Source organism: Spirochaetota bacterium, from assembly GCA_038043445.1.
Taxonomy (GTDB): Bacteria; Spirochaetota; Brachyspiria; order Brachyspirales; family JACRPF01; genus JBBTBY01.
In genome coordinates, this window is record JBBTBY010000043.1 from 1 (window position 1) to 57,671 (window position 57,671).

The 57,671-nt window shown below is 56.2% G+C and carries 50 protein-coding genes and 1 tRNA gene (1 of these 51 running past the window's edge); 15 read left to right on the forward strand and 36 right to left on the reverse strand.

The window, feature by feature from the left end; translation table 11 throughout:
• From AABZ39_06390 to AABZ39_06410, 5 genes are all read right to left on the reverse strand, one after another.
• Positions 1-922 (reverse strand): radical SAM protein (locus AABZ39_06390; GenBank protein MEK6794385.1); only part of this gene is annotated, 922 nt, incomplete at its 3' end.
• Positions 877-2,112, reverse strand: a complete 1,236-nt coding sequence (locus AABZ39_06395) for an O-antigen ligase family protein (protein MEK6794386.1) — start codon at positions 2,110-2,112, stop codon at positions 877-879. The genes AABZ39_06395 and AABZ39_06390, both read right to left, overlap by 46 nt.
• 12 nt (positions 2,113-2,124) lie before the next feature.
• Positions 2,125-3,582, reverse strand: coding sequence for a radical SAM protein (locus AABZ39_06400; protein MEK6794387.1), 1,458 nt, complete (start codon positions 3,580-3,582; stop codon positions 2,125-2,127).
• Between the two features lie 24 nt (positions 3,583-3,606).
• Positions 3,607-4,524, reverse strand: coding sequence for a phosphatidate cytidylyltransferase (locus AABZ39_06405; GenBank protein ID MEK6794388.1), 918 nt, complete (start codon positions 4,522-4,524; stop codon positions 3,607-3,609).
• A 44-nt stretch (positions 4,525-4,568) separates the two neighbouring features.
• Positions 4,569-6,446, reverse strand: coding sequence for an ATP-binding protein (locus tag AABZ39_06410; GenBank protein MEK6794389.1), 1,878 nt, complete (start codon positions 6,444-6,446; stop codon positions 4,569-4,571).
• Positions 6,447-6,539: 93 nt separating this feature from the next.
• Here AABZ39_06410 and AABZ39_06415 point away from each other — a divergent pair, with 93 nt between their 5' ends.
• From AABZ39_06415 to AABZ39_06430, 4 genes are read left to right on the forward strand one after another with little or no spacing between them, the layout of a single operon-like run.
• On the forward strand, positions 6,540-7,265 hold the full coding sequence (locus AABZ39_06415) for a pyridoxine 5'-phosphate synthase (GenBank protein ID MEK6794390.1): 726 nt from the start codon (positions 6,540-6,542) through the stop codon (positions 7,263-7,265).
• A complete protein-coding gene (locus AABZ39_06420; protein ID MEK6794391.1) occupies positions 7,265-7,675 on the forward strand; it encodes a thioesterase family protein in 411 nt (136 codons plus the stop codon). Before AABZ39_06415 ends, AABZ39_06420 begins: the two co-directional genes overlap by 1 nt.
• 11 nt (positions 7,676-7,686) lie before the next feature.
• The gene (locus tag AABZ39_06425) at positions 7,687-7,962 is read left to right on the forward strand and encodes a hypothetical protein (protein MEK6794392.1); all 276 of its coding nucleotides are present in this window, start codon (positions 7,687-7,689) and stop codon (positions 7,960-7,962) included.
• Complete coding sequence (locus AABZ39_06430) at positions 7,959-9,107, forward strand: glycosyltransferase family 4 protein (GenBank protein MEK6794393.1); 1,149 nt, start codon at positions 7,959-7,961, stop codon at positions 9,105-9,107. The genes AABZ39_06425 and AABZ39_06430 overlap by 4 nt, the downstream gene beginning before the upstream one ends.
• On the opposite strand, the gene AABZ39_06435 is transcribed toward AABZ39_06430, so the two are convergent.
• The 11 genes from AABZ39_06435 to AABZ39_06485 form a co-directional block, all read right to left on the reverse strand.
• Positions 9,104-9,757: an ATP-binding protein gene (locus AABZ39_06435; GenBank protein MEK6794394.1), complete on the reverse strand. Its 654-nt coding sequence runs from the start codon at positions 9,755-9,757 to the stop codon at positions 9,104-9,106. The genes AABZ39_06430 and AABZ39_06435 overlap by 4 nt on opposite strands.
• Positions 9,758-9,773: 16 nt before the next feature.
• Positions 9,774-10,745, reverse strand: a complete 972-nt coding sequence (gene galT, locus AABZ39_06440) for a galactose-1-phosphate uridylyltransferase (GenBank protein MEK6794395.1) — start codon at positions 10,743-10,745, stop codon at positions 9,774-9,776.
• 10 nt (positions 10,746-10,755) lie between these two features.
• Complete coding sequence (locus AABZ39_06445; protein MEK6794396.1) at positions 10,756-11,490, reverse strand: isoprenyl transferase; 735 nt, start codon at positions 11,488-11,490, stop codon at positions 10,756-10,758.
• A gap of 25 nt (positions 11,491-11,515) precedes the next feature.
• On the reverse strand, positions 11,516-12,061 hold the full coding sequence (gene frr, locus AABZ39_06450) for a ribosome recycling factor (GenBank protein MEK6794397.1): 546 nt from the start codon (positions 12,059-12,061) through the stop codon (positions 11,516-11,518).
• Between the two features lie 129 nt (positions 12,062-12,190).
• Entirely contained in the window at positions 12,191-12,286 is a 96-nt protein-coding gene (locus AABZ39_06455) for a 30S ribosomal protein THX (protein MEK6794398.1), read from the reverse strand.
• A 134-nt stretch (positions 12,287-12,420) separates the two neighbouring features.
• Positions 12,421-15,108, reverse strand: coding sequence for a carbohydrate binding domain-containing protein (locus tag AABZ39_06460; GenBank protein MEK6794399.1), 2,688 nt, complete (start codon positions 15,106-15,108; stop codon positions 12,421-12,423).
• Between the two features lie 181 nt (positions 15,109-15,289).
• Positions 15,290-16,285 (reverse strand): uroporphyrinogen decarboxylase family protein, encoded by a 996-nt coding sequence (locus AABZ39_06465; protein ID MEK6794400.1) that lies wholly within the window; start codon positions 16,283-16,285, stop codon positions 15,290-15,292.
• A gap of 142 nt (positions 16,286-16,427) precedes the next feature.
• Positions 16,428-17,078, reverse strand: a complete 651-nt coding sequence (locus AABZ39_06470) for a hemolysin III family protein (GenBank protein MEK6794401.1) — start codon at positions 17,076-17,078, stop codon at positions 16,428-16,430.
• A 56-nt stretch (positions 17,079-17,134) separates the two neighbouring features.
• A complete protein-coding gene (locus tag AABZ39_06475; GenBank protein ID MEK6794402.1) occupies positions 17,135-17,836 on the reverse strand; it encodes an ATP-binding cassette domain-containing protein in 702 nt (233 codons plus the stop codon).
• Positions 17,833-18,183 carry a hypothetical protein gene (locus AABZ39_06480; protein ID MEK6794403.1) on the reverse strand — a complete coding sequence of 117 codons (351 nt, stop codon included), beginning with the start codon at positions 18,181-18,183 and terminating at the stop codon, positions 17,833-17,835. Before AABZ39_06480 ends, AABZ39_06475 begins: the two co-directional genes overlap by 4 nt.
• Positions 18,180-19,109 (reverse strand): glutamate--tRNA ligase family protein, encoded by a 930-nt coding sequence (locus AABZ39_06485; protein ID MEK6794404.1) that lies wholly within the window; start codon positions 19,107-19,109, stop codon positions 18,180-18,182. Before AABZ39_06485 ends, AABZ39_06480 begins: the two co-directional genes overlap by 4 nt.
• A 215-nt stretch (positions 19,110-19,324) precedes the next feature.
• On the opposite strand from AABZ39_06485, the gene AABZ39_06490 reads away from it, so the two are divergent.
• Positions 19,325-20,668, forward strand: a complete 1,344-nt coding sequence (locus AABZ39_06490; protein MEK6794405.1) for a PQQ-binding-like beta-propeller repeat protein — start codon at positions 19,325-19,327, stop codon at positions 20,666-20,668.
• Between the two features lie 21 nt (positions 20,669-20,689).
• Here AABZ39_06490 and AABZ39_06495 read toward each other — a convergent pair whose 3' ends face one another.
• Positions 20,690-22,414, reverse strand: coding sequence for a PQQ-binding-like beta-propeller repeat protein (locus AABZ39_06495; protein ID MEK6794406.1), 1,725 nt, complete (start codon positions 22,412-22,414; stop codon positions 20,690-20,692).
• Between the two features lie 202 nt (positions 22,415-22,616).
• Here AABZ39_06495 and AABZ39_06500 point away from each other — a divergent pair, with 202 nt between their 5' ends.
• The 5 genes from AABZ39_06500 to AABZ39_06520 all read left to right on the forward strand — a co-directional run bounded on the left by AABZ39_06500 (position 22,617) and on the right by AABZ39_06520 (position 30,869).
• Positions 22,617-23,483, forward strand: a complete 867-nt coding sequence (locus tag AABZ39_06500) for an AraC family transcriptional regulator (protein MEK6794407.1) — start codon at positions 22,617-22,619, stop codon at positions 23,481-23,483.
• A 107-nt stretch (positions 23,484-23,590) separates the two neighbouring features.
• Positions 23,591-24,670 (forward strand): uroporphyrinogen decarboxylase family protein, encoded by a 1,080-nt coding sequence (locus tag AABZ39_06505; protein MEK6794408.1) that lies wholly within the window; start codon positions 23,591-23,593, stop codon positions 24,668-24,670.
• A gap of 102 nt (positions 24,671-24,772) precedes the next feature.
• Positions 24,773-27,919 carry a LamG-like jellyroll fold domain-containing protein gene (locus AABZ39_06510; GenBank protein MEK6794409.1) on the forward strand — a complete coding sequence of 1,049 codons (3,147 nt, stop codon included), beginning with the start codon at positions 24,773-24,775 and terminating at the stop codon, positions 27,917-27,919.
• Between the two features lie 35 nt (positions 27,920-27,954).
• Positions 27,955-29,319 (forward strand): amidohydrolase family protein, encoded by a 1,365-nt coding sequence (locus AABZ39_06515; GenBank protein MEK6794410.1) that lies wholly within the window; start codon positions 27,955-27,957, stop codon positions 29,317-29,319.
• Positions 29,320-29,549: 230 nt separating this feature from the next.
• Positions 29,550-30,869: a PQQ-binding-like beta-propeller repeat protein gene (locus AABZ39_06520; GenBank protein MEK6794411.1), complete on the forward strand. Its 1,320-nt coding sequence runs from the start codon at positions 29,550-29,552 to the stop codon at positions 30,867-30,869.
• A 6-nt stretch (positions 30,870-30,875) separates the two neighbouring features.
• Here AABZ39_06520 and AABZ39_06525 read toward each other — a convergent pair whose 3' ends face one another.
• From AABZ39_06525 to AABZ39_06540, 4 genes are all read right to left on the reverse strand, one after another.
• Positions 30,876-32,885: an alpha-amylase family protein gene (locus tag AABZ39_06525; GenBank protein ID MEK6794412.1), complete on the reverse strand. Its 2,010-nt coding sequence runs from the start codon at positions 32,883-32,885 to the stop codon at positions 30,876-30,878.
• 2 nt (positions 32,886-32,887) lie between these two features.
• On the reverse strand, positions 32,888-34,192 hold the full coding sequence (locus AABZ39_06530; protein ID MEK6794413.1) for an alpha-L-fucosidase: 1,305 nt from the start codon (positions 34,190-34,192) through the stop codon (positions 32,888-32,890).
• 161 nt (positions 34,193-34,353) lie between these two features.
• On the reverse strand, positions 34,354-35,238 hold the full coding sequence (locus tag AABZ39_06535) for a tyrosine recombinase XerC (protein ID MEK6794414.1): 885 nt from the start codon (positions 35,236-35,238) through the stop codon (positions 34,354-34,356).
• 91 nt (positions 35,239-35,329) lie between these two features.
• On the reverse strand, positions 35,330-36,586 hold the full coding sequence (locus tag AABZ39_06540; protein ID MEK6794415.1) for a valine--pyruvate transaminase: 1,257 nt from the start codon (positions 36,584-36,586) through the stop codon (positions 35,330-35,332).
• Between the two features lie 118 nt (positions 36,587-36,704).
• Between AABZ39_06540 and AABZ39_06545 the strand changes: the two genes are divergently transcribed.
• Positions 36,705-38,099, forward strand: a complete 1,395-nt coding sequence (locus tag AABZ39_06545) for a radical SAM protein (protein ID MEK6794416.1) — start codon at positions 36,705-36,707, stop codon at positions 38,097-38,099.
• 30 nt (positions 38,100-38,129) lie between these two features.
• On the opposite strand, the gene AABZ39_06550 is transcribed toward AABZ39_06545, so the two are convergent.
• The 6 genes from AABZ39_06550 to AABZ39_06575 all read right to left on the reverse strand — a co-directional run bounded on the left by AABZ39_06550 (position 38,130) and on the right by AABZ39_06575 (position 42,432).
• Entirely contained in the window at positions 38,130-38,543 is a 414-nt protein-coding gene (locus AABZ39_06550; protein MEK6794417.1) for a DUF350 domain-containing protein, read from the reverse strand.
• Between the two features lie 3 nt (positions 38,544-38,546).
• Entirely contained in the window at positions 38,547-39,665 is a 1,119-nt protein-coding gene (locus AABZ39_06555; protein ID MEK6794418.1) for a glutathionylspermidine synthase family protein, read from the reverse strand.
• Positions 39,666-39,668: 3 nt separating this feature from the next.
• Positions 39,669-39,986: a hypothetical protein gene (locus AABZ39_06560; GenBank protein MEK6794419.1), complete on the reverse strand. Its 318-nt coding sequence runs from the start codon at positions 39,984-39,986 to the stop codon at positions 39,669-39,671.
• 96 nt (positions 39,987-40,082) lie between these two features.
• Positions 40,083-40,268, reverse strand: a complete 186-nt coding sequence (locus tag AABZ39_06565; protein ID MEK6794420.1) for a hypothetical protein — start codon at positions 40,266-40,268, stop codon at positions 40,083-40,085.
• Between the two features lie 71 nt (positions 40,269-40,339).
• Positions 40,340-41,335, reverse strand: a complete 996-nt coding sequence (locus AABZ39_06570) for a lysylphosphatidylglycerol synthase transmembrane domain-containing protein (protein ID MEK6794421.1) — start codon at positions 41,333-41,335, stop codon at positions 40,340-40,342.
• A 68-nt stretch (positions 41,336-41,403) separates the two neighbouring features.
• Complete coding sequence (locus AABZ39_06575) at positions 41,404-42,432, reverse strand: uroporphyrinogen decarboxylase family protein (GenBank protein MEK6794422.1); 1,029 nt, start codon at positions 42,430-42,432, stop codon at positions 41,404-41,406.
• 105 nt (positions 42,433-42,537) lie between these two features.
• Between AABZ39_06575 and AABZ39_06580 the strand changes: the two genes are divergently transcribed.
• Positions 42,538-43,377, forward strand: a complete 840-nt coding sequence (locus AABZ39_06580) for a PocR ligand-binding domain-containing protein (protein MEK6794423.1) — start codon at positions 42,538-42,540, stop codon at positions 43,375-43,377.
• Between the two features lie 4 nt (positions 43,378-43,381).
• Here AABZ39_06580 and AABZ39_06585 read toward each other — a convergent pair whose 3' ends face one another.
• Complete coding sequence (locus AABZ39_06585) at positions 43,382-44,179, reverse strand: hypothetical protein (GenBank protein ID MEK6794424.1); 798 nt, start codon at positions 44,177-44,179, stop codon at positions 43,382-43,384.
• A 269-nt stretch (positions 44,180-44,448) separates the two neighbouring features.
• Here AABZ39_06585 and nspC point away from each other — a divergent pair, with 269 nt between their 5' ends.
• Positions 44,449-45,621 (forward strand): carboxynorspermidine decarboxylase, encoded by a 1,173-nt coding sequence (nspC, locus tag AABZ39_06590; GenBank protein MEK6794425.1) that lies wholly within the window; start codon positions 44,449-44,451, stop codon positions 45,619-45,621.
• 30 nt (positions 45,622-45,651) lie between these two features.
• Here the strand turns inward: nspC and AABZ39_06595 are convergent, their stop codons facing one another.
• The 8 genes from AABZ39_06595 to AABZ39_06630 all read right to left on the reverse strand — a co-directional run bounded on the left by AABZ39_06595 (position 45,652) and on the right by AABZ39_06630 (position 51,649).
• Entirely contained in the window at positions 45,652-46,626 is a 975-nt protein-coding gene (locus AABZ39_06595; GenBank protein ID MEK6794426.1) for an N-acetylglucosamine-6-phosphate deacetylase, read from the reverse strand.
• A 39-nt stretch (positions 46,627-46,665) separates the two neighbouring features.
• The gene (locus AABZ39_06600) at positions 46,666-47,955 is read right to left on the reverse strand and encodes an LptA/OstA family protein (GenBank protein ID MEK6794427.1); all 1,290 of its coding nucleotides are present in this window, start codon (positions 47,953-47,955) and stop codon (positions 46,666-46,668) included.
• Positions 47,939-48,481, reverse strand: coding sequence for an LPS export ABC transporter periplasmic protein LptC (lptC, locus tag AABZ39_06605; GenBank protein MEK6794428.1), 543 nt, complete (start codon positions 48,479-48,481; stop codon positions 47,939-47,941). Before lptC ends, AABZ39_06600 begins: the two co-directional genes overlap by 17 nt.
• The gene (locus tag AABZ39_06610; GenBank protein MEK6794429.1) at positions 48,456-48,998 is read right to left on the reverse strand and encodes an HAD hydrolase family protein; all 543 of its coding nucleotides are present in this window, start codon (positions 48,996-48,998) and stop codon (positions 48,456-48,458) included. The genes lptC and AABZ39_06610 overlap by 26 nt, the downstream gene beginning before the upstream one ends.
• A 19-nt stretch (positions 48,999-49,017) precedes the next feature.
• A tRNA-Arg gene (locus tag AABZ39_06615) sits at positions 49,018-49,090 on the reverse strand.
• A gap of 65 nt (positions 49,091-49,155) precedes the next feature.
• Positions 49,156-50,070 (reverse strand): alpha/beta hydrolase-fold protein, encoded by a 915-nt coding sequence (locus tag AABZ39_06620; GenBank protein MEK6794430.1) that lies wholly within the window; start codon positions 50,068-50,070, stop codon positions 49,156-49,158.
• Positions 50,070-50,876: an AraC family transcriptional regulator gene (locus AABZ39_06625; GenBank protein MEK6794431.1), complete on the reverse strand. Its 807-nt coding sequence runs from the start codon at positions 50,874-50,876 to the stop codon at positions 50,070-50,072. Before AABZ39_06625 ends, AABZ39_06620 begins: the two co-directional genes overlap by 1 nt.
• Positions 50,873-51,649, reverse strand: a complete 777-nt coding sequence (locus AABZ39_06630) for an AraC family transcriptional regulator (protein MEK6794432.1) — start codon at positions 51,647-51,649, stop codon at positions 50,873-50,875. Before AABZ39_06630 ends, AABZ39_06625 begins: the two co-directional genes overlap by 4 nt.
• Positions 51,650-51,778: 129 nt before the next feature.
• Here AABZ39_06630 and AABZ39_06635 point away from each other — a divergent pair, with 129 nt between their 5' ends.
• Both AABZ39_06635 and AABZ39_06640 read left to right on the forward strand, forming a co-directional pair.
• A complete protein-coding gene (locus tag AABZ39_06635; GenBank protein MEK6794433.1) occupies positions 51,779-55,408 on the forward strand; it encodes a LamG-like jellyroll fold domain-containing protein in 3,630 nt (1,209 codons plus the stop codon).
• A gap of 30 nt (positions 55,409-55,438) precedes the next feature.
• Positions 55,439-57,671, forward strand: the 5' portion of a protein-coding gene (locus tag AABZ39_06640; protein ID MEK6794434.1) for a LamG-like jellyroll fold domain-containing protein. 1,202 nt of this gene lie beyond the right edge of the window; the window shows 2,233 of its 3,435 coding nt (coding positions 1-2,233); it begins with the start codon at positions 55,439-55,441; its stop codon lies off the right edge, out of view.

The following is a 57,671-nucleotide window of genomic DNA, read 5'->3' on the forward strand; positions in this document are numbered from 1 at the left end:
TCGAAAGGTATGAATCCGCCGGCTGAAAACCCTCCCCCTTCGCGTAGGCAAGGAACGCCGCGATGCCCTCGCTGTAGAGCATGGTGATGAACGGGTATTCCCGGAAATCGAGCGTTTCCCCGAGATCGTCATGATGTATCGCGAGCCCGCTGCATAATCCGGGGATATAGTTGCCGAAAAGGTCGAAGTGAAAATGCCCCGTCGATGCGAGCTCGCTGCACGGCTTGCTCTCGAGTATCTCATCGAGACCGTGCTGTGCGAACACGTCCTTATACGTGTCCACTGCGCGCCCGCGCATGGTGATGCGGTAGCGCGAGGGTATATCCCTGAGATAGTTCCTGCCGAATTTTGCCGCGTACTCCTCTATGCGATGCGGCTTGCTTTCGTCGAGCGCGCTCACGTTCGGGTAGAATTCGCGCATCCACGGGAACACGGCGACGTCGGCACGTTCGCAGGCGCCGATGACGCCCTTCACCTTGCGGAACGGGATGAATTCATTATGGAACGGGCTTATCGATATGAGGAGCGTCGTAAGCCCGTGCTTCTTCAACGCCGAGAGCGTACGCGCCGCGCTTTCCTCGTCGTGGAACCACGATGAATTCGTCTCGACGTATTCCACGGTTATGCCGCGTTCATGAGCGGTCTTGAGCACTTCTTCGAGCGCGGAGATATTGAGGAACGGTTCGCCGCCGCCGATATGTATCGATGCTATATGGAGCGAGCGCATCGTTCGGAACAACGCTTCCGCCGTCTCTCTGGTGATATATTCTTTTTCCCATCGCGGTGACGATCCGTAGAGACAATGACGGCATGCGGACGAGCACTGATAGTTGGTGATAAGCCCGCCCGAGGAAAGTTCCGCGATCGTGAGCGACTTCAACGCCTCTGCTCCATGGCGATGAACGCCCCGAGGAGCGCCCATACGAAGCTCCCGCCGGTGACGGCAAAGAGCGTGTAATCGCTCATGCCCTGAAGGAGAACGGCGATGATGCCGGCATAGATCGCCGCGCATACGGCGAATTCCCTTCGCCCGCGGGAGAAGAGCGTCCTCAGGAACGAGGATCCCTTGATGAACACTGCCGCAAAGAACGCGATGACGGCGAGGAGCGCCGGCATACCGTAGGCGACGGCTATCTCTATCGCATTATTGTGCGCGTGAAAATAGTAGCCGTCCATGCCTTTCGCGACATAGTCCCGGCCGGCTGCCGTCCCTTCATAGAAATAATACTTCCAGAGGCCGTTGCCGATGCCGAAGAACGGGCGCTCGGAGATGAGCTCGCCCGCGCCGCGCCAGAAATGCGCGCGCTGTGAAACACCGATATGGCGGTTGGACATCACCTGCTCGATCTTCTGCTGCAGCGGTGTGTCGAGAAGCCGGTTCTGGAACATGAACATGAGCACTATCGCCGCGAGGAGAACAGCGAACACGGTGAAAAGCGCGATGCGGCGCGGTGCGATGGCGATGACAAGCGCCACGAACAGTATGGGAAATACGATGAACGATGTTGTGGAGAAGAGGCAGCCGATGACGACGATGTTCATCGCGAGGAGTGCCGACCAGAAGATACGCGCCCCGGTACGGCGGACGAAGGCGGCAATGCCGAGATTGATGAGCGTAACGGCGGGCCAGAAATGGACATTGGACATGACCGGATGGAAAAGCCCCCCGGAGCGCTCATGGGTGATGATGAAATCGCGTATTATCACGCCCCCGTTCACCGCCATGGCGGCGAACAGCACCAGGATGAGCGGGGCATCCCTTCGGATGTCGAACATGGCGGCGAAGGATATGAACAGGAGGAAGAACGCCAGCATGCCCGGGAAACGCCCCCAGCTGTGCGCCGCATGCGGCCCGAACGAGGCGATGACGGACGATATGATGATGAAGAGGAAGAAGAGCGAGGCGGTGATGATGCGGATATCCCGCAGCGGCACCGACGCGCGACGGCGTATGAGCGCGATGAGGAACGACACGATGATGATGCCTTTGCCGATCTCGATGACCGAGGTGGAGATGGGAAGCCCCGCGCAAAGCACGATGAAGCCGAACTGGAACAGCAGTCGTTCCTGCGCCTCAAGGCAGTATGTTCGAACACGTGCAGCAATAGCCATCGCTCTATCCTGTTATGAGAAGTCTTTGAGGTGCCCGAAGAACACCTTCCGGAACGCCCGGTAGTAATATGCGATGTCGTCGGCGTCGCGCAACGACAATAATTTATGAAGAAGGAATCGCGGATGAAAGCTCAGCGAGTAGAGCTCCTGCACGGCACGCTTTATCGCAGCCGCATCCATCTTGCCGGTCATGATCGGTTCGCGCATGTCATACCGTTCCCAGTCCCGCGTGACAAGGATATCGGCGCGGTCGCATTCGTCGAAGAGGGGCGTGCCCGGGTACGGGATGACGATGGTCGCCTGCATGGTATGCGCATAGCCTTTTATCATGAGCTCGCGGGAAAGCGCTATCGTGCGTGCCACGTCGTCCTCGTTCTCCCACGGATAGCCGAACATGACGGTGATATGCGGCGAAAGCCCCGCGCGTTTCGCATCGCGGCAGGAGGCGAGGATATCACTGACCGAGAGGCGTTTTACCACGCGGTCGAGCGTCGCCTGATTGGCCGACTCAAGCCCGAACAGTATGAAGCGGAAGCCTGCCTTGCGCATGTGGCGGTATTCGTCATAGGTAAGCGCCCCGAATCGCATATTGCAGTCGATGGTGACGCGGCGGTTGAGCTTCCTCCGTATCAGTTCATCGCAGAAATTGTGGAGCCAGCTCCCGATGGGGAAACAACCCGTATCGTCCATCACCTCGCGGATATGGAAGCGTGTGACGAGGGATTCTATCTCATCGACGACATGGTCAACGGCGCGTACGCGGAAATTGGGGAAGAGCGTCGTCCAGGAGCAGAACGTGCAGGCATGGTGCCAGCAGTCGCGCCCGGACATGATATAGGTGCCCGGCAGGCGCTTATAATTGCCGTTGGCGTATGCGTATTGCTTCCAGTTCGTAAGTTCACGATCGATGACCGGCGCGGCATTGAGATCATGCGAAAGCGTGAAATGGCCGCTCGATACGACGGCGCCTTTGTCACGGTAATAGATGCCCGGCTCAAGCGCGGTGCCGTCAGCGATATGATCGACGAGGTTGGCGAGGAGGAAATCGAAATCGCCGCCGGTGAGGACATAGTCCACCGACGAACGTTCCATGGATTCCATCGGGAGCGCGGTTACATGGTCACCGGCGAGCACGGTGATGATGCTCTTATGCCGGTTCTTGAGCGAATCGATGACGTCCCAGTAGTAGCGTATCACCGGTGTCTTCGCCTCGAAGAGAACGAGGTCGGGCTTTTTCGCGTCGATGAAATCGAGCCATTGCATGACGGTCAATCGCTCGGCCACCGCATCCTTGAAAATGACATCGTATCCCTTTTCCTTGAGCATGGTGGCGGCCGTCGCGGGTATGACGGGATAGATGTACGTCGGCGAATTGAACCACTGGAACTGCCGGTTCTGCGAGACGAGGGGTATGCCCTTGTTGCTTTCGATGGGAGGGAATCCCACCATTATCGTGCGTATCGTTCCCATACCGTTATCGTGCGTCCATCGGGCTTACAGTATCCGCCATACGATGAGGTAGTACATCACCGGCAGCGAGAAGATAACACTGTCAAAACGATCGAGCACGCCGCCGTGGCCCGGGATGATGTTCCCCGAATCCTTCGCCGCGAACGCGCGTTTGATGAGGCTCTCGCCCATATCGCCGATGAAGCCGACGAACACGAACAGGAGCGATACGAGTATTATCTTCACATCGGAGAACGCGTATCGTTCGCCGAACGCGAAGGTGAGCGCACCGAGCTGCACGAGCTTATTGAGCCCGAAGATGATGGCCGTGGTGATGACGAACGCGGCAATGAGCCCCTCGATCGATTTGTTGGGCGATACGCTGTCCTTGAGCTTGTGCTTACCGAAGCGCGAGCCGAAATAGTAGGCGACCGCATCCGCTATCCACACGATGGCGATGGGGAGGACGAGATAATATTTTCCGTGTTCGAGCATGCGCAGCGCCGTCATCTGCCAGACGAAGAAACCCGCGTAGATGGATGCGAACACCGCCATGACAATGGCGAGCCCCGTGGCGCGGTCGTATTTCGAGCGGAAGATGTTCACGAGGAAAAGTATCGCCACAAGCCCGCCGATGACGGCCATTTCCGGTTTTCGTATCGCTTCGCTGAACGTCCCGCTCTTTATGATGTCAAGCGACATGTTCCCGAGCGAGAGATGCATGCCCGTATCGAGCATGACCCAGCCGGAGCGCACGACGATATACGCAGCGACGAGATAGAGCTCCGTGATGATGAGCGTTACCGGTTCGCGCTTGACGAGATCTGCCATGACGAAAAGTTCGTAGATGCCGATCATCGAAATACCGATCGTCCCGATATGGAGGAGCGGAAGGAACATATCGTGGAACATGGCGACGAGAAATATCGGCAGAAGTATTATCGCCGGCAGTATGCGTTTCATGCGTGCATTGTACGGTGATGATGATGAAAATGCAATGGCGGCGGTCAGCGCGATGCGTGCAGCACCTGGTTCTCCGCGAACGGGAACTGGATATGGAAGATCGATCCCTCACTCGACGATGTCGCCCAGATACGCCCGCCGTGGCGCACGGCCACTTTCTTGCAGATGGCAAGACCGATGCCTGTACCCGAATACTCCCGGGACACGAGGCGCCGAAAAACGGAGAAAATGGAATCCGCCTGCGATTGATCGAAGCCGATGCCGTTATCGCGCACGGTGACATGCCAGCCGTCGTCCTCGCGTGCCGCCGACAGTGCGATGGCGAGCGGTTCTCGGGAACGGAATTTGAGGGCATTATCGATGAGGTTCTGAAAGAGCTGCGAAAGCTGCACCGCATCGCCCTGAATGACGGGGAGCGTATCGATCGAAATGCCCGTGCTGCTCTCGTCGATGCGCTGGCGCATGCCCGTGATGACCGATGCGACGATGTCGTTCAGATCGACCGCGGTGAACGCCTGCCCGCGGTTGCCGGTACGCGCATAGGAGACGAGGGCATCGACGAGTTTCTGCATGCGGTCCGCTTCCTCGACGATGGCGCGTATGTACGTCTGCGCTTTATCATCGACGAGGGACTCGAAGCGTTTCTGGAAGAGGAGCGCGAAACTCGATGCGGTGCGCAGCGGCTCCTTCAGGTCATGAGAGACTATCGATACGAATTCCTTAAGCTCCTGGTTCGAGTGCACGAGCTCGTCGGCGTATGAGTGCAGCGCCGCCTCGGCGCGTTTTATCGCGTACAGATGCCCCACGTTCGCCGCGTAGAGCGTGAGCGTGCTCAAGTCGTGCTCGTTGAACGGCGTACCGGTGAGAAGATTATCGATGCACATGGCGCCGATGATGCGCCCCCCGTCGATGATCGGTGCGACGGCGTTCTCACCCTTGCCGACGGCGCTCCCGGTATCGTCCCTGAGCGCGGTGTCCGCGGCGTGCACGCTCTTCCCTTCGCGGAGCATGCGTGAGGGAAGATCCTCGCTCAGCATGGCGACGCGTTTGTCGCGTTCATCGCGCACGGCACCCGCCTCATCGATGCCGAACGTGCCGGTCATCGCCGTAGTATCGTCGGTGAACAGCCACACCGAGATGCGCGGGAAACCGAGCACGTTCTTACCGCCGTCGATGACATGCCGGATAAAATCATCGAACGAGGGCTTGCGTGCGAGTTCATTGATGAGGGCATTGAGCGCGGTGAGCCGTGCGGTGAGTTCCCGTTCCTTCCGTTCGCGCTCCGCGAGCGTATCCATCATCCGCTCACGTTTGCGTATCTCGTCAAGGCCGAGGGCTACCGCTTCATCGAGTCTCTTGACCGCCACATGGACCGTGGTGAGCGCGATCATGAGCGAGAAAAGGAACATGAAAAGCGACGGTATCGCCGGGACGGGAAATATCCGGGGAAAGACGATGCCGTACATCCCGAGCGCGATGATGACGCTGAGCACGATGAGGATGGCGCCCGATGCGATGAGGCTCGCGCGCGTGCCGAAGAGCAGCCGTACGAACACCACCAATGCGACATAGTGGGATATGTTGGCCCCGGACATGCCGCCGGAAAGGATGACGACGCCGGTGATATAGATCCCGGTCGCGGCGGTGAATACGAGGCATGCGGCCATGACATGCCCTCGTTTCATGAGCGAGTAGGACGTTATCTCGACGACAAGGATCACCCCGATGACGACCGCGCTCGGTATTTTCGCGGGGAACACGAAAATAAGGGCGAATACTGAAATGATTATGACCGGGATGAACATGGCGATGAGAGGCATGAGCAGACCCGCCTGCCGGGTGCGCTCATGATCGCCGGGAAATGTCGGTGGTGCAGCGAGGGAAATGATGCGGCGAAGAACGGAGTGTGTCGCGCCTTTCATTGCGGGGATTATACGTCGGTGTTCTTCATCTGTCAATTTTCGCGCTTTGCTTTTTTGGCATGGCCGGTGTATAGTGCCGATACGGAGCCCACAGTGCCGACACTTGGCGTCAATATCGATCATGTCGCGACGATACGCGAAGCACGCAGGACGAACGAACCCGATCCGGTGCATGCTGCCGCGCTCTCGGAGCTCGGCGGTGCGGACGGGATAACCGTGCACCTGCGCGAGGACAAGCGGCACATACAGCCGCGCGATGTGAAGCTCCTCCGCGAGACGGTGAAGACGAAGCTCAACCTTGAAATGAGCGTCGCCGATGTCGTCGTCGATGCGGCCGTGAAGATAAAGCCCGATATGGCCACGCTTGTTCCCGAAAAACGCGAGGAGGTCACCACCGAGGGCGGGCTCGATCTCGCGGCGAATTTCGATGTGCTGAAGACCGTGACCGAACTCCTCATGAAGAACGGCATACCGGTATCGCTCTTCATCGATCCGGACATGGAGATGATGAAGCTCGCAAAGAAACTCGCGGTCACCTATGTGGAACTCCATACGGGAAGCTATGCGAACGCGAAGGGCGATGCGTTCCGTGCCGAGCTCAGGAAGCTCGTCGATGCTGCCGCGTGGGGCAATGCCAACGGCATCATCGTCAATATGGGACACGGCATCAACTATAAGAACATCATCCCGCTCCTCGCGGTACCGCGCATCAACGAGTACAACATCGGCCATGCGATAATATCGCGCGCGGTCTTCACCGGCATCGAACGCGCGGTACACGACATGTGCGACGTCATCGAGAATTACAGGATAGACTGATGGACCCGCGCTGTGCCGAGATACGCGTCCGCTACGCCGACACCGATCAGATGGGCGTGACCTATTACGCGAACTATCTCGTGTGGATGGAGGTCGGGCGTACCGAGTATCTGCGCAACATCGGCATTACCTATCGCGATCTGGAGACCGTCGAGGGGATAATACTCCCGGTCAAGGAAGCGTTCATCGACTATAAGGCGTCCGCGCATTATGACGACATCGTCGTCGTGCGCTCCACCATCGACGAGTTCACGCGTGCACATATGAAGATATCCTATGAGCTCAGACTGAAGGATGACGGCAAGCTCCTTGCGACCGGCTACACCGTGCATCCGTTCCTTAACCGCGAGAAGAAGATAACCCGCATACCGGTCGCGTTGTTCGAAAAGATACAGGGGGCAATGGGATGATGAGTTTTCTAATGGGACTGCTCAAGGGCCTGCCGGTGGCCGAGGCGATTCGCACCGGCGTCAATGTCATTGCCGGCATGTTCGGCCAGAAATTCAGCGAGGAAGAACGCAAGCGCCTTGCCGCTGCCATCGATGAGAAAGTAGCGCATCGGCTTGCCGAGGAACGCGCCGTCGTCACGGAAGAGCTCCGGGCGCTTCGCACCGTCGTCCGCGCGCTCGTCATCCTCGTCGTCATACTCGTGCTTGCCGTCCTTGCCATTGCGGTGAAACTGTTCTTCCTGAAATGAACCGCGGAGAGCGCATCCGTTCGATAGGCATCATGCATCCGGATTGTGCCGCACGTGGCGGGGCGGAGAACGTCATTTTCTGGGAATGCGACGAGCTTCACCGCCGCGGCATCGCGGTGAGCGTATACAGCAGATCGTTCCCCGCCGATATCCCGAAGTCGCTCACACCGGTGTACGCGCCCATCGGATTGAAGCTCCTTTCCTGGCCGGCATCGGCGACACAGCTGGGCAATGCGCTTTCTGTCCACGATGCGGTCATTCTCCATAATTTCCCCGCTGCCATGCATTACGGCTTCGCCGCGGATAATGCCCGAAAGCACGGACGCCCGATCCCAAAAGCGATATGGTACTGCCATGAACCCAAGCGCCCGTATTACGGCGATAATGCCGCGCACTGCAAGGTGCTCGAAGAAAAGCGAAAGCGCTCGCTGCGTCTGGATGAGATGAACACGGTGCGCCTCGATAAAAAAGGCGTTGCACAGGTGTCATCCATCGTGGCGAACAGCGGGAAATCGGCTCAACACGCCGCCGCCGTCTATGGCCGCGATGTCGGTGTGGTCTATCCGGGCATTCCCGATTCCATGCTCGCAGGAAAGAACGCGGAGCGAGAGCGCCGTTTCATCTTCGTAAGCCGTCTCTTCGCGCTCAAGAACGTGTTCACGCCGCTCATCGCGTTCCGCGAATTCATCGCGCGCAACCCGCGGTCGAAGGAAACGTTCGCCTTTGTCGGCGACGGACCGGAGCGCGAGAATATCCGCTCGCTCGCTCGCTCGCTTAACATCGCGGACCGTGTAGAGGTGAAAGGCTATGTGAACAACGCCGAACTCGATACGCTCATCGCAACATCGCTTGCCGTCGTGTCCGTGCCGCGCACGGAGCCGTTCGGTCTCCTTACGCTCGAGGCATGGGCGCGCCGTACGCCGCTTATCCTGTCCGCGGACGCCGGTTCAGCGGAGATTGCCACGCACGGCGAGAACGCGATCATCGTCGACCCCGACAATCCATTGTCGATAGCATGGGCAATGGAGCGCATCGCCTCCCCGTCATATGCCCGCTCGCTCGGTGAGAACGGGTATCGGACGCTCATTCATAGATATATGATACGGCATCATGTGGATGGATTGCTCGCGCGTCTTCGGCACTAATGCAGCGGCAGTATCACGGTAACGATCATCCTTCCGTCTTTCTGCTCCACCAGAACGTGCCCGCCGTGATCGAGCACGGCTTTTTTCGCGCACATGAGCGCGAGTCCCGCGCCGCGGCGCTTGCCGTAGACGAAGAGCGGCGTGAACATCTTCGACAGATTATCGTCCGTCGCATTGCCCGCGGCGCTGATGACGAACGAGAAGGCATCGTCGGTCGCGCGGCATTCCACGGACACATCACCCGCGCCTGCAAGGACACGGATGATGGCGGAAAGCGAACGTTCGATGAGCGATGCATCGACATCGATATCGACCGCCGGCACGTCCGCGATGGACGTGTTCACCGGGGCGCTGTGTTTGACCAGATCGATGATGTGCGGGACGCTGATGGGCCGCTTGACCAGCGGTGACGATTCCCGGAAACAGGCGCTGTCCGCCGCCATCTGATTGATCGTCTCTATCTGCTGCGAGAGCACGAGGGATATCTCTTTCAGTTTTTCTTTCGACACATCACCTTCTTTCAGGGCGAGCATATCGATATACCCTTTGATGATGGAGAGCGGCGAGCGAAGATCATGGAAGATGATCGCTGCTATTTCACCGGCGGCGGTCAGGCGGGTATGCTCACGTTTCAATTCGTCGTCGGTCATGGTCCCCTCCCGGGGGTCAGCTTCCGGAAAAACGCCGGTAGGCGGCACGGAGTTCCTCGGCCTTTTCCTCAGGCGCCGTGGGATTGCACGCCGCCCATGCCCCTGTTTCGGACGAGGCGTTGAATTTCTGTTTTGTATCCGAGCGCATCGGCGGGAAGAATTCGATGTGAAAATGCCAATGGGCCGAATAATTGCCGCCGTCCACCGGTGCATTATAAAGGCACATCATGTAGGGGAAGGGCTTCCCGAAAAGAGCGTCGAGCGTCCCCGATGCGTTCCTGAGCGTTTCGGCGAACGCTGTCGCTTCCTCCGCGGTGAAGTCGGTGATGTTCTCTACGTGCCGTTTCGCCTGTATCGCGATGCCGTAGGGATAATCGGTGTAGAACGGGAGATAGGTGACGAAGTGCTCGTTCGCGAAGATCACGCGCCGTCCGTCGGCGACCTCTTCTTTCAGAAGATCGCAGAAAATGCATCGCTTGCTCGTATCGTGATATGCCTTCGCATTGTCGAGTTTCCGCTGTATGCGGAGCGGCACCCAGGAATAGCCGTATATCTGACCGTGCGGATGCGGCATGGTCACGCCGACCACCTCGCCGCGGTTCTCGAAAAGGAAGACATACTTTATCTGATCCTCTTTGGAAAGCGCTAGGAAACGCTCCTGCCAAAGCGCCACGAGTTTTTCGATATGCGATACCGAAAGCTCCGGAAGCGTGATGGTGTGTTCCGGTGAATAGAGTATCACTTCACATTTGCCGGCGGCAGGCGCGGTGCGCAAGAGTTCACCGCGTGCGACATCGTCGGGTTTCGGCGGCGTGAGCATGAGCGCGGGAAAATCGTTGTCGTATTCGAGCACATCGTACATCGGCACGTTCTTCCCGTCGCCCGGGCAGAAAGGGCACCAGTTCTTCGGCATCTGCGGGCGGTTCTGCCGGTGGCTCGCGATCATGACCCAGTCGCCGATGAGGGGATTGTAACGAAGTTCTGCCATACGATGCTCCTTACTCGGTGCGTGCGCCGAAGCGCCGCTCGCGTTTTTGATAATCGGCAACAGCCGAAATGAATTCCCTGCCGGTGAAGTCGGGCCAGAGCGTTTCGGTTACCCACAGTTCCGCATACGCTATCTGATACAGAAGGAAATTGCTCAAGCGCCACTCGCCCGATGTGCGGATGAGGAGATCAGGGTCCGGGTCACGGTGCGTATCCAGATGCAGAGATATCGTCTCCTCGGTGATGGCGTTCGGCGCAAGCGTTCCGGCAGCTGCTTTCTCTGCGATGGAGCGGACCGCACGCACGATCTCATCGCGCGAACCGTAATTGAGCGCCACATTCACGGTGAGTTTTGTATTATCCTTCGAGCGTTCCTCGGCGTCACGCACGGTCTTCTGCGTTCGTTCGGGGAGCCCCTTCATATCGCCGATCTGACGTATGCGTACGCCTTTATCGATCGCTTCGCGTATCTTCGTCCTGAAGAATTCATCGAGGAGCATCATGAGGAATTCGACTTCCTGCTTCGGACGCTTCCAATTCTCAGTGGAGAACGCGTAGAGCGTTATCGTGCCGATGCCGGCATGCCCCGCCGCATCGACTATCTCGAGAACGCGTTCGCTCCCGGCGCGATGACCCTCGGTATGCCGTTTGCCGTGAAGCTTCGCCCAACGGCCGTTGCCGTCCATGATGAGGGCGACATGCCTGGGTATCCGGGTCTCGTCCAGTTCTATCCCATCAATTATCATGTGTTCTGTTATGCGAATGCCCGCGCTATACCGCGGAAAGTTCTTTCTCTTTGCCGAGCGAAAGCTCATCGATCTTTCTGATGTAATCGTCGGTCGTCTTCTGTATCGCATCGAGCTGCTTTTTCGATTCGTCCTCGGAGATATCCTTCGCCTTCAGCTTATTCTTTATCACTTCGTTCTCGTCGCGACGTATATTACGTACGGCGACCTTCGATTCCTCAGCGCGTGTACGGACGGTCTTCTTGAGCTCTTCGCGCCGCTCCTGTGTGAGCGAGGGCACCTGTATGCGGATGACATTGCCGTCGGATGTGGGTGAAAACCCAAGGTCGCCTTTGATGATGCCTTTTTCGACGGCCTGCATGAGGCCTTTATCCCACGGCTGCACGAGTATCGATTTCGCGTCCGGCGTGGTGACGGTGGCCACCTGATTGAGCGGCATAAGCTGGCCGTACGCGTCGACCTTCACCCCGTCGAGAATGGCCGCGGTGGCGCGCCCGGTACGCACGGTCTTTAATTCGTTGTGGAAATTGCCGAGCGCCTTTTCCATACGGTCTTTCATGGCAGCGGACATATCGAACTCCTCTCAACCGAACTCACGCGGACGCCTGCGCGTACACGCGTACCACGGCAGTATACCGTACGCATGCTTTTTCTTCAAGAAGCGCAGGACCCCGCGCCGAAAAACATTTCGCCGTCGATATTACGCGGTCTTTTTGCCTTTGCGCTGCTTGCGTGATTTGCCGAAACTTTTACGCCATATCTTCCCGCGTCGCGTGCGGCGGTCGCCTTTGCCCATGATGAACTCCTCGATCGATTCAATGAATAGCGGATACACTCTATCATGTTTTCAACTGCAATTCAATGGCATGTTCCGGCAGTACGGTACGATTATGCTGATAGGGCCCGTAATCCCTGAAACACGGCCGGGGGTCAGCGCGTACCGATCTCGTACCACAACGTTCTGTGTTTCGGCCCGATGCTGATCACTGCATTGCCCTTCGCATCCGCAGCGATATCAACTTTGGTTTTCCTTTGTCCGCGTTCATCGAGAGCCCAAGCTTCCGTCCGGCTTGCCGCGCTCGGCATGCTGACGCGGGCGGGTATCCCTTCGACCATGGTCGGTCCTTCGCCCCAGCTGTTCTCCTTGCCGACTATCCTGTCTACGACAACGGTCCATCCCTTTTTCGAATTCTCCACATATCCTGTTGCGGTGATGAGCCATCTCGAGCCTTTGGAAGAGTCGCCCTCCATTCTCGTTACCGTGATGGCGCTCCATCCGTCCTGCCGCGTCGGCCCCGGTTCGATCGTTACATCGCCCAATTCGTAGCGGTTCCCGCCGCTGTATCCGATAACAGCTTTGCTTCCGGCGGTGTTCACCGTAACGACGCCCCGTTGCTTTTTCCTGAGATCCCAATCGAGTTCGCCGGTATCTGAAATGATCCTATCGTCGCCGACCGTGACCTGCTCCGGGCGAAGTGTTCCTGCGGGGGGTGATCGATCTTCAACGGCGATGAGGGTTCGATGTTTGAGCGGTGTCGCATGGGGGATACCGGCATGTCCGCCCTGCACGGCATCCCATCGTCCGCCGATGGTGCGAAGGATATCGATCTCGCGATCTTTGGTGATACTGGTGCATACCGTTTCTTTCGCCGCGCGCACATCGCCGCGAAGGTACATCGCCCCGGCGGGAATAAGCGTTATCATCCTTGTGGGATGCTGATCGATGTCGATGAAATTACAGATGCTTCCCAGATCCCAGCGCGCTTCATGCGCGAATCGCGATGTGGAAAGATAATCCCAATCCTGCAGCCCCGCATACGCCCCGCGGATAAGATCGCCCTCGCTCACGAACGTATTGGGCGCGCAATGCGCGTATTCGGTGATGCAGAACGGTTTCCCGACGACGCTGCGAAGTGCAAGGTTCGGGATAAGACCGCCGAGATCGTTCACCATCGATGCATACCCTACGGTAAAGTTATTGGAATTCCATGGGGCCGGATGCTGCCAATAGCCGTGTGAGTCGATGGCATCGAATTGTGCCATGAGATTGGGCGTGCTGCAGCCGACGATGGTGCCGATGACCATGGCTTTCGTCCCGAGATCGTTCTTGATATAGCCCTTCATCGTCTTCCAGTATCGATCCTCGGTGTCCCAGAGAAAGGTAAGCCAGTCGCGCTGCGCCGATGCGGTAAGTTCGCCCGGCCCTTTCACCAGGGGTATGCGCCTCCCCTCAAGCCGTTCATCGGTAGTGTTCACCGTCGCCCCGCCGGGTTTAAGCGATACCCCGGCTATCCAGAACGATCCCTTTTTCATCTGAGGATCGAAGACCAATCGCGCCGTATCGTCTGCCTGGCCCATGCGCGATACGAAATGGAAACGCTGCCACACCGGTGTCAATTTCATCGTGTTCATCATACCGAGCACTTTCCAGGGGACACGATTCATGGAAATGCAGACATCCATCGTGGATGCGCTGTCCGCCTTCGCCCAGAAATCGAGCGTGTACATACGCCCCTCGGCAATGGCAATATCCCTCTGTTCGAACCGTATATGCCAGCTCTGTGTTCCCGGCTTCGTTACTTCAATGAGCATGGTTTTCCCGCTCACATTGGGCGGCATATCATCGGTGGGGGAAACGGACGCCCCCGCCCCCGCGTTCTGCTCGAGCAGCCACTGATCGATACCGGCGGCGAAATTCAAATTCCGGATCATCTCATCACCGATCGCCTCAGAGTCGTTCATATTCCACGATGATCGCAGGCGATCGTCGGAACCGTATTTCTGCATAAGCCAGTCGTTCCACAGCCCGCGCAGTTGCGTCAGATACAGTTCAGGAAAGGTCCCGACGATGCCGCCGCTGTTCCCTATGCCGCCGTAGAGTATATGGAACAATCCATTCTCATTGTTCACCTCGACGAATGCGACCGCCGGCTCCTCGGTGTAGGGCTTGCCGGTGTACGCATTGGTATGCGTGAGAAGATTGTGCGCGAATTCCTTCTGCAGGTCGATGATCTGCTTGTCGAAAAACCCTATTGCATGCCGTCCCTGAAAGCTGTTCCCTTTCGCCTGTTCTATCTCTTTCGGCAGACCGTCGGCCGCGCTGATGGGGCGATAGTTGAGCAGGCAGAGATATGTGTAAATGCCGTTCTTTTTGAGCTGCGCGATATAGTAATCCATGCGATCAAGCGCCTCGGGGTCGAATACCCGCGTATGCTTCGAGTCGCGAAGGTACAACCCCCGGGGGAACGGATATTGGTCCATGTGATGAAAGCGAACGATATTGATACCGAATTTCGCCATGCGCGCCGCGATCTTCTCTGCATCTTCCTTGGTCGGGAAATTCGCCGCATGGGTGATGTCCACGCCGCGAAGACGAATTCGTTCCTTCCCGGCATAGATATGTCCGTCCTCGCCTGCGCGGAGCGTCCCGAATTTGCCCGCGGGCTTATGCAGCCAGCCGGAGATATTAGCGATGCCGGGCGACGAGTCATCCCAGGGCAGCACGAAGGGAAATAGGGCCGCATCCGATTCTGCTGCTATTGCCGGCAGTACGGTAAAAAGAGCAGATACAATAATAAAAACGAAGCCCGTCAGCCGCATCGATGATGTTTTTCCCATTTTGTCCTCTCCGGATGTGCAATCATGCTCGCACGTACGTTCCTTGTTCTCAGCCATACCATCATACTATACGCCGGGAGGCATTCTGTAAATACACGAATCGGTTCGACGATTATACAAAGCGGCGTTCCGATTCGTACTGACAATTTCCATTCTGTCCGGGACGCTTCACGAACGTCCCTTACGCCGTAAGAACTTTGCTTTCGTGCGTTGCGCGTTCAAACACATCGTACGCCCACTCATCCCATTCCTTCGCAACACCGATCCCTTTGAGATCGGGATAATTCTTGGCAATAAGCCCGCCGTCGAAAAGTTCTATCATCTTCTTCGCTTCATCTTCGATGCGTGCTCGGTCACCCGTCGGCATCACCGCCTGAATATCCACCGGCGAATAAAGGCATACGTTCAGTTCGCGGAATTTCGCCGCGAGCTTCTCGAGGCCGTAGGCATGCGGCTGGTCGAATTGGAACGCGTTCACACCGCATTCGGCAAGATCATCGAGAATGCCCCAGTTGTAGCCGCAGGAGTGCATGAGCACATGGAGGCCATGCCGGTGCGCTGTGCCGAAGAGACGCTTGTAGAGCGGCTTATAGATGTCGCGCCACATGTCGGGGGATATGAGCGTGCCCTTCTGTGTGCCCCAGTCCTCGCAGAAGAATATGCCGTCAGCACCGGCATGTGCACTTTGCATGATGATGCCTTCGATGAGTTCGGCCATTCGTCCGTGGAGTTCATCGATATATCCGCGCTCAAGGACGAGGTCCTGGAAATAATTCTCCATCTTCCGGAGATACCGTGCGCTCGCGAATATGAAGCCGCCGATGAACATGACGCGGTAGCGCTCGGTCTCCTTGGCGAAGAGCTCCTTCGCCTTTGCGTAACGCATCGGGTTCGCGAAGTCGGGGAGCTTGAACGACGCGAGCTGCGACCAATCCTCAATGGCGGGCTTGAAGATCTCGCCGCCCGCGCTCATGTTCTCGATGCGAAACCAGACATTGCCCCATTCGTCGTCGTAATACTCGAAACCGTTCTCGTTCCAGCGATGCTGCTTCCATGACGACGATGCGCCGATGCCGGCTCCGCAGAAATCGTTCATTCTGCCGTTATCAAAGCTCATCCCTATGCGTTCAGGGCCTTTCCGTTCAAGGTTCCTGATGATATTCTCGCGTGGTGTCATACACTGCCTCCGCATTGATCGCTTGAGGATATACTCGCTACGGGGGCCCCAGCGGACAATGGAAAATAACGGATTATCTTTGTAAATTCATGACATGCCGGTCAGTATACAAAAGCACGGCGCTAAGGCCCTCTCGCCGCATCTACGGCATAAGCGGGAGAACGAAGAAGAAGATGCAGATGAAGTGGCAAATGCTTCCGGCAAGGGCAAAGCTGTGCCACACCGCATGATGATAGCGGAACGTTCGCCGGATATAGAACACTGTTCCCGATGTGTAAAACGCGCCGCCGAGCAAAAGCCAGATCAAACCCGCGATCGGCAGTGTTGCGATGACCTTCCCGAATGCGAGGAATATCGTGCACCCCATCATGATGTATACTGTCGTCGAGAGGAGAATGAAGCGTTTTGCGAAGAATATCTTGAGCACGGCGCCGACCGCCGTCATCCCCCACATGATACCGAATATGACCCATCCCATCGTTCCGCCGATGACGACAAAGCAGAAGGGCATATAGGTCCCGGCTATGAGGACATAGACACCGGAATGATCGAGCACCTCAAAGACATCCTTTGCCGGCTTCATTCTGATGCCGTGAAAGAGCGTGGACATGGTGAATAGAAAAACGAGGGTAACACCGTAGACAATGAAGCTTACGGGATACCATTGGGTGCTGTGCGCAGAGGAATGGATGATAAGGACGATAAGCGCGGCGATAGCAAGGAGCGCACCTCCACCGTGTATAGCCGCATTGGCGAACTCTTCGCCCGGCGTGAAATCTTCGTCGTATGTCATATCCATCACTCCGACTCTAATATAACAATTGTTGGAGGAAGAGTCTGCAGCGAACCCTATTTCGCATGCCGATGTTCTCGGCGTATCTTCCCCGTGGGGAGATATCCGTACCGGCGGAGGTCCGCCTCGCTTTTGAAAGCATGCAGGCTGCCGGTGATGATGATCATTCGCGAGGTCGTCACTTCCATGAGTGTGCGATAGTCATGATCGGTAATGATGAATCCTTTCTCCGTTCGCCATTGCGTCAATGTCCGTATGATGTCCTGCTGATAGATCGGGGATATTCCGGTGAACGGTTCGTCAAGCAGTATGAACTCCGCCGGTGAATGCAGGAGGAACAGGACTTCAAAATACTTCTTCTCTCCCCCGGAGAGGCTTCCGAAGCGATGTTGCCACAGGGAGGATATCCTGGCATCGGCCTTGAGCGATGCAGCGAGTTCGCGGGAAAGGAATGATGCCGCTTCAGACAGGCGCATATGCTCCGGAATGAAATTCTCCTGCGGGCAATATGCGATCTTCCCCGAAAGGAACGGGGTATTAAAATAAGATCCATTGATCAATACATGCTTGAAGGCTTCCGGCAGCATGCCGTAGATGGTCCTAAGCAAAGTGCTTTTCCCGGCACCATTCCTGCCGAGAACGCCGATCACGTCGCCGATCCGGCATTTCAGATATATCCCGCTCAGCAGTTTTCTGCCGATATACGAATATGATAGATCGCTCACTTCAAGTGTTCCCATGGCGTTTTGCGTCATCATAGAAGCGCCGCCACGACATACAGCGGGAATACACATGCGAACGTAATGACGTACGAGGACAGATACAGAATACTGCGGCGTAATCCGAAATTGCTGTACAGTATGCGGGAATTCCGGAGGAAGTATTCATGGAGCAATGCCCCGGCGGCGAATCCGAATGTCATGGCTATGAAAAGCAGCATTTTAAAATACGACGCTATTTCGTGCAGCATACCCTGCCGTGAGGAGTTTCCGATCGGAAGAAACAGTGATATCAGCAGCGTGAGGAGGACGGTGACGGGTACATTATATTTTATGACCCGCGAGAAATGGAAAAGGATGATATTGATGTAGCGTGCCTTTGTCATAGAGAATCGGGAACTCCTTTTGGATATGTGCTCAATGCCCGTATGATCTCATCAGCATCGGCGAGCATTTCCTGAAGCGAATGGTGATCGCCGTTCACGCCCGCACAGACGAGCACATCACGAATGAGCAATGACCTGTCCTTGTATGCGGAGAGCACTGGCGCTGCGTCCTGCGATTTCGATAATTTCCTGCCGCCGGGTGCGATCAAGGGATGATGAATGAGCGGCGTACGTGCGAACGCGGTAAGCGAGAGCGCTTCGCCGATGATGACTTGCACGCAGGTGGAATCGAACAGATCACGCCCGCGGACGATATGCGTGATGCCGAAATGAACATCGTCGATGACGCTTGCGAGCTGATATGAGGGAATTCTATCCCGTCGGCGCACGACAACATCCCGCATGCTTGCAGGGAACGGCGAGGTGACAGCGCCGCGGAAATGATCGTTGATAGACACCGTATCGGCATCGATGCGCATTCGCCAGGCGACATCCCCTTCGAAGGGAAGTCCGCGTTCTCGGCAAGCGCTTGCGCATCTGCCCGCGTATGTGCCGGGATACGTGCCGTCCGGCGATGATCGAAGCGCTGCACGGGAACAGCCGCAGGCGAAGAGTGTGCCGGCATCGCGAAGCGTTTCGAGCGCTTTGTCATAGAGATGCCGACGGCACGATTGGCCCCAGTTGCGGTAAAAGTCATCGGGGCCGGACGGGCCTTCGTCCCAGGTGATGCCGGCGAACTCAAGCGTGCGGAATATCGAATCCACATATTCGGGACGACTGCGCTCTGCGTCCATATCATCGATGCGAAGGAGAATGCTCATGCCGATGCGTTTCGCCATGAGCCAGGTAAGCAGGAATGAATAGATGTTCCCGATGTGCAGATGACCGCTCGGTGTCGGCGCTATGCGTGTGCGTAGTCGTGGCATACAATGCAGTATAGTGTCACCGTACTGTACGGTCAATAGTCCTCCATAGAGAACAGCGGGTTGCAACCCGCTGTTCTCATCGATTCTGATGAATTTTTTATGACCATTGTTCTTCGTTATGGGTGAATAGCATTTTCGCGACAGTCTCGCTTAATGATTTGACAAATAGCGTGATGGCCATACACTACCGGGCACTTGATCATCCGGGAGATGCTATGAAAAAAAGCCGTATCATTCTTATTTCCATTGCAGCGTTCGTCGGCGCACTGTTGGCAGCAGGCGCGTGGTTCTATCTCTGGTCGACCAGTTTTTCCGGCGATATAGCATGGAAGTCGGACAGCATACCGGCACCGATGCAGACACCGACGGCGTTAACGCTTGAGCCCCTTGGATGGCCGGAATGGCTTGGCCCGACGCATAACAATGAAAGTCCCGTCACCGGAATTCAGAAGGATTGGTCGCATGGATTGAAGAAGGTCTGGGAGATAGGATATCTCTGCAAAGGAGCCAAGGCCATGTCCTGGTCATGCCCGGCTATACGGGGGAATCGTCTCGTCGTTCCCGGCAGGGACGAAGTGAACGACTATATCTTCTGTCTCGATCCTGAGAACGGCAAGCTCATCTGGCTTAGAAAATATCCCCTCGCTGCAAAGAACAATTACGGACAGGGTCAGCGCGCCACGCCGACCATCGATATGAACAATGTCTATACCGTTTCGCGCGAGGGTGATGTGCGCTGTCATGCACTCTATGACGGCACATTGATCTGGGAATTCAATATCACCAATGCCGGATGCACGCCGCCGGAATGGGGCTCGGCCGGGTCTCCGCTTGTGTATAAAGACAGGGTGATCCTTCATGCAGGCGGCGGAGCGCTCGCTATCGCGCTCGATAAAAAAACCGGTGCGCTTCTCTGGAAGTCGCGCCCCGCAATGGGCTGTTATTCAACGCCAGCGCTTATGAACATCGGCGGCATCGACTACGCTGTCATACTGCATAAGCCGGGCATCAGTTTCATACACGCCGATTCCGGAAAAGCAGCATGGGATATTCCCGCAGGAAAATTCGCCACCGAGATGATGGTGACGACGCCCGCGGTATATAATGAGTACGTATTCGCAAGCACTATGAAAGGCGGAGGCAGCATCGTAGCGCGCGTAGAGAACGGGAGACCGAAGAAAATTTGGCAGAACGATGCGATAAAGTCGTATCAGTCAAACCCGGTGATCAAGGACGGATATATCTACTGCTACAGCGGCATGCCTATCATCAACAGCGGCTCCTTCGTCTGCGCGGAACTTGCCACCGGGAAAAAGATGTGGGAGACCGACCGCATCGGACACGGCACATCGATCTATGCCGACGGGCATATCATCTGTCTTGACATTCAGGGGAATCTGTTCCTGGTCAAGCCTGATCCGAAGGAATTCATACTTGTCTCGGAGATAAAGCACTTCGTTCCCGAAGGAAAAAAACGCACGTGGACGAAACCCATCATTGCGAACGACAAGCTCTATATCAGGCACGGGAATACGCTCGCCTGCTATCGGCTGAAATAGTTTCGTTCTCGGGCGCTCCCTTTATTTGCCGAGAAGCGGAAGCCGATACGCGGCCATCTCGGACGCATTGCGCACGACAAGCACATCGCCTGCCAGCGCGGGATGATTCCATGTTTTTCCCTTGAGAACACTTATGCTCGCAAGTTCGGTGAAGGCATCGGGCTTCGCTGCGACAAGGGCTAATGCACCTTTTTCCGACAGCACCAGCATCATGTCCTCATCGGCAAGGAGCACTATCCATCCGCGGTAGCGTTCGCCTTTCCATACACGCTTGCCGTTCCTGATATCGATGCAGGCTATGCTCGGCCCGTGAAAACCGTACGCATATCCCTTGTGAACGACAAAGTCGTTGAAGTTAAGTTTCATCTCCGTCGATGACCATACATCCGTGACCGACCACTTTCCGCTGTTGAGCGCGACATGTACGCGGCGTACGCTCTGTTCACCGTCGGAGCTCAGCATAAGATCGTTCGGGGCAATGAGCGCAGGCTGAAGGATACGGTCCTCGAGTTTCCAGGCATAGTTCCAGAGCTGCTTTCCGGTTTCAGGCGCGACACTCTGCGCTCCGGCCATGCTCACATGCACTATCTGCGGAACCCCGTTGATGGCAAGAAGATGCGGCGAGCTGTAGCTGTTGCCTCCATCGGGAAGCGACCAGCGCACGATGCCGTTCGCTGCATCATACGCGGAAAGCTTTCCGGAAACGGAAACAATGACGATATCTCCAATGACGAGCGGCGACGCGGCGAAACCCCAATTGAGATTTTTCACACTGCCGTCGGTCGAGGCATTGCGCGTCCATATGACCGAGCCGGTTTTCATATCGAGCGCATTCACAATGCCGGTGGCACCGAGCGTGTATACGCGTCTTCCGGCGATGGTCGGTGTCGCACGGGGGCCCGCACCGGCATGCGAATCGTAGAATCGCGCTTTGTCGCGGTGCTTCCAGACGGGCCTGCCGCTCGTGATATCATAGCAGGACACGGCCTCATGCTCGCCGAGCTGTTCCTGCGTGAAGAGCATATTCCCGCTCACCGCCATGGACGAACAGCCGGGACCGATACTTCTGCGCCAGAGCTGTTTCGGCGGTGATGACTTCCAATTCGTCGCTATCGATATGCCGCGGACGATGCTGTCGCGGTTCTCGCCGCGAAATCCCGGCCACGCCGCTTTTGTACCCGCTTCCGCGGGCACGGTGGCTTCATCGCCTTTCGCAAGGAGGCGGCTTTCCAGTGTCGGGGCCCAGCGCCAATTGAACGATTGATTCGCGCTCCCGTCCATGCCGTCGGTGCGGAGGAAGAGCCAGGGAGCCGATGCGAGGAGAATGCTGATGACCATAGCCGTTCGGCGGGGAAGTGCCGAAAGACGGCTGCCGATAACCGCCCAGAGAACGAACGCCAATGACATGGCCGGCGTTGCGAACATCATGAACATCATGCCCATGTTCGCCGTCGCTATCGATATGTCGAGAAAGAACGACACGGCGACAAGGGATACTATCGCGAGAACCGGGGCAAGCCATCGCTCAAAAGCTCGTGCGCGGCTGAAAAAACACCACCAGACAATGAGCGCCGGTCCGCCGAGCATGCCGGAGAACATCGCTATCATGAGCCCGTCGGGTTCTATGACAGGAAGAACGAATCGCAGCAGCAATTGAATGACAACAATAATTATGCCTGGCAATAATCGCAGACCTGTTTGCTGAGTAGTATCGCCCCTGTTCTCCGATGTTCCTTTTTCCGACATGTGCAACTCCTCGAATGTGATCTTCAGCATGATCGATCGCAGTATTCTGATTCGTCGGCAAGTATAACGCCGCATGGAATTCTGTCAATCGTGACTCGAACTGTCTGACTCGAACTGTTATGCACGAAGTCCATACATGCCGCATATCGATCGAATGTTATCGATGTATTGACGTGAGTGCCGGTTCTGATACAGTATTCCCATGGCGGTCGGCAAAGGTATATCACCGGCGAGCATCGATGCATCGCGAATAGACAGTTTCATCGAGAAACTCGGGCGAAACACCTCAAAATCGATCGCCTTGGGCGGCACGGATGCCGGCATGATATCGCTCGGGTTCTGGAGACCGCCGGACGGCACACACGCCATACAGGGAAGATTCCCCAATTTCGCGCTCCTCTATCTCCTCCGCGGGAATGCACGCTTCACCGACAAGGACGGCGAGCATCATCTTCGGCCCGGATCGCTCGTATACCGTACACCCGGAACGCATAGATTCCTCTACGATGATATTCCTTCGTGGATGGAATTCTTCATTCAACTATCGCCCGCGCTCTATAACGCCGCACCGCAGATATGCCCGCCGGAACGCATCGCCGCAGTGCCGATCACGGACGATCTGCTTGATGCGCTCCATCGGTTCATCGCTGAATTCGACACCACGCTTCCGCATTCCGTTCTGCTTGCGAAGGTGTACGCTGTTCTCGGCATGTTCAATGAGCGCATCGTGTCAACACCGTCACCCGCGGACAGGATACACACCGCCGCTGCCGCGATCGAAAACCATCTCGCCGATGATATCGATCTTGAAGCGATATCCGCCGCATCGGGAATGAGCTATGACCTTTTCAGGAAAGAATTCAAACGGGTGACCGGCACATCACCCATGCAGTACCGGCTGCGCAAACGCATCGAGCGCGCGCAGGTGCTGCTTGCGAACGGCGCCGCAAGCGCAAGCGAGGTCGCTCATCGTGTCGGGTATGCCGATATTTTCACGTTCTTCAAGCAGTTCAAGCGCATCACCGGCATCACGCCGAAAGCGTATCGCCGGTCGCTCGGGCGCGGGTAATGCTTCCATTTCGCCCATAGTTTTTCCATCCATGCTATAACCGATACCGTTATCCGAGTGTACCTTTATCGCGTACGATCATCATGGATCAAGACCGGGAGTACACGATGAACATACAGGAACTCTTTCCCGCGGACGAGCTTGCACGCCGCCGCGAGCACTGGGCGCAGTTCTGGCGGAACGATGCTGACGTGAGGACCATCATCGCCCCGCAGTCGGGCATTCGCTATACGAACACGCTTGATAAGGACGAAGCGCGTCGTGAATTCATACGACATATCGAAGTGGAAGCATCGCTCGGGTATGATACGCTCCCCGCGTTCAAATGCGTGCTCGGCACACCGGCGCTCGCAAGCGCGTTCGGCGGCACCTGGCATCGCGACGAGGGCGGCATGTTCTGGATAGACCCTATCATCGAGAAGCCGGAGGATGTATACCGCCTCACGCTCCCCCCGGCGATGAGCGGTCTTGTGAAAGAGTCGGTCGATATCTACCGGTATGTTGCTGCGGATATCGGCTGCATCCCGCCGCGTGTCCCTGACATGCAGGGTCCGCTTAACACTGCGTCTATGCTGTGGCGTCAGGAGGATTTCATCATCGCCATGTATGACAATCCGAAAGAAGTGCATCATCTCCTTTCGCTTGTCACCGACTATATCATTTCGGTCTTCCATTACTTCCGGGATAATTTCGAGAATGCTGAACTCGTTTCCTGGCCGAATCTTCATATGCCAGAGGAATACGGCGTAGGGATCATTGAAGATTTCACCGAACTCCTGTCGCCTGAGCTGTACCGCGAATTTGGGCTTCCCTATGTGAACCGTATTGCGCGGGAATTCAACGGGGTCTTCATTCATTGCTGCGCACGTTTCAAGCAGCACTATGACGCGTTCGCCGAGATATACAACCTCCGCGGGCTTGACACGATGTATCCGTTCACCGAACCCGCGGTGATCGCGGAGCGTTTTCCAGGCATCGTGCATACGATGGGTGCACACGCCCCTGCGCATCAGCAGGAGTTCGGCGGGTCATCACGGTCTTTCGTGCGCTTCATAAGCGAACGGATACCGCAGTCATCACGCATGGTCTTCATGCCGTATGACAGCGCCGATACGCTCGACGAATCGCTGATCGATACGATATGCGAATGCCGGATGCCTATGCGGGTATCGGCCATGTGCGTGTGATCGCTGCGCGGTCGTTCTTGACGTATACGCGCATGGCGATATACTTCACGGCGGGTTCTATTCAAAATATTAAGGATGCATCACAGCTCATCGGAGGCGCCTGTGAAGATCGTCTTCAACAGCATTGTTGTTCTAAGCATTATCTCCGCAGCATTGTTCGCTGCGCCGTCGGGCATCTTGAAGGATATTTCCTTCTGCGCGAGCTTCGATGAAAGCGCAAAGCCGGAATACAGTCTCGGATCGCCCGTGTTCAAGCCCAAGGAGCGCAATGCGCAGATAGTCTACACGGCGGGAAAGAACGGAAAGGGACTTCTTGTCGACAAGGCGCAGAACGCGACAGCCGTACAGTATTATGCTGCGGGTATAGTCGATGCGTCAGCGGGCACCATCGCGTTCTGGGTGCTTCCGTCCGATGACAGCGGCGTAATACAAGCGTTCAACTGCGAAGGTTTCATCGTTACCACGAAACAGAATCGCATCAATTTCTGGTCGTATACGGGGGATTGGAAGAACCGCGCGGACACGTATGACCCTGCGGCGAACAATGCGTTCTTTAAGAATGAATGGGTGCATATAGCGGTGACATGGGATAAGGAAAGCGGGCAGAAGATCATATACATCAATGGGAAAAAGATAGCTTTTGCGAAAGGGAAATTCCCGGAAAAGCCGTATACACCCAATGATTCCTGGATGAACATCGGCGGGAGCCGCCCGGGTTCCGGCACGGCGAACGATCTTTCGGGCGTTATTGATGAAGTCGCGGTGTGGAAACGGCAGCTTTCCGATGATGAGATAGCGACTATTGCCGCCAACTGGGTACCGGACAGGAACGATCTCCTTGCTGATGGCGATTCGGGCACGATGTTGAAGGATGCTGCTATCGGCTATGCATCGAAGAATGCGGGCGACGGCCTCTACTTCCTCGATCAGGCGGTGACAGTACTGGTACCCATAACGAATAATACGTCCGAACGCAATCTGCATGCAGAATATCAGGTCATCGATCATTACGGCGTTGTCGTTTCCAAGTCGGAAAAAGATATATCGCTTCCGTCACGGAACGGGATAATGGATGCGTTCACGTGTCAGGTGAACAAGTACGGCATGTACCGGATACGTCTTATTCTCACCGGTGACAAGAAGGAGAAAGGGAAGGATGTGGCTACGTTCGCTGTCATCCCGAAAGGATTATCCGAACGCGCGACACGCGATGAAAGCTTTTACGGCACGCATCCGAAATACTACGGCGCAAGCGTACGTCCGGAGCTGTGGGGCAAGGACATTAAAAAGGACGAGTACCATCTCGATATTGTCTGTAAGCTCGGTCTCCGCTGGGCCCGCTCGCATGATGTGCTGCAGACGACGCAGTGGTATCGTGTGGAAAAGGAGCGCGGCAAATTCGATTACACTATCTCCGACGGCGTGATAACGGCGCTCAAGGGGAAAGACCTTCGGATGATGGGGTCATTGTTCGCAACGCCGCTCTGGGCATCGAAGAACGAGAGCGTGCACGGATTTCACACGACCGAGGTACCGCCGGACTGGAATGAATGGGAACGGTATGTCAGGAATACGGTGACGCGGTACAAGGAATATGTGCGCGTATGGGAAGTATGGAATGAGCCCGATGCCGGGAAAAAATGGTGGGGCGGCACACCTGCCGAGTACGTCGAACTCCTTAAGCGATCGTATACGGTGATAAAGAGCATCGACCCCTCGCTCGAAGTGGTGGGCGGCGTCATATCGAGCTGGATAAATCTCGAAGCATTTCCCACGGAGATATTCAAGCTCGGCGCTGCAAAATACATGGATACGCTTTCCATACACTGGAAAACGAAAATGGGCGACAATGTCATGGATGGGATAAAGGTCTTTGATGATTTCCATGCGTATATGAAAAAACACGGGCCTGACCGCCCCATCATGAACACGGAAGGCGGGATATGGAGCACATCGTTCTTCTCCGATCTCGACTGCGAGGGGCTTCCCCCCGTCGCGAACCGACAGCCGCCGTATGAACAGTACCGCGATGCAGCGGACAACATCGTGAAAGCGTGCAGCATCATGCAGTCTGAGCATGTGAAGAAATATTTCCTCTATTTTTTCCGCGGCGACGGCGCTAATTTCGCCAAAGCCAATCTGGGTGAAACGTACTATCGCGAAATGCACTGGGATTTCGGTGCCGGCCCCTTTGACAGCGCGCCGAAGCCGCTCTTCATCGCCTATGCCTTCCATGCGTTCATGCTCGATGATATGAAATTCAGCAAGCGGCTCTCGAAGGACGACGCCGTCTGGTGCTTTACCTATGCGAACGACGACCATGCGACAGCCGTGCTCTGGGCAGAGACGGGAATGAAGAACATCGATGTAACGCTTCCGCTCGATGCCGCCGGACTCACCGCGCAGAACATCATGCTCAATGAGAAGAAGATACAAAGCGATGGAAGCACGATAACACTGCGCCTCGGCACTGAGCCGCTGTATCTCACCGGGAAGATAGACTGCAGGAAGATCGAAGCCGCGTTCGAGAATGCGTCGTATGACAGAAAGCTTCTTGCATCAATGACGGCCAAGCCCGATGTCCCCGATGCGATGCGCTCGGTGAAAGGTTTCGCGCAGGCACGCGAAGCACGCACGGACGGCTGGAAGAACATCGATATAAGGCCGTTCTGCAACATGGGATTTTATGATGAGAAGGCGGGCGACGGCATCGGCGGGTGGACGGATCAGGGCGCGCTCAATAATATCGACGGCATACCGACGGGAATGCAGACATACTACCATGTCCCAATCGACATCATCGACCCTGATAAGAATAGCGGGCGATCGTGCATTGTCCTTCAGTCGAAGGAAACACCGGCACTGCCGCTCTCAGCAGGTCCTATACCGGTGAATGCGCAGGCAGCCGCGATATACTTCACGCACTCATGCGCATGGGCGAAAGCAGGCGATACCATCGCATCATACGCCATCCGCTATGCCGACGGAAGCACCCGTGATATTCCCATCATCGTGAACGACAACACCACCGACTGGTGGATGAAACCCGTGTCGGAAGAAAAAAGCGTTCCGTTCCTGGTGCGCGTAAAGCGAACATCGGTTCCGGGGAATGCTCAGAACGAGCGCTTCATTCGCATATTCGAATGGCTCAATCCCGAACCGGCGAAACAGATAGCGTCGATAGAGTTCACGAGCAGGAACGGCACGGGGATACCGATACTGCTTGCAATAACCGCGAGAAAGGATTGAATAGTCCCTGACCGAGACCGTGCCCGAGGGTATCCATGCGATTCGACGTACACACGCATTTCTTCACCACCGGCATGGCCGGCAAAGGTGTGGATGCTTTTCTCTCAACGCTTCGTCTGCGCGAGATGCTCGACCGCATCGCGACCGTCGGCGACCGTACCGAAGCCGATGCGCACCCCGTTGAGGCATTCCTCAAGAACAGTACATCAGAGGACGGCGAGGCGACGCTTTCCGATCTCGATAACGCCGCGGGTGAGCCGATGGCGTGCTGTCCGCTCATGCTCGATGTGGGGTATATGGAGAAGATACTCCCCTCGCCCGGCAAGGGTGTCGCAAGGACAAGAACACGCGTTGCAGGCACCGTGGCCGATACGCTTCTGGGATGGAAAGATGCAGTGGCATCGCGCAGGGGCGGAAGGGCCGATGCGGCTGTCGAAACGGTATCGCGCTGGATATCGGAGGCCGAAGAACGATTTCGCACCGTGCAGATCGGAGCGGTCGAAAACGATACCGGACGCGCATTCGATTCGCAGATAACAACGCTCACCGAGCTCAAAAAACGCCACAGCGACCGGATATTCCCGTTCCTCGGCGTCGACCCGCGGCGCAATGATGCCCTCGATGGAAAACTGCTCTCATTCATCGGCGATATGGTCGGTAAAGGAAGAACATTCGCCGGGGTAAAGCTCTACCCGCCCATCGGATTCTCGCCTACCGATCCCTTTCTATTCGGCAAGGGCGGCTTCTACGAATATGCCGAGAAGAACGGCATTCCCATCACCGTGCATTTCTCCGCAGCGGGTTTCGCCGTCATGTCCGACCGCGTTGCGGCCCAAGGCGATATCTATGACGACGATTCGGGCGAGATAGCGTCGGTCACCGATATATTCGAGGACGGCGTCATCGATTTCCATGCATCGATCGTGAATGTGGGCGAAGCGATATCCGAGCGCATCCGCGTCTTCAATCATCCGAAGCTCTGGGCGAAAGTGCTCGATGTGTACCCGCGGCTTACGCTCAACCTCGCGCACTTCGGCGGTTTCGGACGGCTGCATCAATACCTTGACGGACGGCGCGCCGGGCATTGGTCGGCCTTCGCACGCGAAGCGATCATCAAATACCCGAACGTATACGCCGATCTCTCCGGCTGGTTCGAGAAGCGCGAGGACACTTCGATCAGACATCCTTTGGCGACATTCGTTGCGGATGTGTATGCGAAGCTGCCGGGGAATGCGCGGTCGAAGGTGCTCTATGGTTCCGACTGGTTCATACTGAGCCTCAAGGACCCGGACCTCGGCACCTATATCAAGCGGTTCACTGCGGCGTTCGGAAAGGAATGGGATGCGGTTTCAGTGAAGAACCCGAATGCCTTTCTTGCAAGAACTATTGAATACAAATGATAATATGAATAGAGACTGTCGCGAATATAGAGAACAAGGGCTCATCCCTCGGCTTGGCTCGGGAACCGTGAGCCCTTGTTCTATTCGATACTGCTCCCTTTGTCTTCAGAGTATATGTATATCGATTCCCATGCTATTTTTGCAATAGCCTGCCGTTGCTTGCCATTCCTTCCGGAACAGAATAGAATCGTAATTGATCCGATCAACAATTCATTGTAGAGAGGCATATAATGCGAAACTCGCTGCTCACGCTCGCTCTGGCTGCCGGAGCCCTGTTCTCACAAACGACCGACTGGCCCTCATGGCGCGGACCATTGCACACTGGCGTTTCTGCCGCTGATCCGACGACGACGTGGAGCGAGACGAAGAATATCAAATGGAAAACCGTCATTCCCGGGCGCGGACATTCATCACCGATAATATGGAAAGGGAAGATATATCTCACGACCGCGATCGAGACCGGCAAAGCAGCTGATGTTGAGAAAGTGAAAGCGGTAGAAGCTGAGACGCCGGAATTCCACCGGAAGAGCGCGCATCTTCCGGCGAAGTCGCTCGCGTTCGCTGTTGTTGCGGTGAATGCTGCTGACGGAAAGATCGTGTGGAAAGAATCCATGCTCGAAGAGATACCGTTCTCCGCAACGCATGCGGACGGGTCATGGGCATCGGGTTCTTCAACGACCGACGGTGAGCATCTTTACACCTACTTCGGTTCATACGGCCTCTATTGCCTCGATATGAACGGAAAGAAGATATGGTCAAAACGCTTCGGTCTCATGAAGATGAAAGCGAATTTCGGCGAGGGCATATCGCCCGTGCTCTCCGGCGACTTGGTGATAATGAACCTCGACCAGGAAAGCGGTTCAGCTCTCGTCGCGCTCGATAAAAAGACCGGTGCTGAAAAATGGCGCGTGACGCGCGATGAACAGACATCGTGGTCGACGCCGCTTGTCGTCTCCGTGCACGGCAAAACGCAGATAGTCGTATCGGCAACGAAGAAGATCCGAAGCTACGATGCGCACAACGGCACGCTCATCTGGGAATGCGCCGGCATGACCGGTAATGTCATTCCGTGTCCGGTGTTCGACGGGAAGAACGTCATCTGCATGAGCGGTTTCCGCGGGGCCTCGCTTCTTGCAATAGACATCGCCTCCGCGAAAGGCGATATCACCGACAGCAAAAGCATAGTCTGGTCGAAACAGAAGGACACGCCGTATGTGCCGTCACCGGTGCTCGCCGACGGTCTGCTTTATTATCTGAAAGCGAATGACGGCGTCATAACCTGTGTGCGGTCGGCGGACGGCGCGGTTCAGTACGGGCCGCAAAAGCTTGAGGACATGAAGCAGATATTCTCATCGCCGATTGCAGCGGGCAAGTATATCTACCTCTTCGGAAAGGACGGCACCGGCGTGGTGCTTGCAAAGGGCTCATCGTTCAAAGTGATATCGGTCAATAAGCTCGATGACGGCATCACCGCGTCCCCCGCGGCGATCGGCGGTGATCTCATTGTGCGGGGGCATACGAAGCTTTACTGCATTGCGAACGGGAAATAGATACCCCTACCGCTCGATGACCACCGCTTCATGGATATACATGGTATCGACGGTGATCTTCGCCTTCCCGTTCTCATAGGTGAAGGGAATATCATTTTTCGTATACGCCGAGTACACGCGTGACGGTTTTTTCTCCAAGCGTATCTCCGCAGGTATGCGATGCAGCTCGTTCACATCCTCGATGATGAGCATTTTCACGCCGCGTCCCCATCCTGCACCGCTCTCGCCGCGGGGCTGTATCTCCGCATAGAGGAGATGGAGCACGATGCGGTTCTTTTCCTTCTGTTCCATGAAGCTCATGCGCCCGCTCGACGGCAGTTTCACCGAAAGTTCCCGATCCGGCAGAAGCTTATTGATCGCGCCGCGGACGAGATATTTATAGAGCGGCTGCCCGCGATCGTAGTATGTCTTGAATATCGGATACGCAATGTAGACAATATTCCCGTCCATGATTATCGCATCGTTCTCCGAAGAGCGTTCCGTCTTGTACGGCGTATGCTGATGCGAGCAGAAATGCTCCCATGTCCGATTGAAGTACGGATTGTATACTTCGGCAAGGACATCGGCACCGGCTGCCTTCACCTTCTGCGCCGCGGCATACATCACGAACGGCGATTCGATGAGGCTGTCATCGAGTCCGCTCACCGCCTTCACGTAATCCGGATTGAACTCCGATGCACCTAACACTTTCGCGCGCATATCGACGGCGAACGCTGACGCATCCGGCTTCATCCCCGACGTGCCGGAAAGGAGGAGTTTCCCGCCCTTTTTCACATACGCGTTCACTTTTTTCGCGAGCGCATCGTCGAGCGTACAGATGTCCGGCAGGACGATGAGCTTGTACTTCGAGAAGTCCTCGTCCATATCGATGACATCGTACATAAGATGAAGTTCGTTCAGTATGCGCGCCGCACCCATGTCAATCGATTCGTGCTCGCGGGAATGGAACACTGCTTCCGCGGAAAGGAGCGCTATCTCCGAACACGGTGTCGAGCCGATGGCATATTCCTCGAGTGCTTTCACCCTCGAATATCCCGCGCCGATGGTCTTATACGTATCCATATCCATTTTTCCAGATGGATGGAGCTGATCTCCCACGCTTGAACGCGCACCGAGCGATGTCATGAGCGCGCATTCATATTCGAGCGCCGCCGGGCGTTTGAAGCCGCCGAACTCGCCCCAGGATGTGTGGAATTTCCCCGTCATGCCGAGATATTCCATACCGAGCGTATTCGCATAGCGCGCCGAGAGCGGGAAGTGATCGTAGCCCCAGCCCGCCGTCGGGAGCGATTCGAGTTCAAGATGCGTGAAGTACTGCCAGCGTTCGCGTTCACCCTTATAGATATGACCGCTGTTGTGGAAAATGCGCATCGATGGATCTTTCTTATGCACAGCACCGGTGACACGTTTGTAATAATCCATTATCACAGTGCGGTGATTGGCGAGGCGGTCCTCTTTTTTGTTCGGATCGAGGCCCGCTTTTTTCATGCGTTCGATGCAATTGCGGCAGCAGCAGTCCCATGCGATGAGTATATCGAAAAATAATCCGTCAGCCTTGTACATGTCCATCACTTCATGCGCCTGCGCTATGACAAGATCGACATATTCGTCATTGCTGAGGCACAGCGAATGCCATCCGGCTCCAAGCTGATTGAGGTCCGACTGCTGCGAGGCGGCATCACCCTTCACCACGCGCCATTCCGGATGCTCGCGGGCAACGCGCTCGTTCCACTGCACGGTGATGTACACCGGCGCGTTCACGCCGTTCGCATGACACGCATCGATCATATCGCCGAGGAGGTCCTTGTTCTTCAGGTTCGGATGCGCCTTCCCGACCTTGGTCGGATAATACGCCCAGCCGTGATGACATACGGCGAACACGGTTATCGAATCGACATTGCCGACCGTAAGCGCTTCGGCGAACTGCTTTTTGTCGAATTGTGCGCCGACATCGGGTATATGTTCCGACGTGTGGAAATCGAGATGAACTTGGCGATAGCGGAACTGGCTTTTCATGGTCACTCCAGAAATAATTCTATCACCGGTACGGTGACGTTGGGCTTTACCTGCGGCAGCGTTATCGTTATCGCGTCAGTGGCGAGGCCGAGCTGTTTCGCATGCCACTCATCCATTTTGATGCCGACCTCAGAGCCGTCGTTGAGAAGCTGTGCATATTTTACCTTGCCGCCGAATCCGTCGCAATGGAGATGCTTGTACGGCCAAACGAAGCAATGGACGTAGAGGCGTTTCGTATCGGGATTGTAGGTGAGACGGCAGCCGTCCGGCGTCTTGAACTCCGCGGGCGCCTGCGTGCATCCATAGATGGAGCGGCTGTGTCTGCGCATCCACGTCCCTATGCCGTTGAGGCGTTCGAGCGCTCTCTCGTCGAATTCGCCGCGGGCGGTTGGACCTACATTGAGAAGGAGATTGCCGCCCTTCGATACGCAATCGATAAGTGTTTCTATCAGATTTTCCGTGCTTCTGAAACTCGCTTCATCGCGATGATATCCCCAAGAGCCGGAAAGAGTCTGACATGCCTCCCATACCACGGGTTTTCCGTTCACGGTCACCCATTCGCGCGGCTGTACCTGCTCGGGCGTTTTCACATCCCAGCCGTCGGGGAGATCGAGCCTGTCGTCGAGTATGACGTGCGGCTGAAGTTTCCGTATCATCGCCATGAGCTCGGCGGAGCGCCACGCCTTGTGACCTTTGCCGCGGGTGAAATCGTCCGGGGCTTCCTTGTCGGGGAATGAGAAGTCGAACCAGAGCACATCGATCGTGCCGTAATCGGTGAGTATCTCCTTCACCTGTCCGTGGAGATAGTCGGCATATTTCATCTGATCGCGGCCCTGGTTCATCTTCTCACGCTCAGGGCTTTCGCGATACGGTCCGTTCTTATTGTCGATGACATACTGCGGATGATGCCAGTCGATGATGGAATGATAGAGCCCCACTTTCATATCGCGTTTTCTGAACGCTTCTATCATCGGGCGAAGGAGGTCGCGTTTGGCCGGCGTATTCTGCGCTTTATAATCGGTAAGCTTGGAATCCCAGAGACAGAACCCCTCGTGATGCTTCGTCGTTATCACGAAGTATTTCATTCCCGCATTCGAGGCTGCGTCCGCCCAGAGATTGGGGTCATAGAGATCGGGGTCGAATCGCTTGAAATATTTTTCATCGTACACTTCGTTCGGTATACGCTCCGTATGCTTCACCCATTCGTGACGGGCCGCCATCGAATAGAGTCCCCAGTGTATGAAAAGACCGAAGCGATCCTTCACGAACCATTTCGTATCGCCCGGGGTTTTCAATGTCTCAAGCATAGCGAACTCCTTTCCGCACGAGCGCGGATGTCGGGAATAGCATAAGCATGTGCCGGTATGGGGGGAACGTTTTTCATTGACAATAAGGTGTATTTTGTTGACTTTCGCAACGGTTCGCACAAATCGACCTCCGTGTCTCGTGCGAACCTCGGCCTCCGTGCCTACGCGTGCGGATGCGCTCTGTTATACACTTCGATGATCCTTCGGTTGGTGACATGCGTGTAGCGCTGTGTCGTCGACAACGATGAATGTCCAAGGAGTTCCTGCACGGCGCGTATGTCGGCTCCGTTGTTGATAAGATGCGTGGCGAACGTATGCCGAAGCGTGTGCGGCGATATTTTCCTGCCGATGGCGAGCCGCCGTATCAGTATCTTCATGATATGCCGCACGCCGCGCTGACCGAGCGGGGTGCCGTTCTTGTTGATGAAAAGCGCTTCGCAGATACGGCCCGAGGCGGTCAGATACCGCGTCCTTCCCGCGAGATAATCCGGCAGCGTCCGGGTTATCGCAGGGAGAAGGGGTATCTCGCGTACTTTATCGCCCTTGCCGGTGATGCGTATCATGTCCGAGGATGCATCAATGGCATCGACCGTGAGTGAACAGAGCTCCGACACACGAAGCCCGCTCGCATAGAAGAGGAGTATCATGTAGCGGTTGCGCAGCGAAAGAAAATCGTTGCCGCCGAGGGAGAGCATGCGCTCTATCTCATCTGGCTCGAGGAAAGTAACGATGTTCTTTTCCGTGCGGGGCGAACGCATATCGAGTATGCCGTTGTCGGTAAAGCGCCCGGAACGTACGAGGAAAAAATAGAATTTCTTTATCGCCGAGAGATGGCGCGCCATGGTGCGGTTGCTGCACCCTTTGTTCTTCACATGCGAGAGATACGCGCGCACCGTGAACGCGGTAGCATCCGTAACGGACTTCCCTATCGATGACAGATACCCGGTATAGAAGCCGAGGTCCTTGCCGTACGCGAGTATCGTGTTCTCGGAGCGCTTGCGCGACCTGAGGTAATCCGAGAACGAAGCGAGTATGTCCGAATCCATGGAGGGCTCCGATTACATTATCGGAACACGGATGCGTAAAAATGATGCGCTTCATCGCCGATGGTGCGATCAACCGCGTGCCCTGCGAACCCTACCCCATTCGATAGATCATCCTAAGCTCTTCGCCCAGTATCGCTATCCCGCGTGCCGTCATGGCTTCGTCCATGGCATAATTCATCCGTATGCATTCATCGGTATGGTCCCATTGTTCAGCGAGCGCATCGAAAAAATAATGGCCGGGGACGACGAGCAGGCCCTTTTTTTTCAGCCGCTCGTAGAGTTGAAGACAGGTTATCGGCAGCCCCTTGAACCAGAGCCATACGAAGAATGCGCCTTCTATCTTATGGAGATAATAGGGGAGCCCGTCAAGTTCCCTGCGGATCACGCGTTCGATATTCGTCGCGCGAGCGCGATAGAAAGGGAATATCGTATCACGCACGATGTTCTTTATCTCACCGGTGCGGATATACGGCTCAAGTATCGCCTGTCCGATAGTGCCGTTGGCGAGATTGACAATGGCATTGATGGACGCTATCGCCGCAACGATCTCCTCATTGGCGATCATGATGCCTGTCCGTGTCGATGGCAGCCCGAGCTTTGAGAGGCTCATCGATAGAATGATGTGCTTGTCCCAATGCAGTGTAGCCGGCTCAAAAAGGACACCAGGGAATGGATGACCATACGCATTGTCGATGATGAGCGGTATGCCCTTTGCGCGCGCCATGTCGGAAAGGTGCGCAAGCTCGCTGTCGGTGATGACATTCCCGGTAGGATTCGTCGGGCGGGAAATGCATATCGCAGCGATGTCGTCGCCGATGGTGAAATCATCGAAATCGATGTGATATTTGAACGTGTGCTCATCGATGATCTCTATCTTCGGCTTGCGCGATACGAAAAGCCCGTGATTGATGCCCTGGTCGACATAGCCGATATATTCCGGGCAAAGCGGGAACAGTATCTTCCTGCTCACGCCGCCGTCGTATTCGCCGCCGAGGATGTTGAACAGAAAGAAAAAACTGTTCTGACTCCCGTTCGTTATCGCGATGTTCGCCGCCGTGATGTTCCAGCCGTATTCGCGGTTGAAAAAAACGACGAGCGCATCGATGAATTCCTTCTTTCCCTGCGGCGCATCGTAGTTGCCGATGACACGTTCGAACTCGTCGTCCTTATCGAGAATCTCGTGCATGCGGCTGCGCCATATCGATCCCACGGCGGGTATATGCGCGGGATTGCCGCCGCCCATCATTATCATGTTCGTGCCGTCGTTGAGGGCTTTGCCGAGATCGTCCATGAGCGTGAGAATGCCCGACCGCTCCGTCATCTTCTTCCCGAATTTCGACAGCTCCATGGCAGAACTCCATTACGATGCTCCATTGTATCACGCTTTTACGGCAAGGGAAATACCGGGAATATATCGATACTCAGCTCTATTGCGATAATGAACGGATGTTTATATAGTAACGGCAATGAACATACTTCTCATCAATCCCAACGGCATCGTCATGAACACCCGCGAGTCGCTCCCGCCGGGTCTCGGCTACATCGCCGCGGTCATCGAGAAAGCGGGTCACGCCGTCCATGTCCTTGACCTCACCGTCGATGAGAAATCGACGACGGAGATAATAGATGCCATATCCAGCGCCGATCTCTGCGGCATCACCGCGAGCACGCCGACGATAAAGCGCGCATGGCAGATCGCCGAACTGTGCAGAAAGCGCTCGGTACCGGTGGTGCTGGGCGGGCCGCATGTGAGCGCGTTGCCGGAAGAAGCGGCTCATTACTGTGACGTCGTCGTACGCGGCGAGGGCGAGCGGACCATCGTCGAATTGCTCGCGAATTTCGATAAGGTCCGCACACGCGATCTCTCCCACATCGCAGGGCTTTCTTATTTGAAGGACGGTGTCGTGGTCCATACGCCTGACCGAGAGCGCATCAAGGACTTGAACGAAGTACCCTATCCCGCGTGGCATCTCTTCCCTCCGCTTACGATGTATTCCACGCAGCAGCCGCTCCTCGACAAGAACGTCCTTTCCGCGGGCATGATCACCTCGCGCGGCTGTCCATACCAATGCGTGTTCTGCTACAAGGGGATATTCGGAACCTCCTGCCGGATGCGGAGCGCCGACAATGTCCTCGGCGAGTGGCGCATGCTCGTGAAGGATTATCGCGTTAAGCAGATAGGCATTGTGGATGATTCGTTCACCTCATCGCCGCGGCGTGTCATCGAGATATGTAAAAAGATCGTCGATGAAAAGCTCGTCGTCGAATGGGTGATGCCCTCGGGAATTCGCGTGAAGCCGATATCAGAAGAGATGCTCATGTGGATGAAGCGCGCCGGCTGTACGCGCGTGGGTTTCGGCGTTGAGTCAGGATCGCAGCGCATGCTCGATGCGATACAGAAGAACATCACGCTCGACGACATACGCGCCGCGTTCAGGCTCGCGAAAAAGGTCGGCCTCGAAACGGTGGCGTTCTTCATGATAGGGAATTTCGGCGAGACCGAAGAGACCATGCAGGCGACCATCGACTTCGCGAAGGAGCTTAATCCCTCCTTTGCGCAATTCCTCATCACGGTGCCGTATCCGGGGACGAAGCTCTACGATATGATCAGGAGTGACGGGCGGCTTCTCATCGACGATTGGAATCTCTATGGCACCTTCGAACGCGCGGCCTATTTCGAAACGGACACCATGCCCAAAGAACTTGTCGAGCGTATGCTGAGAAAGGCGTACTTCTCGTTCTATGTCCGGCCGCTCTACTGGATGCAGCCGTCGATAATGAAGCGCATGATAACGAAGATACCGCATTATGCGTCGCTTTTCGTGCGGTATTTTCTCCGTTCAGGATCGAAGAAGAAATAACTTCCAAGGCGCTCGGCGCGGACCGAACGCTCAATACGTCATGCTTGCCGCGTTGACCATGCCTACCGCGATCGATATTATCGCGATGAGGATAGCGGAAGACAACTGGTTCTTCTCAACGTTCTTTATGAGCGACGGCAGGAAGATGCGAATGATAAGGAAGGTCGCCACCTGCACGCACAGCGCCACCAACGCCCAGAGGACCATGTCCAGAAAACTCACACTGTGCGATATCGCCGCGACGAGCGGGCAGATAAAGCCGAATATCGCCCCGCCGAAGCTTATAGCCGGCGCAACGGACCCGCCCCGTATCAGCTTTACCTCGGGATAGGGTGTTACCAGAAGGTAGACGAGCGAAAAGACAAGGACAAGCCCCACGCCCCCGCCGAAATACTTGAGGAAAGGGATCAGTCCGCTCAGCGATGCCATCACTTCGTTCATCATACGTTACTCCTTGAAATAATGTGGAATGAATCTGCTCGAATTCATGGTTATCTCGGTGGTATCCTCGCGAATGCCTATGCCTGCCGGTTCACCGCCGATGACCCAAGATCCGATCGTCGTGTAATTCCCATCGAACGATGGGACCGGCATGTGTTCCTGGTAGATGTATCCCTCCGCACCGTACGTGCCGCCCTTCTCCTGGACGGTGCCGTTGCGGACAATGCTCACATTGCTCCCTTCGCGCGATAGGAACGGCTTACGCACATAATTGTCACTGAAACGGTTATCGAAGTACGCCGGCAGGAGATTCGGATGCCCGGGGAACAGTTCCCAGAGTATCGGGAGTATCCCCTTGTTGCTCAGCATGAGTTTCCATGCCGGCTCGATGAAACGCACGCCGCTCTCGGCGATGTGCGGCCCGAAGGAGTCAGCGAAAAGCCATTCCCACGGATACAGTTTGAACATCGTCTGGATGACAGCGCCATCCTTATCAATGAACTTTTTCTGTCTGCTGTCCCAGCCGATATCCTCGACGAAGACATGTTTTGTCTCGATGCCCGCCTGCGCGGCCGTATCGCGGATGTACTCAGTGTTCCCAAGATCCTCATCGTGGTCGCGTATGCAGCTGAAATGCATCGAACGTATCCCCGTCTTTTTCCACGCCGCAATGAGCTTTTCATGAATGGAATTGAACTGGTCAGCATCTGCTGCACGATCCTTCATCCAATGCCACTGAACCACGCTCGCCTCAAGGAGTGCTGTGGGCGTATCGGCATTATATTCAAGGAGCTTCGGGTGATCCTTGCCGTCGAAGACAAGATCGAAGCGCCCGTAGATGCTCGTTTCCCGCGCATCATACGAATTCATAACATAGGGAATGAATGCCTCGGGGATGCCGATATCTTTTGCCCGTTTCTCACGTACCACATGCAGAACGGCCTCGCGGCAGATACGCTCTATCTCGGCGGTGGCCGATTCAAGCATATCGATCTGGTCCGCGGTGAATTCGTAGCATGCGGATTCATCCCAGTACGGTGCGCCGTCTATCGTATGAAAATTGCACCCGAGCGATTCAACGGCCTCCCGCCAGTTCGTACGCGGCGTGCATTCCCGTCGTATCACTGATCAGCCGCCCGAGCTGTGGCTCGCGGCCGAACCGCCGAACCCGCCGCGGGAAACAGGCGATGCCCCGTCCGGCGAGGATGCCGCTTTCGCGCTCCCGGCTGTGCCGGTACCATGATAATATGTCGAGCCCCGGTAATAGCGGGAGGCGGAATTTGTTGCCATATTCGTGATAACACTCTTGCCCTGCACTGCGGTCCAATTGCCTCCGCCCGCCGTCGCATTACTGGTGCGCGCTTCGCCATTGGAGAGCGCCATGCCGCCGATGAGCACAAGCGATACGTGCAGTGATGATCTTCGTTTCCTGGCGTGGTCACTCATATGATCTCCTTGATGGTGGGATGTCCGTTGCTGTCCGATACCGCCCGTTCTTCCGACAGTATAGTCTGCGGAGTGGCACTGTCAAGTGCGAAACCGCTATGCCTTCGCATCGATCACGGCGATGCGGTCATCGGCAATGACCACGGCTTTGTCTCCCTCGCGGATGCGCTCTGTCGGAGCGCAGGCGAGCATCTGTTCCCTGCCGCGAACGATCCCGACAACTGCGCTATCATGGGAAAGGCCCCAGAGCACGATATCGCGGAACGTGAGCCCGTCTCGCACGGCAAGCGGGATGCTGTATATTTCCTTACGCTTTCGTTGCTTAACAGCTCGTCGAAGATATCCTTGGTCAATCACATGAACACGTACTGCCTTTTTCCCGTTCGATCCCGCTTCGGTATGAAGAATGCAAAACCGCAGACGAGATTGACGATAAGGAGCGCGATATGCGCGGTGAACATGAGCATGCCTCCCTGCGAGTACGATACGCCGGGAAGGAGCTTTGAGAAGAGGAAAGCGCCGGACAGTTCCGCCACGCCGTACCCGCTGAGCGAAATGGGGATGAGCGTCGCGACCGTGACGAGCGGGATGCAGACGAAATAGAACGGGAGCGCGATGTTGAGCGAGAGCGCAAGTCCGATGAAATAGTTGAAGAGTATCCTCAGCGTCTGCGTGACGATGACGCATATGACCATGAGCAGGGCAAAGCGCCGCTTGTGCTTGAGCCGATGGAACGATTCAAAGACCGTTATGATGAAATGCGAGACCTTCTTCCACGGGATGACGCGCCGGACGATGCGAACGAGGAGCGCAAATGTCCTCTCATTATAGAGAATTATCGCCGCCAGCATCGTCACGATGATGAACGCACCGACGATAACGGACACCTGCGCCGCCTCTATCTTCGAGCGTATGATGAGCGGTGTGAACAGCAGGGATGAGAAAATGAGGATGTAGAGCGTGAGCACGCGGTCGATGAGTATAGCGGACACGGTAGTATCCACCGGCGTACCCATCTCCTTCATCTCGATGACCTTGACGACATCGCCGCCGATGGATGTGGGGAGCACATTGTTATAGAAAAGACCGAGGAAGTAGGCGCGGAACGCGGAGACTGGGTGCACATGCACGCGCGTTGCCAGGAATGCCGTCTGCCACACGAGGAAACCCGTGAACATGCTCACGAACATAAGCGCCATAGCGAGCACGAAATACCGCACCTGCATGCGGGAGAACATTTCGTATATCTTCGCCCATTCCTTATACACAAGGAATGCAAGCACGCCGAGAAGGAGGGCGGTGACAACGATCTTTATCGCCGTGAACGGTATTTTCTGTTTCTGTTTCATCGCGGTTGTGCCGGCAGTATACCGTGTGCATACGGCACTGTCAAGGCGATGAACGTTCCTATTCCGGGTTACGCCGCCTTCGCTTTGCGGTATCCGTCCTGTTCTTTTATCTCTTCAATGAAGGCGATGAGGTTCTCAAGCGGCACATCACCCTCAACGGCATGCGCCGGCGAGAAGATATACCCGCCCTCGGAACCGAGATCGATGAGGCGCCGTACTTCGGCGCGCACGCCATCGGCGCTCGCGTACGGAAGTACTTTCTGCGTGGAAAGCCCGCCGTGGAAAGCGAGACGCCCGCGGTATTTCCGTATGAGCGCCGCGGTATCCATCACCTCCGGCTGGAACGGATTAAAGCAGTTGAGTCCGATATCGATAAGATCATCGAAGAGCTCGTCCACGTCGCCGCAGGAATGTATCGTGACATATTTCCCCGCATCGCGTGCTACGGCGTACATGCGCTTAAGCTCTGGCTTGATGAATTCGCGCCACAGCGCCGGACCCATGATGAGCCCCTGCTGCTGCCCCCAGTCGTCGCCGAAATGTATCGCGTCGATATCATATTTTAGCGCTTCCTTCACCTGTGCAATATTGTAATCGGCGATGGCGGAAAGGATTTCATGGACGAATTCCGGGTGTTCATAGAAGTCCATAAGGAGATTCTCCATGCCGCGAAGCGTCCATGCGCGTTCATAGAGCGAAAACCCGATGTTGAACACGCGGAAGCGGTCGGCACTGCGCGCTATACCCTCGGGCATGCGCTCAAAGATCATCTTATTCTTCGGGTCGGGGAACTGATACCCTTTCATCGTCGGTTGTGCGATGACCGTCCCCTCGATGACGCCGATGTCCTTGTCGCTCGAGCGGTCCCAGGTAACGCCGAAAATATCGCGCACGCGGTCATTCCCGATGTCGGTAGAAAAACCCAAACCGCTGCCGAAGCCCGCATAGTGATTGTCGAAGATCGCTTCATAATTAGCCGTCGGCCCGTAATGCTCTTTCAGCGTATGCATCGCCTCCTGCGTAAAACCATAGCTCCAGGGCACGTACGGCGGACGTTTCCCTTCCATTGCCAATATGACCACATCTCGTTTCGTCATCGTTTCCTCCGTCAGTTCTGCATCAAAACTACTCACGATAGTCGTTTTGGGGAATGTTCTACCCTGCCGAAAAGTATGTACTTTCCTGCCGAGCGGATATATAGTATGTACATGACCGGAGCGTTCGAAACGATACTCAAAAGCGGTGCCGCCGACCTCTTCGATAATTTCACCGCGCTTTTCGACGTGCGCATCGCATTCTTCGATGTGAACGGCCGCGAGATACGCGCCGGGCTCAACAAGGGGTCTGCATCGTTCTGCTCGCTTCTCCGGACACGCTTCGATTTCTCCGATAGGTGCCGCGCCTGCGATATAGAAATGCGCGCGGCGGCGGCCGAGTCGGGGCAGACCGTGCATTATCACTGCCCCGCCGGTCTTGTTGAAGCGATAACACCCGTGATACTGCACGGCAGGCTCTGCGGTTTCGTGATGATCGGACAAGTGCGCGACCGTACGCGCTTTCCATCCGATCTGTTTCGCGGACGCACGACGGCAGAAAAAAAGACGCTCTCCCGCAGATTTGCCGAACTCCCGTACATAGCGCCGGAAAGGATGAAAAGTTTTCTGGCAGTATACGGATCGCTCATCGATAATATGATAGCGAAGCATCATATCGCGCTCGCGGGAAATGCCGCACTGGAGGGTATGCTCGCGTACATGGAAGCCAATGCGGAGAAAAACCCGCCGCTTGCCGATGTTGCCGCCGCCGCGAAAAAAAAGCCTTCCACCGCAAGTCATATCTTCCGCAGTGTGCTGAAGGCAAGCTTCCGGCATACCATGAACGAGATGCGTATACGAAAAACGGAGGAGTATGCGGCGGAGCATCCGCGCGCTACCATCGGTGAGATAGCCGAACGATTCGCATTTACCGATCAATTCCATTTCTCGAAGCTGTATAAGAAATACCGCGGGAAGTCCCCGTCGAAAATGCTGCGTCATCCGTAGGGTACTATTCGACGCGTCCGTCATCGGACATCCCGCCCGTCTGGCCTTTTGCGAGCATGCTTCGCACCCAGTCGCGCAGCGTGGAAAAATACTTCTCCGGGAATGCGTGGCCTACGCCGGGCATGGTGATCAGGGTGATGTTCACCCCGTAGCCTTTTGCTTCTGCGCAATCGTCCTCGATATGCTGCAGCATCGTTCGGCGGTCACTTTCTTCCCGATCTCCGCCGATCAGATACAGAATATTCTTCTCTTTCATAATGGTCTTATGCATGCTGGCTAAATAATTCCCGCCGTCGACCATGAAATAATTACTGAAATGCTTGAGGATGAACGGATCAACTGCTGAAAGCAGCAGCGCGGTCGTATGCCCTCCGTTTGAAAAGCCTCCGATCGATCCCTTTCCATGATCGATGTTCGGTATCGCTTTGAAAAGCCTGGTCAGCATCACACGATAGCTTTCACTGATGATCGGATAATCATCATAGGCCTCTATCATGATGCCGGCATGCACTTCCTTCGGGTCGACCTCTTTCTTGAATAACGGCAGCGAGACGCCGATGATGCCGTCATCCCCCGCTATGCGTCGGACATGGTCCGCATCCTTTGTATCCCCGTACGCACCCGTACCGCCTTGTATGAACACCAGTATGGGAAAAACGCCGCTCGTTGTATAATTCGCCGGCAGGCATACCTGCATACAGGCGGGTATATCTGTGTTCGCGGTCAAGGCATGAAGCGTTTTCGGCAATCGGGGAAATTCATACCGCACGGTCGTGCCGGGGATCAGATCTTTTTTCGGCATGGTGACTGATAGTATAGTGCAGTTGTTATGGACCGTCAATCCGCATGTGTGAATTCCGCATGTGTGAATTCGATGGGGATGATCGGTGTAGACTGGCGTGAATACATAGAACAAGGGGTCATGACCCCTTGTTCTCATCGATTCTACCGCTTTTCTTCCGGTCGTTCGATTATGTTCAATGGCGTATGGTATTTCCGCGACAGTCTCGGCGATTCGTTGAGAAATCATCGATTTCAGTGTACAATGCCTGCATCTTTTCGGCGGGGATCATGAATAAATTCGGCGACATACAATTGTCCGACGACATCACACGAAGGCTCTCCACACCATGCTATCTCGTCAACGACGCCGCGATAGAGAATAATCTCTCGATACTGAAGGATGTCGGAGAGAAATCAGACGCACGGATAATACTCGCGCTCAAAGGCTTCGCGATGTGGTCGTATGCACCGCTCGTGCGGAAGTATCTCTCCGGTGTCACCGCAAGCTCGCTCAACGAAGCGCTCCTCGGCAGGAAGGAATTCAAGGGCGACGTACACGTCTATGCGCCGGCATACCGTGACGATGAGATAGACCGCATCGTCGACAACGCCGATCATATCAGCTTCAATTCAATATCGCAGTGGATGCGCTTGCGCGATCGTGTCAGGAAAAGAAAGCCGTCGCTCTCATGCGCAGTCCGCATTAATCCCGAACATTCCGAGGTAAAGACCCGATTGTACGATCCATCGGCGCCGCATTCGCGGCTGGGGATAACCATCGCGAATTTCAAGGCGGGCGTCCGCGAGCTTGCCGGTATCGACGGGCTCCATTTCCACAATCTCTGCGAGCTCGGGAGCGATTCGCTCGAGCGTACGCTCAAAGCCGTCGAAAAGAAATTCTCGTTCTACTTCGACAGGATATCGTGGATCAATATGGGCGGCGGTCATCATATCACGCGTGATGACTATGACCGCGAACGTCTCATTCGCATCATTCGCGATCTCAAGGACCGCTATCACCTTACGGTGTATCTGGAACCGGGCGAGGCTATCGCGCTCAATACCGGGGTGCTCGTGTCGCGCGTGCTCGATGTGTTCTCCAATAATATGAACATCGCCATCCTCGATACATCCGCGGCAGCGCATATGCCCGATGTGCTCGAGATGCCGTATCGTCCGGAGATACAGGGCGCAGCATTGCCCGGGAAGAAGCGTTATACGTACCGTCTCGGCGGCATGACCTGTCTTGCCGGCGATATCATCGGCGATTACTCCTTCGACAGCCCCCTTGCCGTCGGCGACGCACTCGTGTTCGGCGACATGGCTCACTACACCATGGTGAAGAACAATACTTTCAACGGCGTTGGTCTCCCGTCGATATACCGCATCGACACCAGAACGGGAAAGCTCCGGCATGTCCGATCGTTCGGATATCTTGACTACCGCGGGCGTCTCAGCTGAGCGGCGAGAAGCGGTCAAAAATGAAAAGTCCTACTGCTTGATGAACGATCCCTCATAGCGCACACCCTTCTTCACGGGGGCGAGGCTCTTTCGTGAAAGCCCGATGAGCGCAAGCGGATTATCAAGCCCCATGAGTACTATCTCCTTCGCCGTAACGATGCCAAGCGAATTGAGGTGATTGGCGCATGCGAGCATCATCACCGATGAGCCGACGAGGCATCCCTTGTCCGGATTGTGGAGCTTACCCGAGGGTTCGAGCACCGCGCGATTGCCGAGGGTATGATATTCCCCCGGCGGCATCCCGGCGAGCGGCGATGCGTCGCTTGTGATGACGACGTTCGCAACGCCTTTCGCGCGAATGAGCGCGGTTATCACCGGCGGCGGGAGATGATGCCCGTCGGTGATGAGCATGGCAGAAAGTCCGTCGATCGCGGCCCCGGCCCATATCGGATTATCATGGCGCGGGAGCATGTTGGGCACACCGTTGCCTAAATGCGTGAGCGCGCGTGCGCCGGCGTCGCGAAGACGTACCATGTCCGGGTATGATGCAAGCTCATGCCCGAGCGATACGGTTATCCCTTTCGATACTGCGTAGCGGCACAACGCATCGGCCGCCTGCACTTCCGCCGCTATCGTGATGAGCCGTATCGTCCCTTCGGAAAGCGCGATGAGCCTGTCGAGCGCGTCGGTGGACGGCGGGATAACGCTACCCGGGTCATGCGCGCCGACCGCGCCCGGCTCCTTCGAGATGAACGGGCCTTCGAGATGGAGGCCGAGTATGCGTCCGCGGAAACGCTCCGTTCGCATCATGCGCACGATGAGGGGGATGTTCCTTTCGTAGACCGCCATCGGACTGGTGATGATGGTCGGGAGGAAACCCGCCGTACCGGACGAGAGGACGCCGTCAGCGGCCTGCGCTAAGGACTCATCCGTGAGCGACGGATCGGAAAAATCGATGGCCGCATAGCCGTTCACCTGCACATCGACGAAACCGGGTATCTTCATACGAGCTCCATAAATATGATATCAAAGGGACCGACGATGCTATTGCAATGCACCCTCGGGATCGACAAGCTCAACAGTGCCGCTCTTCACGTTCATGACTATTTCCCGTGCGTGAATGGTCCGTTCCTTCTGCACCATCCTCGGCGTGCCGCCCCAGAGCTTTATCTTGGCGCTTTTCATATCGTAGACAGCGATATCCGCATATGCATGCACATCGTCGCGCCGGACGATGACGTCGCCGTTGGCGCGCAGCTTGTTCTTCCCGGCGAACTGTTCGAAATAGATGGCGGTCACCACTATCTTTTCGCGGACGAGATAGGCGATGGGGCTTTTCATTATCCGCGTATACCCGTCCTTGCTGAACACACGCATATGCCCCGCATTCATCATCATGCCGCCGGTATTATCCACGAGCACGACCTTGTCGAGGAAATCGATGACCTCTTTGCCCGTGACGAACGAATACTCGATGACATCCGCAGTGACCGATGTTTCGCGGGTGACGAACCTGCAGACGGGGTCATTGAGCATGCGTGCGAATTTATTGGCGATATCATATACCGTGAATCCGCCGGTAATGACCATATCATTGCGCGGGACGCTCACGGCGATGGCGCCGAAACCGTACACCATGTTCGTTCCTGCGGCGGAAAGGTACTGGATGCGGTCGGCGGTGATGGTGTTCTCGCGATTCGTGCCCGCCTCATCGGCGGGGTCGAAGATTATCGCGGCGCGGCCGAACGCTTCGATGCTTTCGCGTTCCGTCGAATATTCCATGCGCTCACCGGTAAGGGTGGCGCCCTTCCTGACGATGCGCGGAGCACCTGCGAGCGTCGCCAGCGCGCGCGCACCGTCATAGCGGAGCATGGAGCCGTACCCGAGCACGCGCTCGCCCGCCGTCGGGTCGATGCGTTCAATGGAAACATTGCCGGTCGCTGTTGTGATCTCGTTATCGAAACGCCGCTGCATTTCATCGCCCTTGACGGTGATGTTCTCGCTCTTCATGAAGAGCACCGGACGCTGCGTTACGCGGGCGGACTTCGTCACCTCGCTGTAATCGGCGCGGCCGGCGGTGATGAGCACGTTCGTCGAGAGGAATATACGCACATTGCCCTGACAGAACGCGCGATTGTCGTTGAGGTAGAATTTCATGTAATCGGAAAGTATGCGGTTGCTCCCGTCGATGAACTTCGCGTTCCCCTCGTAGGTCACCGTCTGCTCGGGATTGGAGAACGTCATCGTATCGCCGGAACGGCGCGTGACCTCGGGCTCGGCGAACGCGAGCGCCGCGGCAATGATGAACGCTATGACGCTACCGTATCGCACCATAGCTGTGCCCCTGATCGACCTCATGCTTGATGACGACATGCGAGAGGTCCATATCGGCTTCCATCCCGGTGCCGCGTATCCAGTCGCCGTTGCGGTGGACGATGGAAACGATGTTCGTGCTCGTCATCTTCCCCCGGCGATTATCCCAGAGTATGCGATGCGAATAAAGCCGCGTGCCGTTCGTCGAAATAAGGACGACATTGCTGATAAGCTCGATGGAATTATCCGCTGCATGCAGATTCGCCATGCCCGCCTCTACCCGTGCGCTGACATTCGACCCGTTGAACAATCGTATGCGGACGTGGCGAAGCTCGGTAAGGCGCCGCTCCTGAAAAAGCCGCGCATTGCTCGCATGCGCTTCCCAGACCTTGCGGCTGCCGTCGTAATATTCGCTCCTGAAACTTTCCTGCATCTCAAGTTCGGGAGGGCGCTCGAAATTCTGCGGACCGCGCTGCTTGCCGCTGAAATCGGTGCAGGCGATAAGCGCAGTAATGATGACGCTAGCGATAGCGGCGAAGCGCTTCATGAGAGCGTCCTTGTGCGCGGAGTATCAGCATGACCGTTTCACGGAGCACGCCCTCGCCGCCGGGCACATGCGTTACCCAGTCGGCCGCGTGACGCACTTCTCGTGCAGCATCGCTCGGGGCGAACGCGACACCGGCGTATGCCATCGCGGTAAGATCGATGAACTCGTCACCGATATAGGCCGTTTCTTCACGGGTAACGTGAAAGTCGCGGAGGATCGCTTCCATCGCCTTGCCTTTGTCAGCTGCGCCGGTTATCACATGGGTGAGCTTTAACTGCTTCTTGAACCGTATGCGCACCGCTTCGGTATCGCGGGCGGTTAGGACGGCGAACGAGAGCCCCATCTCGCGGCCCAATCGTATCGCAAAACCATCGCGCGAGTGATAGTTTTTCTGCTCATAGCCCTTATCGGTCACGACAATGCGCCCGTCGGTGAGCACGCCGTCAACGTCCGAAACGATGAGCCGGATGCGGGAGAGCCGGCGTTTGATGAGGTAATATCGCAGCGTTCTGAACACGATCGGCCTCTTTTCGTCATGGGGCTTGCAGGACTCGAACCTGCCCACGCGGTTTAGGAAACCACTGCTCTATCCATCTGAGCTAAAGCCCCGCAGATACCATGGATGTTTTTTTCATTCTATCCCACTGGAATGGAAATGCAACCGAGTGCCTGTTCTATTTCCTCGCAGCATCGTGGAACCGGTACCCCTTCTCGCCGACAGCGTCGTAATAATTCCCGGTGATATGTTTCGCTCCGGGCACTTCCTCGTATTCATGGGGGATAGAAAGGGCCGAAAGATATTCATGGAGCCATTTCGCACCCTGATACACAATATCAGCAGTGCCTACCGCGATGCGTATGCGGAGCGATAAGCGTATCGCCTCGGCGTTACGTGCGGCAAGACCAGCCGGCTCTTCTGCGGTCAGGCGTTCACTGTCGCTGTTCAACATGATGCGGAAGATATCGGCGTGGCTCTGCGCTATCATATTCGTCATGCACACTGCCGGGGCATAGACGACCACGGATGCGAACAGGTCGGGGTACTTGAACGCAAGATGCAGCGCGCCGAAACCGCCCATGGAAAATCCCTCAAGTGCGCGGCCGATCTTCGATGCGACGGTGCGGTAGCGGGAATCGATATGCGGGATAAGTTCTTTGATGATGCTCGTTTCGACCATTATCGTTCCGTCAAATGAATCGAGGTACATGCTCCATATCGCGCCGTTGACGAACACCATGATGGCAGGCTCCGCTTTTCCTGATGCGATATACCCGTTGAGATAGCTCGAGAGCCGCGAGCTCTGCGCCTCATTGCCGCCGATGCCGTGAAGCCAGTATATGACGGGATACCGCGCGGATGTTCCCTTCTCGTAGGTAGGCGGGAGATATATCGCATAGCCGACCGGATGTTTCATCGAAGCGCTTTCGAACGTTTCGTATCGCACACCTTCTGATGCGCGCGCAAGCTCATGCACCCACGCGATGGCATTGGGGTCGACGGCGCGTCCGCCGCCCGTGCGCGGAGCAGAGAACGCTGCCCCGGTGACAAGGATGAAAACGATCGCCGCGGCAGTCTGTTTTTCAAACATTACTGCCGCTCCGCGTAACGTCGTTCGGCGTAACTGAACGACTTCGTCCGGAAGCGCTTGGGTGAAACACCCTCCCGCTCCTTGAAGAAGCGCGAGAAATAGTACGGCCCGGCGAATCCGCATTGTTTCGTGATGTCATTGATGCTCGCGTCGGAATTAAGGAGGAGCTCCTTCGCGCGGTTCATCTTGAGCATGAGAAAATACGTAGTGAGCGGTATGCCCGTCTCCTCCTTGAATTTCTTGCGAAGCTGCTCATAGGTCAGTCCGTCCCGTTCCGCGAGTTCCTTATAATCGATGTGCGCCATCGCAACGTTCTCACGCATATACGATTTCACCCGCTCGACGGGGTTGCGCTGCCGCGTTTCCGGATAGCGATGTATCTTCATATAGATGCGGGTGAGTATCTCATGGAGAAGGAGCGATGAATACTCCTCATGCCCCGGCGATTTGAAATACCACGCATTGTAGAGGTTCTCGTACGCCGCCACTATCCTGTCGTCAAGGCCGATATCGTAAAGCGGCGCGGACGGTATGAGATCGCCGAAACGTTTTTCCGCATCGATGCCGTCGAAGGTTATCCAGTATTCCGTCCACCGTGTGCCCGCCTTCGGATCGAAATAATGCCATCTATTGGGGTAGAGGAAGAACGCCATGCCCGGTGTAAGCCGTACGCGCGAGGTGGTGTCGTCCTCGAAGAAACCCTCGCCCTTGATGAGATAGATGACCGAATGATAGTACATCACCCTGCCGTAGGTATTGAGGAAGTACGGCTTCTTGTTCTTGTTGAGTCCGGCTGCCTGTATCATACGGCGTGGCGCTCCGTGCGATATGCGCGCGGCGACATGCCGGCATGGCGCTTGAACGTGGAGCTGAAGTGATAGGGGTTGCAGAAGGAGAGCTCGGACGCTATCGATGTGACCGGCCTGTTCGTTTCGCGGAGAAGATACTGCGCCGTCTCTATCTTCATCTTCATGAAATAGGTTATCGGCGGGAACCCCGTGGCCTTCCTGAAGAGCCGCGCAAGGTACGACGGGTTCACGCGGACATGGGAGGCTATCGATGCGAGCGTGAGCGATGATGTCACGTTCTCCTGCATGTAGGCGATCGCTGCGCGCACATGCGGGCTTGCGCGTTCCGCATGCGGCGTATCCGCTTTCGCCGCGAGGGAATAGCAGAAGGCGATAAGCTCATGCCGTGCCGCCTCGCGCATGTCCTCTTCGCCGCTTTCATGACGCCATATCATTTCATCAAAAAGATGGCGGTGATCGACGCCGATGAAAAGCCCCTTCAGCGGCACGCGCTGACGCACGCGTCGTATGAGCGCATCATCTTCTGCACTTGGGTGAAAGCGAAGATAGAAGAGCGATACCTTGCGTGTACCGGCAAGCACCGTGTCGTGCCGGTCGCCGGGGAGGGAGAAGAATATCCGTCCCCGGTTGGCATCGAAGGATTCACCGCGCGTGATGAAGCGGCCTTCACCGCTCATGAAGTAGTGGAACTCGCAGGCGTCCGAGTGCGCGTGGGGGCGCGTTTCCATGCCCGCGAGCACGGAGCCGAATCCTATCTCAACGATACGCATGTGCGTATGGTATCCATTGCATGGGCAATGTCAATATCCCGTATGTTTTGTCAACACCCGTCATTTACAATTCCCCGGGGAATACATATACTGCTCTCAGCACGCGAAACGCGTTCGCAAGGAAACGGCATGAAACGCATCCTTTTTACAGCGATGTTCTCCATCGCAGCGTACGGCGATGCACTGCATTTTCCCTTCAATGAAAAGAGCGGTGAAAGCGCGAAGGATGCAGGCGGCATCACCGCATCGGTACCTGATGCATGGGAGACCGGCGCGTTCGGCGGCGCGGTGCGTCTCTCCGGCGAGAGCGCCGATGTGGTCCGCATAGCCGTCCCCCGTGAAAAACAGATAGGCACCGGCAGCATGACCATAGCATGCTGGATATATCCCGACACGTTCGCCATCGAAGCGAAGGATAAACGGCGGCGCATCTTTAATATCATCGATGAGTGGCCGAACCAGTACATGGTCGTCGAGGTGAAGGATAATGGTTCGCTCGGCATGTCGTTCGGGTCGAGATTGGCCGACGGGAAATATTCCTCGGGCGGCGTGAGCGCGAAACTTCCGATAAAGACCGGCACGTGGACGCATATCGCATTTGCGCTCGACCGCGAGGCGAAACGTCTGCGTGTGTATATCAACGGTGCGCTCGACAATGAAGGAGCGCTCGCGGATACGTTCACCGGCGATTTCAGGAGCGATAAGCCCGTTACCATCGGCTCCTCCTGGCAGGGTTTCATCGGCGTTGTCGATGAGTTCCGGTATTTTCAAAGCGCTGTCGATGCTGGTGCGCTGAGAACGATATACGATTCGGAGAAAGCGAATTACACGGGCGTGCTCATAGTAAAAGCCCCGGCAAAGAATGTCCCGACCGTGCTTCCCGCCGAACGCTCGGGACCGCCGCTCATCTTCTACGTATCGCCGTCAGGCGCGGATGATGCAGGCGGAACGGCGCCCGACAGCGACGGAAAGAACGGCCCGTTCAGGACGCTCGCAAAAGCGGCAGCCATGCTCAAGGCGGGCGATGTGCTCATGCTCCGCGAAGGCGTGTACCGCGAAACGCTCGAGATACTCCGTTCCGGCAGACCGGGCGAGATCATTGCAGTGAGCAATTACAATGGAGAGAAGGCCGTCATAAGCGGCGCAGATATCATCAAGGGATTCGAACGTGATGACGGGAACATCCATGCTGTGTCCGTGGACCTTCCGCTCGACGATCAGAACCAGATCTTCGCCGGCGGCGAGATGATGATAGAAGCACGCTGGCCCAACACAACAAACACCTTCCTTCACCCGGTGCGTGCGCATATGGCGTCGGGAAGCGTATCGAACCGCATCGTTGACCCTGACATCCCGGGAGGCGATGATGCGTGGAAGGGTGCGCGCATCTGGTGTGCGGGCGGTGCGGCATGGTATTTTTGGAACGAGACGGTCAATGGATACGATGCGTCGCAGCATGCGATATCGTTCAATGCGATAAAAGGCCACAACGATTTCTACTGGCCGCGCAAGGGCAATGAATATGTGCTCATGGGCGTCCGCTCCGCGCTCGACAGCCGCGGCGAATGGTTCTATGACAGAAAAGCGAAGCGTCTCTTCTTCTGGCCGATGCATGATAACGACCCGTCATCGATCATTATCGAGGCGAAAAAGCGTATACTCGCGGTGCGCGTTAACGCATCGTTCGTGCGTATCGAAGGTATAGCGGTGCATGCGGGCGGTATGCTGATAACCGAGGCGTCATCGAATGTCGTGCTCAAACGGCTTACGGGTACGTTCCTCGGCCACTCGTATGACCGCGATGTGAGCGGCACGGGCGCCGTGGTGATGCGCGGAAGCAACATCGCCCTTGTCGATTCGGAATTCTCGCTCGCATCGGGGAGCCTTGTCTCCGTGTACGGCATCGACAATAAGGTCATCAACTGCTTTATCCACGACGGTAATTATGCCGGCAAATGGGGCGGCGCGGTCACGCTCGCAGGAAGGCGCGTCATCTTCGCGCACAACACGGTATGCGATGCGGGACGAGACATCATCTCCGTGGGCGGTCTCACCGAATCCATCGTCGAGCACAACGACCTCTACCGCGCGGGGTGGCTCACACACGATCTCGGTATGACCTACGGGCACACGACGGATTTTCAGAACACCGTGTTCCGCTATAATCTTGTCCATGACAACATGGCGGCCAAGACCGCGATGGGCATCTATTTCGATCACGTGACGATGAACGTCATTGTGCATAACAACGCCGTGTGGAACGTGGGGCTCGACCCCCTGCGTATCAATAATCCGAGCTATAACTGTCTCGTTTTCAACAATACCGCGTATAAAGCGGGCGATGTCGGCACGTTCGATCACAGTAAACGCAATGACCTCTACGGCTGCCGCTACTACAATAATATCGTCCCGAAGGACATGAAACTCCCGAAGCATGTGTTCACTGCAGGGAATATCAGTACCGCGGAAAGCGATGTGAAATTCCGCGATGCCGAGGGCGGCGATCTTACGCTCATGGACGGCTCACCCGCGTTCGGCAAAGCATTCCGCGATGCCGGTCTGGGGAGCGATGTCGGTGCATTTTCTGCCGGTACTGCGTGGCATGCCGGGCATGACTTCTCGAAAAGCGCTCCTCGCCTGTCCTATGAAGCTCCCGATGTACCCTACATGAATCTCGTGAAGAATTCCTGTTTCGAATACGGGCTTGAGCAGTGGACGAAGATCGGCGACGGCGTGAAGACATCACTTGGCAACGGCTGGGGCAATGGATACGGCAGGGGCGCCCCGGAGCCGACGGGGACATGCCGCGGGGAACTTGAGCTATCCGGACTAAGCGGCGTCGAGCAGACGGTGCGCGGCCTTTTTCCCGATACGGAATATACGCTGTACGGCTGGATGAAAGCATCCCCCGGCGAGACGGGCACGGTGAGCGTACGCGATCACGGCGGACAGACGGCGTCATCATCGGTGCAGGCGACGAATTGGACGCGTGTGTTCGTCGAATTCAGGACCGGCGCGGCGACAACAGCGGTCATTGCAATAAAGAAGACATCGTCGGGCAGCGGCTTCGTCCGTGCCGATACGTTCGGGCTGCCGAAAAAGCCCAAGGGGAGCTCGTGGGAACGCCCGCCCCTCGATATGTCGCTCGGCGGTGCGGCAAAGGCCGCTCCGATACCACCCCCGTTCATCGCAGCGCGCGTGAAAATAGAACCCGTCATCGACGGCACTATCCGTGCGGGTGAATGGCCGGAGAATGCCGTACGCATTGAGCAGAACCCGAACCGTGAATTCCTCGGCACAGCACCGGCATCGGCGCGCATCTGTCATGACGGGGAAACGCTCTTTATCGCCGTGACGGTGCCGGTCAAAGTCGATGTGAAACGGGGAAGCACGTGGGGAAAGGACGACGGCGCGGAGATATGCTTCATCGATGCGAAGGGTGCAGCACCCACGGCTAGCTTCGTGGTGCACGGCTTTGCCGGCGGCGGAAGCGAAAGCCTTGCGAGCGGCGGCGTATCCGCTGACGCGGCGAAGCGTCTCGGCGACAAGGTTCGCTATACTGCGCGTATCGAAGTGAACGCGTGGACGGGAGAATGGGCGATACCGTTCTCGCCGGCGGATATCGCGGCGAACGGCGGGCTTAAGCTCGCGTTCAATATATGCGTGCATCGGACGGAGACACGAGAATGGATGCTCTGGGTAGGATCGCTCGGGGCTGCGTATCAGCTTGAGAACGGCGGAACGATAATCCTCGAATAGCTGCTTGCAGATGACAGCGGGAGTTCGATAATGAAGAGATTGATAGCGCTCGTATGTGCGGCGATGGCGTTCGCCTCCGATGAGGGGCTTCTGCTCCATTGGAAATTTGACGAGGGAAAAGGTTCGGCGAAGGACAGCTCTCCGAACGGCCTCAACGGCACGATAGCGGGTAAATACGTCCGCGTCGGGAAAGGGTATGCGCTCTCGCTTTCCGGCGACTCGAAGAACGGCGTTCTCGTCGTCCCCCCGGCGGATAAACAATTCGGACGCAGCAGCATATCGTACGACCTCTGGGTACGGCCTGCCGCGTTCGCGAAACAGCGGCGTCTCATCGAGTTTGGCAAATGTTTCCCCGCGTACTATCTCACCTCCGATGTGAGCGAGACCGGCAGTTTCAGTTTCGGCGGCGCGGCGAAGAACGAGTCGGGCAAATACATCGGCGCAGGGGCAGGTGCAGAGACGAAGCTTACTGTCGGCGCCTGGACGCATATCGCCGGCGTATTCGACCGCGAAAGCAAGGCGGTGAAGATATTTGTGAACGGAAAACTCGAAGGGAAGAGCGCGATACCTGATGCGTTCAACAATACCGATCTCTCCTGCGAGAAAGGCATCGGCGTGGGCCTCTGGCAGGCGTTCGACGGCGCCATTGATGAGATGCGTGTATTTCTCCGCACGCTCACGGATGAAGAGATAGTAGCGCGGTATGCCGAGACGAAAGGCGCGTACGAAAGCACGGGGGACGTCATGAAGCTGATAAAGGCATCATCGCAGTATTTCGTTTCGCCCGAAGGGAATGATGACTGGAGCGGCACTATCGCTTCCCCGTCAAAGGACGGTAAGGACGGCCCGTTCGCAACGCTTGACGGCGCACGCGATACGATACGCGCCCTCAAGACAAAGGGGCAATTGCCCGCCGGGACCCTTACTGTCGATATCCGCCGCGGGACCTATGCCCGCACAGAATCGTTCACACTGACCGCCGCAGATTCCGGTACGAAGGATGCGCCGATCGTATACCGCGCGGCAAAAGGCGATGATGTGCGTATCATCGGCGGCACAATGATAGCGCCGAAGGCGTTCACGCCGCTCACCGATGATGCCCTTCTTTCGCGGCTTGACGCATCAGCTCGCGGTCAGGTGCGTGTGCTCGATCTCAAGGCGAACGATGTCGACGATACGGGGCAATTTCTCACGCGCTTCATCGGTTTCCCGAGCGTGTCGGAGCTTTACTTCAATGACAAACGCATGACACTCGCCCGCTGGCCCAACAATGCATGGACGACGATAAAACGCATCATCGATTCCGGCACGACGCCGCAAGGCCCCGAAAAAGACCGGCGCGGCGGTACGTTCACGTACGACGGCGATCGCCCGTCGCGATGGAACACGGAGAACGGCGTGTGGCTTCAGGGCTACTGGTGCTTCGACTGGGCAGATGAAGTGATAAAGGTCCGGTCTATCGATACGGAGAAAAGTGAGATAGCGCTCTCGCAGCCGCATAATTATACCATCAGGCAGGGTAATCCCTCGCCGCGGCGCTACTATGCGGTGAACGTATTCGAGGAACTCGACAGCCCCGGTGAATATTACATCGACCGTACCGCCGGGAAGCTTTTCTTCTGGCCGCCGGAGATGAAGGATAATTCGCGCATCGTGATCTCCACGCTCAATGAACCCATCGTTGCGTTCCGCGAGGCATCGCACGTGACGCTTCGCGGCGTTACCGTGGAAGCGGGCATCAGCGACGGTATATTTGTCACCGGCGGGAGCGGTGTACGCATCGAGGGATGCACGGTGCGCAATGTGCGCACTATCGGCATACGCATCGACGGGGGGACGTCCCACACGATATACACCTGCGATGTGCACGATATCGGTTCGGGCGGCATCATACTGGGCGGGGGCGACCGTACGAATCTCATACCCGCGGGTCATGAGGCGGTGAATAATCATATCTGGGGTTTCGCGCGGCACAAGCTCTGCTATGCCAACGGCATCGGCTTCGCCGGCGTGGGCAATCGCGCGGCGAACAATATCATACACGATGCGCCGCATCAGGCCATCGGCGTTTCGGGCAACGATCATGTCTTTGAGAACAACATCATCTACGATGTGTGCATGGCGAGCGATGACGCGGGCGCGTTCTATAAAGGACGCAATCCGTCCTGCCGCAACAATATGATACGCAATAATTTCTGGCATCATATCGGAAGCCCCATGGGGCACGGCAACGCCGCCATTTACTTCGACGACGGCGACGGGG

Excerpts from the sequence above, each read along its gene's own strand:
- AABZ39_06580 (MEK6794423.1), top strand. The coding sequence starts at position 42,538 with ATGTACATGACCGGAGCGTTCGAAACGATACTCAAAAGCGGTGCCGCC.
- AABZ39_06480 (MEK6794403.1), bottom strand. The coding sequence starts at position 18,183 with ATGACAAAGGCACGCTACATCAATATCATCCTTTTCCATTTCTCGCGG.
- AABZ39_06540 (MEK6794415.1), bottom strand. The coding sequence starts at position 36,586 with ATGGAGCTGTCGAAATTCGGGAAGAAGATGACGGAGCGGTCGGGCATT.
- AABZ39_06485 (MEK6794404.1), bottom strand. The coding sequence starts at position 19,109 with ATGCCACGACTACGCACACGCATAGCGCCGACACCGAGCGGTCATCTG.
- AABZ39_06465 (MEK6794400.1), bottom strand. The coding sequence starts at position 16,285 with ATGACACCACGCGAGAATATCATCAGGAACCTTGAACGGAAAGGCCCT.
- frr (MEK6794397.1), bottom strand. The coding sequence starts at position 12,061 with ATGTCCGCTGCCATGAAAGACCGTATGGAAAAGGCGCTCGGCAATTTC.
- AABZ39_06400 (MEK6794387.1), bottom strand. The coding sequence starts at position 3,582 with ATGGGAACGATACGCACGATAATGGTGGGATTCCCTCCCATCGAAAGC.
- lptC (MEK6794428.1), bottom strand. The coding sequence starts at position 48,481 with ATGAAGCGCTTCGCCGCTATCGCTAGCGTCATCATTACTGCGCTTATC.
- AABZ39_06460 (MEK6794399.1), bottom strand. The coding sequence starts at position 15,108 with ATGGGAAAAACATCATCGATGCGGCTGACGGGCTTCGTTTTTATTATT.
- AABZ39_06435 (MEK6794394.1), bottom strand. The coding sequence starts at position 9,757 with ATGACCGACGACGAATTGAAACGTGAGCATACCCGCCTGACCGCCGCC.
- AABZ39_06575 (MEK6794422.1), bottom strand. The coding sequence starts at position 42,432 with ATGACGAAACGAGATGTGGTCATATTGGCAATGGAAGGGAAACGTCCG.
- AABZ39_06525 (MEK6794412.1), bottom strand. The coding sequence starts at position 32,885 with ATGAAAAGCCAGTTCCGCTATCGCCAAGTTCATCTCGATTTCCACACG.
- AABZ39_06445 (MEK6794396.1), bottom strand. The coding sequence starts at position 11,490 with ATGATAATTGATGGGATAGAACTGGACGAGACCCGGATACCCAGGCAT.
- AABZ39_06455 (MEK6794398.1), bottom strand. The coding sequence starts at position 12,286 with ATGGGCAAAGGCGACCGCCGCACGCGACGCGGGAAGATATGGCGTAAA.
- AABZ39_06490 (MEK6794405.1), top strand. The coding sequence starts at position 19,325 with ATGAAAAAAAGCCGTATCATTCTTATTTCCATTGCAGCGTTCGTCGGC.
- AABZ39_06560 (MEK6794419.1), bottom strand. The coding sequence starts at position 39,986 with ATGAGTGACCACGCCAGGAAACGAAGATCATCACTGCACGTATCGCTT.
- AABZ39_06475 (MEK6794402.1), bottom strand. The coding sequence starts at position 17,836 with ATGATGACGCAAAACGCCATGGGAACACTTGAAGTGAGCGATCTATCA.
- AABZ39_06395 (MEK6794386.1), bottom strand. The coding sequence starts at position 2,112 with ATGGCTATTGCTGCACGTGTTCGAACATACTGCCTTGAGGCGCAGGAA.
- AABZ39_06405 (MEK6794388.1), bottom strand. The coding sequence starts at position 4,524 with ATGAAACGCATACTGCCGGCGATAATACTTCTGCCGATATTTCTCGTC.
- AABZ39_06620 (MEK6794430.1), bottom strand. The coding sequence starts at position 50,070 with ATGTTTGAAAAACAGACTGCCGCGGCGATCGTTTTCATCCTTGTCACC.
- nspC (MEK6794425.1), top strand. The coding sequence starts at position 44,449 with ATGAATAAATTCGGCGACATACAATTGTCCGACGACATCACACGAAGG.
- AABZ39_06410 (MEK6794389.1), bottom strand. The coding sequence starts at position 6,446 with ATGAAAGGCGCGACACACTCCGTTCTTCGCCGCATCATTTCCCTCGCT.
- AABZ39_06545 (MEK6794416.1), top strand. The coding sequence starts at position 36,705 with ATGAACATACTTCTCATCAATCCCAACGGCATCGTCATGAACACCCGC.
- AABZ39_06625 (MEK6794431.1), bottom strand. The coding sequence starts at position 50,876 with ATGATACAGGCAGCCGGACTCAACAAGAACAAGAAGCCGTACTTCCTC.
- AABZ39_06500 (MEK6794407.1), top strand. The coding sequence starts at position 22,617 with ATGGCGGTCGGCAAAGGTATATCACCGGCGAGCATCGATGCATCGCGA.
- AABZ39_06420 (MEK6794391.1), top strand. The coding sequence starts at position 7,265 with ATGGACCCGCGCTGTGCCGAGATACGCGTCCGCTACGCCGACACCGAT.
- AABZ39_06505 (MEK6794408.1), top strand. The coding sequence starts at position 23,591 with ATGAACATACAGGAACTCTTTCCCGCGGACGAGCTTGCACGCCGCCGC.
- AABZ39_06530 (MEK6794413.1), bottom strand. The coding sequence starts at position 34,192 with ATGCTTGAGACATTGAAAACCCCGGGCGATACGAAATGGTTCGTGAAG.
- AABZ39_06470 (MEK6794401.1), bottom strand. The coding sequence starts at position 17,078 with ATGACATACGACGAAGATTTCACGCCGGGCGAAGAGTTCGCCAATGCG.
- AABZ39_06630 (MEK6794432.1), bottom strand. The coding sequence starts at position 51,649 with ATGCGTATCGTTGAGATAGGATTCGGCTCCGTGCTCGCGGGCATGGAA.
- AABZ39_06515 (MEK6794410.1), top strand. The coding sequence starts at position 27,955 with ATGCGATTCGACGTACACACGCATTTCTTCACCACCGGCATGGCCGGC.
- AABZ39_06570 (MEK6794421.1), bottom strand. The coding sequence starts at position 41,335 with ATGAAACAGAAACAGAAAATACCGTTCACGGCGATAAAGATCGTTGTC.
- AABZ39_06585 (MEK6794424.1), bottom strand. The coding sequence starts at position 44,179 with ATGCCGAAAAAAGATCTGATCCCCGGCACGACCGTGCGGTATGAATTT.
- AABZ39_06425 (MEK6794392.1), top strand. The coding sequence starts at position 7,687 with ATGGGACTGCTCAAGGGCCTGCCGGTGGCCGAGGCGATTCGCACCGGC.
- galT (MEK6794395.1), bottom strand. The coding sequence starts at position 10,745 with ATGGCAGAACTTCGTTACAATCCCCTCATCGGCGACTGGGTCATGATC.
- AABZ39_06495 (MEK6794406.1), bottom strand. The coding sequence starts at position 22,414 with ATGTCGGAAAAAGGAACATCGGAGAACAGGGGCGATACTACTCAGCAA.
- AABZ39_06535 (MEK6794414.1), bottom strand. The coding sequence starts at position 35,238 with ATGGATTCGGACATACTCGCTTCGTTCTCGGATTACCTCAGGTCGCGC.
- AABZ39_06635 (MEK6794433.1), top strand. The coding sequence starts at position 51,779 with ATGAAACGCATCCTTTTTACAGCGATGTTCTCCATCGCAGCGTACGGC.
- AABZ39_06430 (MEK6794393.1), top strand. The coding sequence starts at position 7,959 with ATGAACCGCGGAGAGCGCATCCGTTCGATAGGCATCATGCATCCGGAT.
- AABZ39_06600 (MEK6794427.1), bottom strand. The coding sequence starts at position 47,955 with ATGGTGCGATACGGTAGCGTCATAGCGTTCATCATTGCCGCGGCGCTC.
- AABZ39_06595 (MEK6794426.1), bottom strand. The coding sequence starts at position 46,626 with ATGAAGATACCCGGTTTCGTCGATGTGCAGGTGAACGGCTATGCGGCC.
- AABZ39_06520 (MEK6794411.1), top strand. The coding sequence starts at position 29,550 with ATGCGAAACTCGCTGCTCACGCTCGCTCTGGCTGCCGGAGCCCTGTTC.
- AABZ39_06550 (MEK6794417.1), bottom strand. The coding sequence starts at position 38,543 with ATGATGAACGAAGTGATGGCATCGCTGAGCGGACTGATCCCTTTCCTC.